General features: G+C 64.3%; 61 protein-coding genes and 4 pseudogenes. 35 read left to right on the forward strand and 30 right to left on the reverse strand.

The window, feature by feature from the left end; genetic code table 11:
- The 12 genes and pseudogenes from ABC347_RS17850 to ABC347_RS17905 form a co-directional block, all read right to left on the reverse strand.
- A pseudogene (locus tag ABC347_RS17850) lies at positions 1-722 on the reverse strand (TolC family protein); the annotation flags it as partial.
- A gap of 447 nt (positions 723-1,169) precedes the next feature.
- On the reverse strand, positions 1,170-1,532 hold the full coding sequence (locus ABC347_RS17855; protein WP_413247153.1) for a hypothetical protein: 363 nt from the start codon (positions 1,530-1,532) through the stop codon (positions 1,170-1,172).
- A 43-nt stretch (positions 1,533-1,575) separates the two neighbouring features.
- Complete coding sequence (locus ABC347_RS17860) at positions 1,576-1,983, reverse strand: DUF411 domain-containing protein (RefSeq protein ID WP_413247210.1); 408 nt, start codon at positions 1,981-1,983, stop codon at positions 1,576-1,578.
- 109 nt (positions 1,984-2,092) lie between these two features.
- On the reverse strand, positions 2,093-2,485 hold the full coding sequence (locus tag ABC347_RS17865; RefSeq protein ID WP_413247154.1) for a DUF305 domain-containing protein: 393 nt from the start codon (positions 2,483-2,485) through the stop codon (positions 2,093-2,095).
- Between the two features lie 175 nt (positions 2,486-2,660).
- Positions 2,661-3,428 carry a PepSY domain-containing protein gene (locus ABC347_RS17870; protein WP_413247155.1) on the reverse strand — a complete coding sequence of 256 codons (768 nt, stop codon included), beginning with the start codon at positions 3,426-3,428 and terminating at the stop codon, positions 2,661-2,663.
- The gene (locus ABC347_RS17875; protein ID WP_413247156.1) at positions 3,428-3,967 is read right to left on the reverse strand and encodes a c-type cytochrome; all 540 of its coding nucleotides are present in this window, start codon (positions 3,965-3,967) and stop codon (positions 3,428-3,430) included. The genes ABC347_RS17870 and ABC347_RS17875 overlap by 1 nt, the downstream gene beginning before the upstream one ends.
- 112 nt (positions 3,968-4,079) lie before the next feature.
- Complete coding sequence (locus ABC347_RS17880) at positions 4,080-5,351, reverse strand: copper resistance protein B (RefSeq protein ID WP_413247157.1); 1,272 nt, start codon at positions 5,349-5,351, stop codon at positions 4,080-4,082.
- Positions 5,348-7,420: a copper resistance system multicopper oxidase gene (locus ABC347_RS17885; protein ID WP_413247211.1), complete on the reverse strand. Its 2,073-nt coding sequence runs from the start codon at positions 7,418-7,420 to the stop codon at positions 5,348-5,350. The genes ABC347_RS17880 and ABC347_RS17885 overlap by 4 nt, the downstream gene beginning before the upstream one ends.
- Positions 7,421-7,528: 108 nt before the next feature.
- Entirely contained in the window at positions 7,529-8,737 is a 1,209-nt protein-coding gene (locus ABC347_RS17890) for an acyltransferase family protein (protein WP_413247158.1), read from the reverse strand.
- 47 nt (positions 8,738-8,784) lie between these two features.
- On the reverse strand, positions 8,785-9,348 hold the full coding sequence (locus tag ABC347_RS17895) for an RNA polymerase sigma factor (protein WP_066782013.1): 564 nt from the start codon (positions 9,346-9,348) through the stop codon (positions 8,785-8,787).
- A gap of 10 nt (positions 9,349-9,358) precedes the next feature.
- Positions 9,359-9,799 carry a periplasmic heavy metal sensor gene (locus tag ABC347_RS17900; RefSeq protein WP_413247159.1) on the reverse strand — a complete coding sequence of 147 codons (441 nt, stop codon included), beginning with the start codon at positions 9,797-9,799 and terminating at the stop codon, positions 9,359-9,361.
- Positions 9,796-10,071 carry a hypothetical protein gene (locus tag ABC347_RS17905; RefSeq protein ID WP_413247160.1) on the reverse strand — a complete coding sequence of 92 codons (276 nt, stop codon included), beginning with the start codon at positions 10,069-10,071 and terminating at the stop codon, positions 9,796-9,798. Before ABC347_RS17905 ends, ABC347_RS17900 begins: the two co-directional genes overlap by 4 nt.
- 128 nt (positions 10,072-10,199) lie before the next feature.
- On the opposite strand from ABC347_RS17905, the gene copC reads away from it, so the two are divergent.
- From copC to ABC347_RS17920, 3 genes are all read left to right on the forward strand, one after another.
- Positions 10,200-10,568 (forward strand): copper homeostasis periplasmic binding protein CopC, encoded by a 369-nt coding sequence (gene copC / locus ABC347_RS17910; protein WP_066782016.1) that lies wholly within the window; start codon positions 10,200-10,202, stop codon positions 10,566-10,568.
- A 4-nt stretch (positions 10,569-10,572) separates the two neighbouring features.
- Complete coding sequence (gene copD / locus ABC347_RS17915; RefSeq protein WP_413247161.1) at positions 10,573-11,499, forward strand: copper homeostasis membrane protein CopD; 927 nt, start codon at positions 10,573-10,575, stop codon at positions 11,497-11,499.
- A gap of 88 nt (positions 11,500-11,587) precedes the next feature.
- Positions 11,588-11,821 carry a flagellar biosynthetic protein FliQ gene (locus ABC347_RS17920; RefSeq protein WP_413247162.1) on the forward strand — a complete coding sequence of 78 codons (234 nt, stop codon included), beginning with the start codon at positions 11,588-11,590 and terminating at the stop codon, positions 11,819-11,821.
- A 50-nt stretch (positions 11,822-11,871) separates the two neighbouring features.
- Here ABC347_RS17920 and ABC347_RS17925 read toward each other — a convergent pair whose 3' ends face one another.
- The 3 genes from ABC347_RS17925 to ABC347_RS17935 form a co-directional block, all read right to left on the reverse strand.
- Positions 11,872-12,195, reverse strand: coding sequence for a four-helix bundle copper-binding protein (locus tag ABC347_RS17925; RefSeq protein WP_413247163.1), 324 nt, complete (start codon positions 12,193-12,195; stop codon positions 11,872-11,874).
- Positions 12,196-12,291: 96 nt separating this feature from the next.
- Positions 12,292-13,170, reverse strand: coding sequence for a DUF4396 domain-containing protein (locus ABC347_RS17930; RefSeq protein WP_413247212.1), 879 nt, complete (start codon positions 13,168-13,170; stop codon positions 12,292-12,294).
- 69 nt (positions 13,171-13,239) lie between these two features.
- A complete protein-coding gene (locus tag ABC347_RS17935) occupies positions 13,240-14,553 on the reverse strand; it encodes a type II restriction endonuclease (RefSeq protein ID WP_413247164.1) in 1,314 nt (437 codons plus the stop codon).
- 428 nt (positions 14,554-14,981) lie between these two features.
- Between ABC347_RS17935 and ABC347_RS17940 the strand changes: the two are divergent.
- The 3 genes and pseudogenes from ABC347_RS17940 to cueR form a co-directional block, all read left to right on the forward strand.
- Positions 14,982-15,041: pseudogene (locus ABC347_RS17940) on the forward strand (hypothetical protein); the annotation flags it as partial.
- A gap of 117 nt (positions 15,042-15,158) precedes the next feature.
- Complete coding sequence (locus ABC347_RS17945; protein WP_413247213.1) at positions 15,159-17,420, forward strand: heavy metal translocating P-type ATPase; 2,262 nt, start codon at positions 15,159-15,161, stop codon at positions 17,418-17,420.
- Positions 17,417-17,800 (forward strand): Cu(I)-responsive transcriptional regulator, encoded by a 384-nt coding sequence (gene cueR / locus ABC347_RS17950; RefSeq protein ID WP_066782022.1) that lies wholly within the window; start codon positions 17,417-17,419, stop codon positions 17,798-17,800. The genes ABC347_RS17945 and cueR overlap by 4 nt, the downstream gene beginning before the upstream one ends.
- Before the next feature lie 10 nt (positions 17,801-17,810).
- Here cueR and ABC347_RS17955 read toward each other — a convergent pair whose 3' ends face one another.
- From ABC347_RS17955 to ABC347_RS17970, 4 genes and pseudogenes are all read right to left on the reverse strand, one after another.
- Positions 17,811-18,398 (reverse strand): hypothetical protein, encoded by a 588-nt coding sequence (locus tag ABC347_RS17955; RefSeq protein WP_413247218.1) that lies wholly within the window; start codon positions 18,396-18,398, stop codon positions 17,811-17,813.
- A gap of 217 nt (positions 18,399-18,615) precedes the next feature.
- Positions 18,616-18,843 (reverse strand): annotated as a pseudogene (locus ABC347_RS18270) (ParB/Srx family N-terminal domain-containing protein); the annotation flags it as partial.
- 42 nt (positions 18,844-18,885) lie between these two features.
- Entirely contained in the window at positions 18,886-19,077 is a 192-nt protein-coding gene (locus ABC347_RS17965) for a hypothetical protein (protein ID WP_413247165.1), read from the reverse strand.
- Between the two features lie 461 nt (positions 19,078-19,538).
- Entirely contained in the window at positions 19,539-19,946 is a 408-nt protein-coding gene (locus ABC347_RS17970) for a MerR family transcriptional regulator (RefSeq protein WP_413247166.1), read from the reverse strand.
- Positions 19,947-20,012: 66 nt separating this feature from the next.
- On the opposite strand from ABC347_RS17970, the gene ABC347_RS17975 reads away from it, so the two are divergent.
- From ABC347_RS17975 to ABC347_RS18075, 22 genes are all read left to right on the forward strand, one after another.
- On the forward strand, positions 20,013-20,663 hold the full coding sequence (locus ABC347_RS17975; RefSeq protein WP_413247167.1) for a cation efflux transmembrane domain-containing protein: 651 nt from the start codon (positions 20,013-20,015) through the stop codon (positions 20,661-20,663).
- 65 nt (positions 20,664-20,728) lie between these two features.
- On the forward strand, positions 20,729-21,025 hold the full coding sequence (locus ABC347_RS17980) for a hypothetical protein (RefSeq protein WP_413247168.1): 297 nt from the start codon (positions 20,729-20,731) through the stop codon (positions 21,023-21,025).
- A 59-nt stretch (positions 21,026-21,084) separates the two neighbouring features.
- Positions 21,085-22,362, forward strand: coding sequence for a TolC family protein (locus tag ABC347_RS17985; RefSeq protein WP_413247169.1), 1,278 nt, complete (start codon positions 21,085-21,087; stop codon positions 22,360-22,362).
- Positions 22,362-23,540 carry an efflux RND transporter periplasmic adaptor subunit gene (locus tag ABC347_RS17990; RefSeq protein WP_413247170.1) on the forward strand — a complete coding sequence of 393 codons (1,179 nt, stop codon included), beginning with the start codon at positions 22,362-22,364 and terminating at the stop codon, positions 23,538-23,540. The genes ABC347_RS17985 and ABC347_RS17990 overlap by 1 nt, the downstream gene beginning before the upstream one ends.
- Before the next feature lie 3 nt (positions 23,541-23,543).
- Positions 23,544-26,789 (forward strand): efflux RND transporter permease subunit, encoded by a 3,246-nt coding sequence (locus ABC347_RS17995; RefSeq protein WP_413247171.1) that lies wholly within the window; start codon positions 23,544-23,546, stop codon positions 26,787-26,789.
- A gap of 53 nt (positions 26,790-26,842) precedes the next feature.
- Positions 26,843-27,331, forward strand: coding sequence for an SRPBCC domain-containing protein (locus tag ABC347_RS18000; protein ID WP_413247172.1), 489 nt, complete (start codon positions 26,843-26,845; stop codon positions 27,329-27,331).
- Positions 27,328-27,705, forward strand: coding sequence for a hypothetical protein (locus ABC347_RS18005; RefSeq protein WP_413247173.1), 378 nt, complete (start codon positions 27,328-27,330; stop codon positions 27,703-27,705). The genes ABC347_RS18000 and ABC347_RS18005 overlap by 4 nt, the downstream gene beginning before the upstream one ends.
- A 45-nt stretch (positions 27,706-27,750) precedes the next feature.
- Positions 27,751-28,092: a flagellar hook-basal body complex protein FliE gene (gene fliE, locus ABC347_RS18010; protein WP_413247174.1), complete on the forward strand. Its 342-nt coding sequence runs from the start codon at positions 27,751-27,753 to the stop codon at positions 28,090-28,092.
- 24 nt (positions 28,093-28,116) lie between these two features.
- Positions 28,117-29,004: a bestrophin family protein gene (locus ABC347_RS18015; protein WP_413247175.1), complete on the forward strand. Its 888-nt coding sequence runs from the start codon at positions 28,117-28,119 to the stop codon at positions 29,002-29,004.
- A 59-nt stretch (positions 29,005-29,063) separates the two neighbouring features.
- Positions 29,064-29,393, forward strand: coding sequence for a hypothetical protein (locus ABC347_RS18020; RefSeq protein WP_413247214.1), 330 nt, complete (start codon positions 29,064-29,066; stop codon positions 29,391-29,393).
- 3 nt (positions 29,394-29,396) lie between these two features.
- Positions 29,397-30,083, forward strand: a complete 687-nt coding sequence (locus ABC347_RS18025; RefSeq protein WP_413247176.1) for a ZIP family metal transporter — start codon at positions 29,397-29,399, stop codon at positions 30,081-30,083.
- Positions 30,080-30,688, forward strand: coding sequence for a cation diffusion facilitator family transporter (locus ABC347_RS18030; protein WP_413247177.1), 609 nt, complete (start codon positions 30,080-30,082; stop codon positions 30,686-30,688). The genes ABC347_RS18025 and ABC347_RS18030 overlap by 4 nt, the downstream gene beginning before the upstream one ends.
- On the forward strand, positions 30,685-33,186 hold the full coding sequence (locus ABC347_RS18035) for a heavy metal translocating P-type ATPase (RefSeq protein WP_413247178.1): 2,502 nt from the start codon (positions 30,685-30,687) through the stop codon (positions 33,184-33,186). Before ABC347_RS18030 ends, ABC347_RS18035 begins: the two co-directional genes overlap by 4 nt.
- Positions 33,183-34,103, forward strand: coding sequence for an NAD(P)/FAD-dependent oxidoreductase (locus ABC347_RS18040; protein ID WP_413247179.1), 921 nt, complete (start codon positions 33,183-33,185; stop codon positions 34,101-34,103). The genes ABC347_RS18035 and ABC347_RS18040 overlap by 4 nt, the downstream gene beginning before the upstream one ends.
- Positions 34,100-34,849 carry an HAD-IIB family hydrolase gene (locus tag ABC347_RS18045; protein WP_413247180.1) on the forward strand — a complete coding sequence of 250 codons (750 nt, stop codon included), beginning with the start codon at positions 34,100-34,102 and terminating at the stop codon, positions 34,847-34,849. Before ABC347_RS18040 ends, ABC347_RS18045 begins: the two co-directional genes overlap by 4 nt.
- A gap of 75 nt (positions 34,850-34,924) precedes the next feature.
- Positions 34,925-35,380, forward strand: coding sequence for an MgtC/SapB family protein (locus ABC347_RS18050; RefSeq protein ID WP_174195017.1), 456 nt, complete (start codon positions 34,925-34,927; stop codon positions 35,378-35,380).
- Entirely contained in the window at positions 35,377-35,877 is a 501-nt protein-coding gene (locus ABC347_RS18055) for a hypothetical protein (protein ID WP_413247181.1), read from the forward strand. Before ABC347_RS18050 ends, ABC347_RS18055 begins: the two co-directional genes overlap by 4 nt.
- A 61-nt stretch (positions 35,878-35,938) precedes the next feature.
- A complete protein-coding gene (locus ABC347_RS18060; RefSeq protein WP_413247215.1) occupies positions 35,939-36,544 on the forward strand; it encodes a DedA family protein in 606 nt (201 codons plus the stop codon).
- Positions 36,545-36,789: 245 nt separating this feature from the next.
- A complete protein-coding gene (locus tag ABC347_RS18065; protein ID WP_413247182.1) occupies positions 36,790-36,939 on the forward strand; it encodes a hypothetical protein in 150 nt (49 codons plus the stop codon).
- 52 nt (positions 36,940-36,991) lie between these two features.
- Complete coding sequence (locus ABC347_RS18275; protein WP_488199652.1) at positions 36,992-37,066, forward strand: hypothetical protein; 75 nt, start codon at positions 36,992-36,994, stop codon at positions 37,064-37,066.
- Between the two features lie 88 nt (positions 37,067-37,154).
- Positions 37,155-37,391, forward strand: a complete 237-nt coding sequence (locus ABC347_RS18070; RefSeq protein WP_413247183.1) for a hypothetical protein — start codon at positions 37,155-37,157, stop codon at positions 37,389-37,391.
- 247 nt (positions 37,392-37,638) lie between these two features.
- Positions 37,639-37,767: a hypothetical protein gene (locus tag ABC347_RS18075; protein WP_413247184.1), complete on the forward strand. Its 129-nt coding sequence runs from the start codon at positions 37,639-37,641 to the stop codon at positions 37,765-37,767.
- Positions 37,768-38,057: 290 nt separating this feature from the next.
- Here ABC347_RS18075 and ABC347_RS18080 read toward each other — a convergent pair whose 3' ends face one another.
- Positions 38,058-38,393 (reverse strand): hypothetical protein, encoded by a 336-nt coding sequence (locus ABC347_RS18080; RefSeq protein WP_413247185.1) that lies wholly within the window; start codon positions 38,391-38,393, stop codon positions 38,058-38,060.
- Positions 38,394-38,558: 165 nt separating this feature from the next.
- Positions 38,559-38,705 (reverse strand): hypothetical protein, encoded by a 147-nt coding sequence (locus ABC347_RS18085; RefSeq protein ID WP_413247186.1) that lies wholly within the window; start codon positions 38,703-38,705, stop codon positions 38,559-38,561.
- Between the two features lie 647 nt (positions 38,706-39,352).
- Between ABC347_RS18085 and ABC347_RS18090 the strand changes: the two genes are divergently transcribed.
- Complete coding sequence (locus tag ABC347_RS18090) at positions 39,353-39,652, forward strand: TFIIB-type zinc ribbon-containing protein (protein WP_459565467.1); 300 nt, start codon at positions 39,353-39,355, stop codon at positions 39,650-39,652.
- Between the two features lie 62 nt (positions 39,653-39,714).
- Here the strand turns inward: ABC347_RS18090 and fliE (ABC347_RS18095) are convergent.
- The 4 genes and pseudogenes from fliE (ABC347_RS18095) to traA all read right to left on the reverse strand — a co-directional run bounded on the left by fliE (ABC347_RS18095) (position 39,715) and on the right by traA (position 45,354).
- Positions 39,715-40,071 (reverse strand): annotated as a pseudogene (gene fliE, locus ABC347_RS18095) (flagellar hook-basal body complex protein FliE).
- Between the two features lie 153 nt (positions 40,072-40,224).
- Positions 40,225-41,193, reverse strand: coding sequence for a magnesium and cobalt transport protein CorA (locus ABC347_RS18100; protein ID WP_413247216.1), 969 nt, complete (start codon positions 41,191-41,193; stop codon positions 40,225-40,227).
- A gap of 483 nt (positions 41,194-41,676) precedes the next feature.
- Positions 41,677-42,426 carry a DUF6118 family protein gene (locus ABC347_RS18105; RefSeq protein ID WP_413247188.1) on the reverse strand — a complete coding sequence of 250 codons (750 nt, stop codon included), beginning with the start codon at positions 42,424-42,426 and terminating at the stop codon, positions 41,677-41,679.
- A 6-nt stretch (positions 42,427-42,432) separates the two neighbouring features.
- Positions 42,433-45,354 (reverse strand): Ti-type conjugative transfer relaxase TraA, encoded by a 2,922-nt coding sequence (traA, locus tag ABC347_RS18110; RefSeq protein ID WP_413247217.1) that lies wholly within the window; start codon positions 45,352-45,354, stop codon positions 42,433-42,435.
- Between the two features lie 175 nt (positions 45,355-45,529).
- Between traA and ABC347_RS18115 the strand changes: the two genes are divergently transcribed.
- From ABC347_RS18115 to ABC347_RS18135, 5 genes are all read left to right on the forward strand, one after another.
- A complete protein-coding gene (locus ABC347_RS18115; RefSeq protein WP_413247189.1) occupies positions 45,530-45,859 on the forward strand; it encodes a conjugal transfer protein TraD in 330 nt (109 codons plus the stop codon).
- A 13-nt stretch (positions 45,860-45,872) separates the two neighbouring features.
- Positions 45,873-46,097 carry a conjugal transfer protein TraD gene (locus tag ABC347_RS18120; RefSeq protein ID WP_413247190.1) on the forward strand — a complete coding sequence of 75 codons (225 nt, stop codon included), beginning with the start codon at positions 45,873-45,875 and terminating at the stop codon, positions 46,095-46,097.
- Between the two features lie 267 nt (positions 46,098-46,364).
- The gene (locus ABC347_RS18125) at positions 46,365-46,493 is read left to right on the forward strand and encodes a hypothetical protein (protein WP_413247191.1); all 129 of its coding nucleotides are present in this window, start codon (positions 46,365-46,367) and stop codon (positions 46,491-46,493) included.
- Positions 46,493-46,777: a hypothetical protein gene (locus tag ABC347_RS18130; protein WP_413247192.1), complete on the forward strand. Its 285-nt coding sequence runs from the start codon at positions 46,493-46,495 to the stop codon at positions 46,775-46,777. The genes ABC347_RS18125 and ABC347_RS18130 overlap by 1 nt, the downstream gene beginning before the upstream one ends.
- Entirely contained in the window at positions 46,777-48,342 is a 1,566-nt protein-coding gene (locus ABC347_RS18135) for a type IV secretory system conjugative DNA transfer family protein (RefSeq protein ID WP_413247193.1), read from the forward strand. Before ABC347_RS18130 ends, ABC347_RS18135 begins: the two co-directional genes overlap by 1 nt.
- Positions 48,343-48,659: 317 nt before the next feature.
- On the opposite strand, the gene ABC347_RS18140 is transcribed toward ABC347_RS18135, so the two are convergent.
- From ABC347_RS18140 to ABC347_RS18155, 4 genes are all read right to left on the reverse strand, one after another.
- Positions 48,660-48,986, reverse strand: a complete 327-nt coding sequence (locus tag ABC347_RS18140; RefSeq protein WP_413247194.1) for a hypothetical protein — start codon at positions 48,984-48,986, stop codon at positions 48,660-48,662.
- Entirely contained in the window at positions 48,986-49,639 is a 654-nt protein-coding gene (locus ABC347_RS18145) for a nucleotide-binding protein (RefSeq protein WP_413247195.1), read from the reverse strand. The genes ABC347_RS18140 and ABC347_RS18145 overlap by 1 nt, the downstream gene beginning before the upstream one ends.
- 204 nt (positions 49,640-49,843) lie before the next feature.
- Positions 49,844-50,866, reverse strand: a complete 1,023-nt coding sequence (locus ABC347_RS18150) for an Abi family protein (RefSeq protein WP_413247196.1) — start codon at positions 50,864-50,866, stop codon at positions 49,844-49,846.
- A gap of 161 nt (positions 50,867-51,027) precedes the next feature.
- Entirely contained in the window at positions 51,028-51,957 is a 930-nt protein-coding gene (locus tag ABC347_RS18155; RefSeq protein WP_413247197.1) for an ArdC family protein, read from the reverse strand.
- A 287-nt stretch (positions 51,958-52,244) separates the two neighbouring features.
- On the opposite strand from ABC347_RS18155, the gene ABC347_RS18160 reads away from it, so the two are divergent.
- Positions 52,245-52,697 (forward strand): hypothetical protein, encoded by a 453-nt coding sequence (locus tag ABC347_RS18160; RefSeq protein WP_413247198.1) that lies wholly within the window; start codon positions 52,245-52,247, stop codon positions 52,695-52,697.
- A gap of 533 nt (positions 52,698-53,230) precedes the next feature.
- Here the strand turns inward: ABC347_RS18160 and ABC347_RS18165 are convergent.
- Positions 53,231-54,034 carry an RNA replicase gene (locus tag ABC347_RS18165; RefSeq protein ID WP_413247199.1) on the reverse strand — a complete coding sequence of 268 codons (804 nt, stop codon included), beginning with the start codon at positions 54,032-54,034 and terminating at the stop codon, positions 53,231-53,233.
- Between the last annotated feature and the right edge of the window lie 211 nt (positions 54,035-54,245).

A 54,245-nucleotide genomic window follows, 5' to 3' on the forward strand; every position in this document is an offset into this window, starting at 1 on the left:
GCAAGAATGTCGGGGTGTCGATCGAACGCCGCCCGCAGCGTGGCAGGCGCAAGGTCCAGCGCCGGAACGTCGCCGGCCGTTTCAGGCGCCTGGACCCCGGTCCACCGCGTTAACATGGCGCGGGCGCGAGCAACCGCCGAAACCAGTTCAGCCCTGCGATCCTCCAAGGTGGCGATCGCCTGATCCACTGCCAGAGTCTGTGCTGGCCTTGCTGCTCCCGAGGCTGCAGCCGTTCGGGCTGCAGCCGGCAGCGCGCGAAGCGCGCCAAGCGCTTCGTCCATGGCTCGAAGGCGACGCTCGGCATAAGCGAGGTCGACCCATGCCGATCCTGCGCCGAGCCTGATCTGGCGGAGTCTGGACGCCTGTGATGCCTCAGCAGTCGTTATGGCCGCTCTGGCCTGGGCCTGAGCGGCATGGCGCTTTGCCAGATTGGGCACGTCCTGCTGAACGCCGACACGCCCCATCGTCATGCTATCGCCGTTGAGCGTGTACGCCGGCGGCCCTGACACAGGAAAGTTGTCCAGCCCGAAGGAGAGCCGGGGGTCAGGGAGGCTGCCGGCGGCGCGTGCGTCCGCGCTTGCGGCGGCGATCCCCGCCCGTGTTGCCGCGGCACCCGGTGCACTGGCAACCGCCTGGCGGACCGCTTGGTCGTAGGTCAGCGGTTCCGCATGAGCAGCGCTCGTTATGAGCGCCGCCAGCGGCACCATGTAGGATGCGCGCATCCGTCATTCCTCCATGTCATGATCGCGGCAGAACCGGGACGGCGCACTTATACGGCAATCCGTCCCGGGACTTTGCGGCTGTTCGAGCGCTCCGGATTAACCGGAGTGGCTGCCACTCATGGACATGCAAGTGTCAGACGCGTGCTTCATCATCGCGCAGTCGCACGCCGCGGTCTGAGCAGCATCTGCGACCCACACCCGGCGAGGCGCGGTCACCGGCGCCCGCGGGCCATACGACGGTCCTGAGCGCCACTCCCAATGCCCGGCCTGCTTCTGATTTTCCGAATTAATCGGCGAAGCCGACGCGGAAGACACGGCGGCGACAGCGGCGAGCGCCGCAAAAACGATCTTCTTCATGGTAGAAATTCCGTTCTGATAAGATGCACAGACGGGTTCTGAGGTCGCTTCCGGTTAGCCGGAAACGAACAGGACCCGTTCGGGATCAGATCAGACGGTAGGGGGCTCCGGTTCGGGAGCAACGTCGAATCCGGCAAGCACGGGCGAGGTGGGCCAGGTCGCAGCAAGCCGCGGAGCGTAAGCCTGCTCCGTCAGGGGCCGCGGCTCCTCAAAGGTCATCGGAATGGTGCAGCCCATCTGAGCGATGCACGCAAGCGTCAGCCCCTTGCAGGGCTGCTTCGGCGACTGCTTCTGCGGAACTGCCATCTCCGAGCAATCCATGCCGGCCGGCATGGTGTGGCTCGCTTCCACTGTTGGCGCAAGCGTCGGCCCAGCGGCAAGCGCCATCCCTTGGCCGAAAAGGCCAAGAAGCGCTCCAAGCAAGAGCAGCAGGGATAGCCGACGTTTCAGCACGAGATTTTTATCGATTATAACACTTTAAAAGTCAATGAACTCATTAGTTGTGATGAGCATACAGGCGACGCCCGCCCGGCCCGAATGCAATAACGTCATAGGGTTGTCCTTTCACACCAGCTACTTCCATGCCCGGCGAACCGAGCGGCATTCCCGCAACTGCCAAGCCGCGCATACCTTTCGGATGCTGTGCCAGCACGCGCTTCATGTCGGCGATGGGAACGTGCCCCTCGAACGCCATACCGTCGACAATGGCGGTATGGCAGGACCCAAGCTGAGCCGGGACGCCTACGCGGCGCTGAAAGGCGGCTCGATTGGCGTCGTCGACGATCTGCACCTTGCGGCCGAACTGCTGGCGGACCTGAGCCGCCCATTTCTCGCAACAACCACACCCAGGATCGCGATGCATGGCGATGTCGGCTGCCGCCGACGCTACGGCCGGGATCGTCATCAACACGGCGGCGAGAGCGCCACAAAAACCAGATTTCATAGAGTCAGCTCCAGATTGCTTAGCCCCGCCCTGTCGGGGGATTGGGGGACTGACAGGGCGGGGCAGCGCCTTACTGCGGGCGCTTGCCATGCTTGCGGAGCCACGCCTGTAGCTCGGCAATGTCCTTTTCCTGCTTCGTAATCGTCATCTGCGCCATGCGCTTCGTATCGGCGTCGCTCGCTTCCCGAACTGCGACGCGCGACATGGCGATTGCGCCGCGATGATGCTCGATCATCTTGCGGGTCCACATTTCGGCCGCGTCGCCCTGTTTTGCGGCCATCATCTTCTGATGCATGTCCATCTCGGCCTGGCCGTAAGGATTGCCCGCCATCATCTTGGACATGTCGTCGTGGTTCATGCCCGGCATGGAGCCGTGATTCATGCCCTGCATACCCCCGCCCTGCTGCGCGAGCGCGGGCGTGGTGATGAGTGCCAAAGCTGCTAAAGTCGGTGCAAAGCGCATTGTCGATCTCCTTGGGTCCTAAGGGTTCTACGCGTGCGGGGCGTCGACCCCTCAGGCGAGTCGTTAGAACGCGCGAGATAATGGCGAGAAACGGCACTTTATTTCTGAGGGATGTGCTCCCGCGCCGCGTAAACTTAACCTCGCTAACCCGCTCTCGCCGCGTGCCCCCCTCCCGTTAGACAGTGCGGGTGGCGACGCGGCGCCGCTTCCGTTTGGGCCACCGCATGTAGAGAAGAACCGCGCCGCCCAGCCAAAGAGCAAGTCCGCCGATCGCGAAGGCGAGCAGCCAGGGCGTGTTGAAGTTCTCGTGGTTCTGCCAATCCATGATGTGGAGGCCCCAGAAGAAATCGTAGAGCCGCCACGTCCCCGTTCTCACCGCCACAATCCGGCCGGTGTCGGCCGCCACGAAGACGCGGGTGGAATCGGGGTCGGCGAACGCCACGCGCCATACGGGAAGGGTGCCGCGATACTCGGGGCTCGGGCGCTCGATCCGCTCCACGGCCGCCGCCGGTCGCCCGCCGCCGCGCCAAGCAGCGCGCGCGACCGCCTCTGCTTCAGCCGCGGTCGGACTGGGCAGGGCGGCGCCCGTTCTGGCGTCGAAGAGACGCGTGCCGTTCGCGCTCGCGACTTCCGCGACCGGACGACCGAGCCACATGCGATAGGTCACGGCCTCGATCGGCGCGGCCGATGCGGCGGCGATCGCCGATGGTGGCGCAAGCGGGACGCCGCCGGGCAGGACCGCGACCGCTTTCCGGCTCACCAGATGGTCGCCATGCACGCGGGCGATAGGCAAGAAGCTCATCAAAGCGCCGCTCGTGAACCATAGGAGAAGCTGCGCGCCAATGATGATCGCAAGCCATTTGTGCGTGCGGCTCGCCAGAAGGTGCAGCCGCGACTTTGCGCTTTTCAGAACCGGACCTCCCTCAATCCATCTGGCGGGCATCACTTCATGCCCGGCATGTCCTTCATCATCTCGTCATGCTCGGCCGGCGCGCTCGCGACCAGCGCCTGATACTGCTCGGGCGTCATGCCGGGGAGCTTACGCACGAACGCGACCATGTCCCAGATCAGCGAGTCGGGATGCGACTTGCCCCATGCCGGCATGGCGCTGAGCTTCACGCCTTGCTTGATGATCCAGAATTGCTGCGCCGGCGTGAGATCCTGGGCGCGAGCGAGTTCCGGCGCCTGGGGGTAAAGGCCCTGGCTCATCTCGGATTTCTCGACTCCGGGACCGAGATGGCACCCTGAGCACATTTCCCCGTAAAGTCCGGCGCCGACCGAAACACGCTGTGTCGACGCAAGGTCGGCCGGGGGCGTGATGCCTCGCGCGTGCGCCTGGATCGACCGATCGCGCAGGCGTTCGAGCACCGAATAGACTGCCGGCGTATGCGGCTCGTCGGCCGCGACGTTATAGACGCCAAGGTAAATGAAGGCGGCTGCGCCCACGGCGACTAGAACCGTCATCAGGGCGACAAAGGACACGCTCGGCAGGTGTCGGCGCACCGTCCCCGGTCTGTTTCGTTCCATTGCTTCCTCCCTCAGAAAGCCGGATTATTGCGCGGGCGGGCAACACTGCGACGCTGCGGTGGCCCGCTCAGAACCACATGCGGATGCCGGCGACGATGCTGCGAGACGTGGCTTTGTCGCCCTCTGCCCGAGCGAAGCGCGCGGTGTCGCCGAACCGGCGATCCCACGACACACCGAGGTAGGGCGCGAACTCGCGCCTTACCTCGTAGCGAAGCCTAAGCCCCAGCTCGGCATTGGAAAGGCCCGATCCGATCCGATTTTCCGGCACGTCCTGGGCTGCGAAATTGAGCTCGGCGCGCGGTTGCAGGATCAGCCGCTGGGTGATGCGCTGATCGTAATAGCCCTCTAGCCGCCCAAGTACGTCACCCTTATTCGACAGGAACAGCGCCCCCTCGACCTCGAACCAACCTGGGGCCAACCCCTCAAATCCGACGGTCGCATAGGTGCGCTTCGGGGACGGCCCCAGGTCCTGACGGATGCCGGCTTGGAGGTTGAAATAAGGGCCGATCGCACGACCGTAGAGGGCTTGGACCTCGGCGCTCTCAAGGCCTTCGCGGAAAGCTCCCTCGCCCTCGGTTTTGACGAACAGGCGATTGATGTCCCCGCCGAACCATGCCTCGCCATCCCAGCGATAGCCGTCGCGGCCGTTGCGAAACTGATACTCGGCAAGGTTCAACAGCACCTGATTGAAGTTCTGACCACCGTGATGCTGCTGAAGGTGGTGGCGACCCATCGCCATCGCGTCTGCGCCATAGACGCTATCGGCTGCATGGTCGGTCGGAAAGGGCGGGGCCGGTTCGTTCCCTGCGGCAAGCGCGGTCCCGGTCTGCTGCACGCCCTCCATCGTCATGCCGGGCATTCCGGCCATCCCGGACATGCCCGGCATGTCGTGGCCGCTGCGCTGGTCCGCCGGCATGTTCATGCCCGGCATGGCCGAATGATCCATGCCTTGCATCGGCTGCTGCGCGCCCTGAGCGGGCATCTGCATCCCCGGCATCGCCTGCACGTCGTGCTGGCCGCCCTGCGGGGCGGCCCGGTCCATCCCGGGCATGGTCGAATGATCCATGCCCGGGATGGTCCCATGATCCATACCCTTCTTACCGGCGATCGGGGCAGCGTTCTGCTTCGCCGGAGCCGCTTTCCGCTTCGCGGCCGCGGGCCGGGCCTTCGTCGATTTCCCCTTCGTCGCGGGCTTCGCTGCCGGCTTCTTCTTGGCCGGCATCGGCATCGTCATCCCCGGCATAGAGCCGTGGTCCATGCCCTGCATCGACTGAGCGGCGACGGGAGTTGCCATGCCGAGCATGGTGGCGGCGGCGAACGCCGCTATCAGCCGGCTCATGCCGCCGCTCCTTCAAGCGGCCGAACCGTCACGACCCGCATCATGCCCGCGGTCATGTGATAGAGATTATGGCAGTGGAACGCCCAATCGCCCGGCGCGTCGGCGGTCAGGTCGAAGGTCATCTTGCCTCCGGGCGGCACGTTGACCGTGTGCTTCCTCGGCGCATGGTCGCCGTGCCCCGTCACCAGCTCGAAGAAGTGGCCGTGGAGGTGGATCGGGTGGGGCATCATCGTGTCGTTCACCAACGTAATCCGCGCCCGCTCACCGTTGCGGAACGGGATCGGGTCGGCCGGGTCGCTGAGCTTCTGACCGTCGAAGCCCCACATGTAGCGTTCCATGTTGCCCGTCAGATGGATCTCGAACTGACGTGACGGCGCGCGCACGTCCGGGTTGGGCTGAAGCGCAACGAGGTCGCGATAGGTAAGGACGCGGTGGTCGACGTCCTCCAGCCCTTGGGGAGGTTCGCCGCTGCGATCCGTGGGGGAGGGCGAGATGGTCTGAACGCCTGGTCCCATCTTGACTCCCGGCGCATTCCTCGGGTCGCGCATGTTCATGCTCATCCCGCCGCCTGAGCCGTGGTCCATGCCGGCCATCCCGCCAGCCTGGCCGGACCCGCCCTGCATCGCGCTATGGTCCATGCCGGCCATGCTGCCGCCGCTCATCTGGCCGTGATCCATGCCGGCACCGCCCGCCGCCATCTGGCTGTGATCCATCCCCGGCATGGCAGCGCTGCCCATTTGGCTGTGGTCCATGCCGGACATCCCCGCCATTGCGGCGCCGACCGCGACGGTTCCGTGATCGGTCGGTCCCTTCCAGCCGGTCAGCTTCCACAAGTTGCGCGAGGCATTCTGCATGACGGTCGGATCGAGCCCGCGCTTCGCGACCGGCCCTTTATCTTTCATGCCGGACATGCCCTCCATGCCGGACATGCCCTGCATCCCGCCCATGCTGCTCATGTCCATGCCCATGTCGGTCATGGTTAGCAGCGTGCGCGGGCGGAGCGGCGGAACCGGCGCGATCATGCCTTCACGCGGAGCAAGCGTCGCACGCCCCATGCCGGAACGGTCGATCGCCTCGGAAACGAAGCTATAGGCCCGATCCTCGGGCGTCACGATCACGTCGAAGGTCTCGGCGACGCCGATCTGGAATTCGTCCACCTTGACCGGGCGCACATTCTGCCCGTCGGCCTGCACGACGGTCATCGGCAGGTCGGGAATGCGGACGTTGAAATTGGTCTGGGCTGCGGCGTTGATGATCCGCAAGCGGACCCGCTCGCCCGCTTTGAACAGCCCCGTCCAATTGTCATACGGCCCGTAGCCATTCACCAGGAAGGTGTAGGTCGATCCGGTGACGTCGGCGATGTCGGCGGGGTCCATCCGCATCTTGCCCCAGTCGATGCGGTCCTTGAGGGGCATTTCGCGACCCGCAAGCAAGCCAGCGAGGGTCGGCCGCTGATAGTTGAAGTAGGCGCCGCCCATCTGCTTTAGCTTGCGGAAAATCTGTTCGCCGGTCATCTGGCTGTGGTCGGACAGCACGATCACATGCTCGCGGTCGAATGCGATCGGATCGGCACCTGCCGGGTCGATCACGATCGGCCCGTAGAGCCCTTCCTGCTCCTGCTCGCCCGAATGGCTGTGATACCAATAGGTGCCCGACTGCACGATCGGGAACTCGTAAACGAAGGTCGAGCGCGCCTTGATGCCGGGGAAGCTGATCCCGGGCACCCCGTCCATTGGGAAGGGCACGAGCAACCCGTGCCAGTGGATCGAGCTGTCCTCGTCGAGGTTGTTGGTGACGGAAAGGCGAACCTTCTGCCCCTCCTTTAAGCGGATGAGCGGAGCCGGCACCGTGCCGTTGACGCCGATTGCTGGCGTTGACTTGCCATCGACGGGAAGTTTGAAACTGTCGATCGTCAACGCGATGTCGGTTCCCGAAACAGTCGGGAGCGGCTTGACAATGCCGCGGGAGACGGGTTGCGCCCACGCAGGCATATAAGCTGAAAGCGCCAGCCCGCCGCCCGCTAGGGCGGCGCCGCGTAGTACCTGGCGACGGTCGATAGTGCGGCCCATGCGATGCTCAAGCTCTCGATCAGAAATGTCCATCTAGTCTTGATACGCAACGCGCTCACATAGCCCTCAACCTTTGTGAAAAACGACGCACGCTGATCGGCATCCGGGTCACTCGACACGGGGGCTGCGACTGGCGAGTAGCCTGGAAGTCAAAAACGAACGCACGGTCCCTGTGTGCCTCTCAGTGAATCGCGCAAAGACCCAGCACACGACAATGGCCAATGCGAGCGCTCCTCCCATAAGGAGGATATTGGCTGCGGTCGGGGGCATCCGCTCGGAACTGAGCAGCATAGCCGCCGCGAACGCGATCACTGGAAAATGCAGAGCATAAAGCGAGAAGCTGGCCTGCGCGCCATAGGCAGCTAGCGGCTGCAGCCAGCGGGGGGCAGGCGGATCGACCAGCAGCAGCACATAGAGAAAAAGCGCGAACGTCGCTGCCAGCGCCAATTCCAGATATGCCAGGCCGATAATTCGTACAGCGATCAGCATCAAGATCAGGGCGGCGCTGGCAACGCTCAACCAGATGCCGCGAAGCGGGGGGCGGCGGTCCTCATCGGTTCGCGCACGAGTTGCCCGGTAAAGCGCGGCACCGCAAAGCCAGCAGCCAAAGCCGATCACCATATGCGGTACGATCCACGCAAGGCCGATCGCCAGTAGAAACGGTGAAATACGGCGTGTGCGCCAGCTAACGATGATGGCCGGAAACCAGATATAGAACCAGAACTCGTAGGCCAGACTCCAAAGCGGACCATTTGTGCCGAATGGTGCGACCACAATGCCTTGCAAGAAAAAGATATTGCCGAGCAATACGCGCCAACTGAGCGCATCACCGACGTTCCTGCGGAGCACGTAGGTATCGGTCGCACCGCTGTGTGTTGTTGACTCGATGCCAACAAGGGCAATCGCGTCGAGCACACCGCCGATCGCCAGCGCGGGCAACAGGACCACCAGCAGCCGGGCGAGCCGGTCGATCAGGTAATTCGGCCATCGCCAGCCCACCACGACCCGGCGCTCGACGCTGCGAGTGATCCAATAGCCGCTCAAAACAAAAAACAGGATGACGCTTGCATGTGCATAGCCAGCGAGAAAATACGCGGCTGCAGCCAAGACCGATGTTTGGCCGGAATAATCTTCAATCAACAGATACCATGCATGCGCGAACGCGACGATGATCGCGAGCGCGCCGCGCATGGCATCCATCGCCACAAAGGCACCATGATCCGGCTCCGGGTCATCGCGCCCAGAGTTAACCGACTTGCCGTCGTCGCGACGCGCGTCCTGTGTATCCCCCATATCCGGAATACGCAGATCGACCACGCATCCCTCGCGCCGCCTGATTCCGTCAGAGGACTGCGGCAATCGCCTTACATTAGCGATGCCGCTAGTTTCTGACGGGCACGGTAGAGGCGCGTTTCCACCGCCTTTTCGCTAATCGATAGAACGGCCGCGGTCTCAGCTTGGCTAAGCCCTTCGATGGTTCGCAACACCAAAGGCTCCTTCAGCGTGGCAGGAAGGCCGGCGATGGCCCGTGTCACACGGTCCAACTCCTGCCGATCGCCGGTCGCATCATCGGCCCCCACCTGGTCGTCAACAACCGCCTCGGCCTCGGGGCCGATCGGTGTCGCGAACGACAGGAAACGGCGAACCGTCCGCTTACGTCCCCAATCGCGGCACTTGTTGATCGCGATCGTGGACAGCCACGCACGCATCGAACGCTGGCCATCGTAGCGAGGCATGGCTTGATGGGCTGCGACAAAAGTTTCCTGTAGCAGGTCCAGCGCCTCGTCGGTTTCACCGACGCAGGCTCGCACCACGCGGAAAACGGATTGGCGATGACGGCGCATGATCTCGGCGAAGGCGGCTTCCCGCCCCGCGATGCTGAGCGTCGCAAGCTCACCCTCGGAAAGTGCCGTCCAATCGAAGCTCACTCGCCAGAACTCACCGGGCGTCGTCGGTGAGCGCCTTCACCACCGCCTGGTCGAACTGCCCAGTCTGATTGGGCCGGAGAAGCTCTCGCATGGCAAATATGTGCGCGAGCGTCGCCTTCTGTAGCTCGCCCATGACCGCGTGGCTGCGATCGACCGCCGCGGCGACGCGGGGGCCGTTGCCGTGCTCGGCTTCGATCGCCTCCGCCAGCCTTGCATTATCGGCTCTCAACTCAAGCTCGAAGGCGCGACGCTGCACCGCAAACCGCTGTTCCAACACCTCAAGGCGAGCCTGCTGGTTTGCGTCCAGCGCCAGCTTGTGATGCAGCACGTCGTGCAATTCTGCCCCAGGCTGTGCTTTCGGCGGGAGCAGCGCCCGTCCGACGAACACACCGCCGATCGCGGCGATGAAGCACGAGATGACGCAGAGTACCAAGCGGGTGCGGCCGCTCATGGCGCGCCGACGAGCAAGGTCGAGGGCGCGAGCGGCGATACTGGTCCGAGCGGAGATAGCGTCGAGGCCGCGCTAGCCTCATTTGCCGGCACGCCCGCGCCGACAATCCCCATGACGAGCGCAAACGCGATCGTCATGGCCCCCAGGCCCATGCCGGTGCGAGCGGCTGGTCGCGCAGCAATGCGCGCGAGCACCCTGGCTTCGATTCCATCGAGGCTCGCGGGCACCGGGGCCCGCGCCAGCCTCGTCAATACTGCGTCGAGGTCGTTCATGTCGTTCACTCCGTCCCCTTAGCATGGATTACGCAAGCGCTGCTCTCATCCCTCACCAAATGTCTTTGAGGGATGGTCGAACGGGGCGCGTAATGAAGGACAGGAACCTCCTGTTGAAAGGCCCCTCTATGCGTCGCTTATCTGTTCTGACTGCTGCTGCTGCCGCTCTAACGTTCGCCGGCACAGCCTACGCGCATCCCAAACTGGTTTCCGCCAGCCCGGCCGCTAACGCGACGGTCGCCAAGCCCGCTCGCCTCGAGCTGCGTTTCAGCGAAAAGCTCGTGCCAGCCTTCTCCAAGGCTGATCTGATCATGGCCGCCATGCCCGGTATGCCGGAGATGAAGATCGCCAGCACCGCAGCACTTGCCTCCGATGGCAAGACCCTCGTCGTCACACCGAAGGCGCCGCTCCACTCGGGGCGCTACAATGTCGCCTGGAATGTCGTCTCGACCGACACGCACAAGATCGCCGGTACTTATACCTTCACAGTGAAGTAAGGCGATGGGGGACTGGTGGCTGATCGGTGTCCGCTTTGCGCTTTACCTGACGCTGGCGGCGCTGTTTGGCCTTTCCGCATTCGGCCTCTATGGGCTGCGGGCAGGCGAGCGCGGCGACGCGCTCGCGTTGCGCCCGTGGCTCGTCGTGAGCGCGGCGCTCGCCCTCATCTTTTCGGCCGTTTGGGTCGTGCTGATGGCCTCCTCGATGGCGGGAACGCCAGCTTGGCCGGTCGACCAAGAAGCGGTCGGCGCCCTACTCACGGGGTCAGCGATCGGGGTGGCCTGGAAGCTCCGAATGGTCGTGCTCGCCCTGGCGGCACTGGCCGCCATGCTCGCCGGTGGTCGGGACGCTTGGCTGGGCATCGTCGCCCTATGCTCGGCTGTCGCGCTCGGGACGCTGGCATGGACGGGGCACGGGGCAATGGACGAGGCCGCGATGGGCTGGGTCCATCTTGCCGCTGATATTCTCCACCTGATCGCCTCGGGTGCCTGGGTCGGCGCGCTGCTTGGATTGATCCTTCTCGTCTCCCGGCCTGCCGCACGCGTTGACGCGGCGCATCTCGGGCTGACGCACCGCGCGCTCCATGGGTTCGGGACAGTGGGAACGGTTGTGGTCGGCACGATCGTCGTCACCGGCCTGGTCAACGGTTGGATGCTGGTCGGGATCGGCAACGTCACCGCGCTCGCGGCGACCCTCTATGGTCAGCTCCTCCTCGCCAAGCTGGCGCTGTTCGTCGCCATGCTGGGTCTCGCCTCGCTCAACCGTTTCCGGCTGACGCCGGCATTCGAGCGGTCGATCGCCGCTTCCGATCATGGGCGCGCACTCGGCGCGCTGCGGACAAGCCTCGCGATCGAGACGGCCTGCGTCGTTGCGATCCTCGGGCTCGTTGCCTGGCTGGGCACGCTCTCCCCGCCTGCCTCGGCGATGTGATGCGCGTCCGGGGAGCCCTCGCGTTCCCCGGCCCGACAGGCGCTTGCGCCTGATGGATCAATCCCTCCTTCTCGACGAGACGGGCAGGATGCTGGTCGTGGTCGGCCTGATCTGCGTGGTGCTGCTCGTGCCGATGATGATCGTCGGGCTGATTATCAGCATCATTCAGGCCGCCACCTCGATCAGCGAACAGACGCTGAGTTTCGTCCCCAAGCTCATCGCCCTGGGCGTCTGCCTGATCGTGTTCGGGAGCGCCGCGGTCGAGCTGCTGACGAAGTTTACTGGCGAGCTGTTCGACGTGATCGCGCGGATGGGGCACTAGCAACGCGGCGCCCGGTGCGCGGGCGGCCGACCGCCCGCGCTAGCGGGTGGTCAGACCGCCATCTTCTCGCACGCCTCGGCACAACGCAGGCAGGCTTGGACACAATCCTCCATGCCGTCGAGCCCCTGGCAGCTCTGCGCGCACGCACGGCAAATCTCGGCGCACTCGCGGCAGATATGACGGTGATGCTCGGAGCCGCGGGCCATGAAGTCCAGCGCGACCGAGCATATCTGCGCGCAGTCGAGCATGATCTTGATGTGCTGCGGCTCGGCGTGGCGGCCGCCTGCTTCCAAGCAATGGTTCACTGCCATCGACAGGCAGGTCACATGGCATTGGTGGCAGGCGTCCATGCACTCCTGCATCTCGGCGCTCATCTGATGGTGCATCGTTCGTCCTTCCATTGGCCCCGCCCATTTGTAGATACGCGGCGCAGCGCTCGATCCCTTGTCGAGCGCGCCGGAAGAGCGTCGTCACATCGTCCAACGGCCTCCGATCGTCGCCACGATGATCCCGGCGCCAAGCGCGAGCAGCGTCAGCACGGCCATCGCGACGATCTGCGCCGACGTCGCGCTTGGACCATCGGCCATACCTGCCATGCCGGCCATCGTCCCATGTTCCATTCCGGGCATGGGGGCGGCGCCGGCCTTTTCGGCCGCCATGTCGTGCCCGCCATGCCCGAGCGCACGCACCGTGCCCATGCCGTGCTTCAAGCGGACACCGACGAGCCATAGGTTGACCGGGTAGGCGACAGCGAAGCCGACGAGCGTGGCGAGCGACATCACGCCCCAGAAGCGAAGCGAGCTGGCGTGCATCGCCGCCATGTCCCGGCTCATCAACACCACCATCGTCGGAATCATCCCGGCCATGACCGCATTCATCGACAACCATTCGGGGATGAAGGACGCGCGAAGCGCTCCCCAATAGGAGCCGCCCGCCATGTCGCGCATGAACAGCGCCTGGAAGATGAGAAGGCCGAAGCCGAAGCCGAAAACATATTCTGCGATCACATCCTGCCACATCGGCAGGCCGAGCGCGGTCGTGAGCGCCGCCGCCACGATGATGCCGGTGGCGTCGCCGGCTATGCAATGGATCGAGGAGCCGAACGCCTGCTTCCAAAGCGGCCGAACGAAGTTCTCGTGCCGCTGCGTCGCCGGCTCCTGGCACGACAGGACATAGGCCGCCGCCATCACCGGGCCGCCATAGAGCGTGACCAACAGCCAGCCCCACTTCATCACCTTCAGCTCGGGATTGCGGGTGAACGCATTCCACGCGACGTAGGCGACGGACAGCGCGGTCAGCACGAACCAAACGATCAACAGCGGATCGAGCCAGGGAACCGGGGAAGGCATCGTCACGGCGGTTCTCCTCTACTGCTAGAGGATACGTGGCCCCCGATCTTACCCCTTAGCGAGGGCGGCTTATGCGAGCTTGCTGGCGATCGCCTTTATCGCTTTCAGCCCCGATCCGAACCGGCCGATCGCCTCGCGGTTCTTCTCCAGCTCGCCATAGGGGAGGTAGGATATGTCGAGGTCGGCGACGCGGCTGAACGCGGGCCGCTGCAACTGCGCGCGAACGTCCGCCTCGCGCGCGTCGGGCGCGACAAGGAACAGCCCCGCGGTCGCGTGAAGGTCGCTGCCGCTGAGCGCTAGATCGAGCATCCTGACGATGCCCGAATAGATCGACGTCGAATGCTCCACCTCGAACGCCGCCGCGACGTGATCGCCGTCCCGCTCAAGCCACAACACGTCAATCAACCGGATGGAGTCCGCGCCCTTCGAGGTCGCAATCGTGTCGGGCAGGCGCTCAAGGCATCCGGCTCCCAAGGCCGATCCGTTGAAGGACCGGCTGCGATCGTTCGCCGCAATCCACACGTCGTAGCCGAGCGCCAGCCCTAGATCGCGAAGCCACGCCTGGATCTCGGCATGGGTGCGCTCGTTCTCCCCCTGCGCCATCGCGGCCTTGCTGAGCGTGCGCGCTTCCTCGCGGGCCGCCTCAAGCCGCTGGCCCCACGTCGTCAACGCCGTTCCGCTCCCGTCGAGCGGAGGGGCGGGGTAGCGGTCGGACCCTACATCGAACAACAAGCCCCCGATCGCGCCAAGGTCGTTCGACAGCAGGTCGCGATGCCGGTCGTTCAGGTCGAGGATGCCGGTTCGCATCGCCAGGAAGTGCTCCCAGCTCCCCAGCTTGACGTTTGCTCCGGTCAGCGCGTTGTAGCCCTTCACGATCGCAGTGTTGAAGGGCGGCACAAGCGTCGGATGAAGGAAGTAGAGGAGGTTCGCGACCGCTGGCCCGAGCCCCTTGATCTTCAAGCGGTCGATCGCGTGGATATGGCCGATGATCTCCTCGGCCGTATCGCAGCACGAACAGGCGTCGAGCAGCCGGCCGAACGCGCGTTGGTTCTCCGAGCTCTCGTAAATGTCGGGGATGCGGAGCTTAGGCTTCCACAAAAAGGCGTGATCCGCGCCTTTGAAGATTTGCCGCTGTTCGGCGACGGAGTGGACGACGGTTTCGAGCGATGATCCCCGATAGGCGACGCCGAACGTGCCGCGCTCGATCTCGCCGACCACCTGGGTGATTCCGCGCCGGATCGAACGGAAGTTCTTCAACCGCTCGTCCCAGAGGAACCAACTCCGATAGGTCGCGCTCGGATCGTCCCGCCAGCGGGAAATCAGGCGACGGACAAGCCCGTCATGGTTGTCGCCTGTGGAGAGGGTATCGATCTGCGCCGCCATATGTCCCCGTTTTGCCCGGCCCGTGCTAGCGAGCCGGAATATAGACCTAAGCCGCGGTCCTCATGGCGTCGAGAGTTTCGGGCTTGTCGCAGTTATGTGAGGACAATGCAGCCCAGCCGCGTAGATTCAGCATACCCGCCATGTCGATAGTGCCTTGACCCTGACACGGTGTCAGACCTTACATGCTCTCGGGTCGAAGGAGTCTCGCCATGAACGACCCTCAATCCCATTCCCACGCCGGGGGCTGCGGCTGCTCGAAGCCCACGCCCGCGCCCAAACCGGCTCGTGCTGCTGCGCCCTCGTCCTGTTGCGGGGGCGGCTCAGCCGCACCGGCTCCCGTCGAGCACCATCACGCCAAGCCGGGGGGCTGCTGCTCGGGCGGCAAGGCAGGAAATACCGCCGAAATGGTCAAAGACCCTGTGTGCGGCATGGTGGTCGATCCCGTGAAATCACGGCATCATGCCGAGCATGAGGGGCGCGATTTTTACTTTTGCAGTGCCGGCTGTCGGGCCAAGTTCATCGCCGATCCCGATGCTTTCCTCGGCGCGCACGCTGGGCATCATCATGGCGACGCCGCGGCGACCGTAAAGGACCCGGTGTGCGGGATGACGGTCGATCCGGCGAAAACGGCGCACCATGCCGAGCACGACGGCCACGCCTATTATTTCTGTAGCGCGGGGTGCCGGACGAAGTTCGTCGCCGACCCTGACGCTTATCTGAGCGGCAAGCCGCGTCCTGAGCCGATGGCGACGCCGGGTGCGATGTGGACGTGCCCGATGCACCCGGAAATCCGCCAGGAAGGGCCGGGAACCTGCCCGATCTGCGGCATGGCGCTCGAACCGGAAGAACCGTCGCTCGATGATGCGCCCAACCCCGAGCTGGTCGATTTCACGCGTCGGCTGTGGGTGGCCGGCGTGCTCACCATCCCGCTGCTGGTCGTCTCGATGTTCGCCGAAATGCTCGGGCTGCATGTCGTCAGCCCGGCCGCGTCCCCTTGGGTCCAGCTCGCGCTCACCGCGCCGATCGTGCTGTGGGCGGGTGCGCCGTTCTTCGTGCGAGGGTGGCAGTCGCTCCGCACCCGCCACCTCAATATGTTCACCCTGATCGCGATCGGGGTGGGCGCGGCGTTCCTCTACAGCCTGGTCGCGACGCTAGCGCCGGGCATCTTCCCTGACACCTTCCGCACGCATGGCGGGATGGTGCCCGTCTATTATGAGGCGGCCGGCGTCGTCGTGGCGCTGGTGCTGCTCGGACAGGTGCTCGAACTGCGCGCCAGGGCGGCGACGGGGCGCGCGATCCGCGCGCTCATGGACTTGGCCCCCAAGACGGCGCGCCGGTTGCGCTCGGACGGCTCTGAGGAAGAAGTCGGCCTTGCCGACGTGGCCGCGGGCGATCGGCTGCGGGTCCGCCCTGGCGAAGCCATCCCGGTCGATGGCGTCGTGGTCGAGGGCCGGTCCTCGGTCGATGAGTCCATGCTCACCGGGGAGCCTGCGCCCGTCGTCAAGGAAGTCGACGCGCCCGTCACCGGGGGCACCGTCAATACGACGGGCAGCCTGGTCATGGAGGCGCGCGCGGTCGGCTCCGATACGATGCTCGCCCGCATCGTCCGGATGGTCGCGGAAGCGCAGCGCAGCCGTGCACCAATTCAGGCGGTCGCCGATCGCGTCTCGGGCTGGTTCGTCCCGCTGGTCGTGCTCATCTCGATCGCGACGTTCGTGATCTGGTCGCTGGTCGGCCCTGAGCCGCGCATGGGCCATGCCCTGCTCAATGCCATCGCCGTCCTGGTCATTGCCTGTCCCTGCGCCCTCGGGCTCGCCACGCCCATGTCGATCATGGTCGGCACGGGGCGCGGCGCGCACGCCGGCGTGCTGGTCAAAAATGCGGAGGCCCTGCAGGGGCTGGAGAAGGTCGATACGCTGGTCATCGACAAGACGGGCACGTTGACGGAAGGCAAGCCCAAGCTCGTCGCCATCGAGGCGACAGGCGCGATCGAGGAAGGCGAGCTGCTGGCGCTCGCCGCTGCGGTCGAGGCGCAATCCGAACACCCGCTCGCCCACGCGATCGTCACGGCCGCCAAGGAACGCGGAGTGCAGCTCGGCGCGGTCGCGGATTTCGCCTCGCAAACCGGGCTGGGTGTCAGCGCCACGGTGGAGGGCCGCCAGGTCGTGATCGGCAACGCCGCTCAATTGCGCCGGATCGGGGCCGATCCCGCTCCGCTCGAGAAAGCCGCCGACCGTCGCAGGCGCGAAGGGGCGGGCGTCATGCTGATCGCGGTCGACGGACAGCTCGCCGGCCTGGTCGCGGTCGCCGATCCGGTGCGTGACAGCGCTAGAGAGGCTATTGCCGCGCTCCGTAAGGAGGGGCTTCGGGTCGTGATGCTGACGGGCGATAATCGCACGACGGCCGATGCTGTCGCGCGCGCCGTGGGCGGGCTCGACGACGTGCGCGCCGATCTGCGACCTGAGGACAAGGCCCGGATCGTTGCCGAGCTGAAATCGAGCGGCGCGCGAGTGGCGATGGCTGGCGACGGCATCAACGACGCGCCGGCACTGGCGGCTGCCGATGTTGGCCTGGCGATGGGCACGGGCACGGACGTGGCAATCGAAAGCGCCGGGATGACGCTCACGCGCGGCGATCTCTCGGCGATCGTGCGCGCCCGCAAGCTCGCGCACGCGACGATGCGGAATATCCGGCAAAACCTGTTCTTCTCGTTCCTGTTCAATGGGATCGGCGTGCCGATCGCGGCCGGCGTGCTCTACCCCGTCGCCGGCCTGTTGCTATCACCCATGCTAGCGGGCGCGGCAATGGCGCTCTCGTCCTTCACCGTCGTTCTGAACGCGCTGCGGCTCAACGCGGTGAAGCTGTGAACATCGGGGCGGCGTCGGACGCCAGCGGCGTCTCCCAACGCATGATCCGTCATTACGAGAAGATCGGCCTGGTGCCCGCGCCGCCTCGGCGCGGGAGCTACCGGGACTATGATGACGCCGATGTTCACCGGCTGCGGTTCATCGCCAATGCGCGCGACTTGGGATTCCCGGTCGAGGAAATCCGCACGCTGCTCGGTCTGTGGTCGGATCGCGGTCGGTCGAGCGCCGAAGTAAAGGCATTGGCGGAAGCGCGCGCTGCCGAGCTGGGTCGTAAGGTGCGTGCGCTGGAAGCTATGCGGCGCTCCCTTACGGGCCTCGCCCAGGCCTGCCACGGCGATGATCGGCCTGATTGCCCGATCATCGATCGGTTGGCTGAATAACCGGACGCCGTCAGCGGCTCCGGTCCTTATCGCGCGGCGCCTGCGTCGGGGACGCGCGGCTGATTTCGCCGTCCAGCGATCCGCCCGTCTTTATCCGATCGGCGAGGAGCTGGCGCGTCGACTCCCCGATGGTTCCCACCATGCGCGCGCTCTCGCCCCGATCGCGCGCGGTCTTCATGGCCGCGTCGACGATCGCCTGGGCGGGCGCGAGGCGGGGATCGGCTTGGTTCTTCTCCGCCGTGTTCTTCAGGAACAGCTCAGCAAGGCGCTCCTGGCCCGGAGAGTGGCCGGGGGGCAAGATCGGCCGCTCCAGCGACCGCACGGCGCGCTGAAGCTGCGCCGGCTGCTGGCTGTTGATCTGGACGCCGAGCGCGGCGCCGATCTCCCGCACCCGCTCCAATGGCGTCTGCTGGGGCGTCACGACGGCATCGACCTGACGAACGCCGAGATAGGTGAGAAGGTGCGATTGGTAAATCGGCCCCTTGGCGTGGCGGACATAGGCAAGTTCGGTGCGCGCGTTGGCGATGGCGGCGGGGCCGATCCGCGCCTCGGGCGCGAGGTCGCGCTTGATCGCCGCTGCCGAGAGGACCGCCGCCATGCCGCGATGGTCGCCGGTCAGGAAGGCGAAGCATTTTATAGACGAAGCTGACCGCCTGACCGAACCGGGCCGCGATTTCCTCGGCGTCCATGCCGGTGTCGCGGAGCGCCGCGAAGGCGCGGATGCTGTCTGCCGGGTGCATGTCCTCGCGCTGGAAGTTCTCCGCGAGCGACAGTTCGATGGCCTCTTCCTTGGTGCGAACCTCGACGGGGAAGGTGTCGCTGTTCTTGATCCCCTTGCGCTTCGCCAGTTCCTTGAGGCCGCGATAGCGTCGCCCACCGGCGAACACATAGAACAGGCCCTCGTCCTCATAGGCGACAAGGTTCTGCAACAGGCCGTGTGCGGCGATGTCGTCGGCCATGCTCTCGACGGCAGACGGCTTCACGCGGCGCTGGTTGAGCGGGGAAAGGCGAAGCTGCGACAGCTTGACGGTGATGATACCCATGATGATGCTCCGTGATCTGTGTTTATTCGGATGGGGGAGGGGTCAGCCTTCGAGGCTCGCGAGTTCATCGAACTCGACCGATGCGCGCGTTGCGCCGTCGCCCGCGTAGGTCGCGCCGGTGCGGGGATAGAAGAACACGCGCTCGCCACGGCGGTAGGGGGTGCCGTCCGCGCTAGTCCCGTCCACCTTGGCCCGTTTCCAGTAGGGATCGCCCTTGTATCGGGTGTAAGCCATTCTCTTTCCTCCTTCTTCCTGCGGCTGAAAGCCGGTTGCCGCAGCAACCGGGTCTGCCTCTCCGGCGAGGAGCGGGACGGGGAGGGAGGAGGAAAATCGATGGCCTTGGCGCGGGCAGGCCGCCCTAGCGCGGCCGACGCCCCTTAGGGCGTCGGGTGCCGCGCTTGGCGGACCACACGGGGCCGTCTATTTTCCTGCGGGAACGAAAGGGCAGCAGCCCTGGTGTTCCCCGCGCTGGCGGGCCTCCGGGGGAGGGCCGCGGCGCCGAGAACCGAGATCCGCGCATCTGCGCGGGCAGCAGGTGTGCCACGTGGCACACCTCACGCGAGGATCGTCACCCGTATGGGCCGAGACGCCGGCACGGTGGCTCGGTCGGCCGTTCGGCCGATAGAGCCGTGCCCGGCAGGGTCGCGCCCGCTTTGCTCGTGTCAGCCCGGCGCATCAATTAGCCGGGTTAGATATTAGGTTAAGGCGCTGGCCCTGACCGACGTGAGCGCATCGATCAATTTGCATTCGGCGATCGTGGAGGCATCGCATTGGCTGCCCCATCGCACCAGCTCGCTTCGTAAGACGGTAAGGTCTGCCAGCTTGCGGTCGATTTCCTGGATGTGAAGTTCGGCTATTGCATCGACCTCATCGCATGATCCCCGCGGATCGTCCGCAAGGCGGAGCAGGTCACGGACCTGATCGAGCGTGAAACCCAGGTCTCGTGCCCGCTTGATGAAGGAAAGTCGGTTTAGGTGCGTGCTGTTGTAGAGGCGGTAATTGCCTCCACTGCGCTCCGGCGGGGCGATCAACCCCTCTGTTTCGTAGAAGCGCACCGTCTCGATCTTGAGGCCGGTTTGCTTGGCGATCTCACCGATCTTCATAAGTGCTTGACCCTCTAGTGGGATGAGGGTTCATATAAGGGGTCCGAACGACGAATCGAGTAGGACATGGCCGACCATTGTTGCTCAGCAAAGCGCGACACGATCGCTGAACTAGGCCGCAAGGCCAGCCAGCGGCGCGTGCTGATCGCGGTCATGCTCATCAATCTTGCCATGTTCGTTGCCGAGTTCGGCGGCGGGCTTGTGGCCCGGTCGTCGGCGCTGATGGCAGATTCGGTCGACATGTTCGGCGACGCGGTCGTCTATGCGCTCAGTCTCTACGCGCTGAACCGCGGCGCCCGCTGGGAAGCGGGCGCGGCGCTCGCCAAGGGCGGCATCATCTTGGTCTTCGGTCTGGCGGTGATCGTGGAGATTGGCGATAAAATCGTGAACGGCGTGCCTCCGTCATCGTCGCTGATGCTGACCTTCGGCGGGATCGCGCTCGCCGCGAACCTCATCTGTCTCGCGCTGCTGTGGCGGTTTCGGGCTGAGAATGTGAATATGTCGAGCACGTTCGAGTGCTCTCGCAACGATGTCGCCTCCAATATCGGCGTGCTGGTGGCGGCGGGTCTGGTCGGCCTAACCGGATCGGCCTGGCCCGACATCGCAATCGGCGGGATCATCGCCCTGATCTTCCTACGGTCCGCGTGGCGGGTGCTAGGTGAAGCGATCCCAGCATGGCGTGTCGCGAATGCACCGGCACGCGAGTTATTGCAATGACATGGAAACGCTTCCGTGTTAGGGGCGGGTTCGTGCGAACCTTTTTGCCTCTCTTGACATACCTGATGCTGGTCTTGACCAGCTTCTCTGGTATGGCCCATGCCGCCGATCTGGCGGAGGGCAGTATCGCGGGCGTTGAGTTCACCATTCATACCGCTGGCGACATCGATGAGGTGCCATCGGATTCGGACAAGAACGTCCCGCACCATCATAATTATTGTCACGGACACGACGTCGGTGCGCCTATGCGCGCTACAATCGAACATGCGCGCGTCCTTACGGCACCCAAGCCGATAATCTCGGCTTCCGCGTCGCTCAATGGGCGCACCGGTATGGTCGATTTGAGGCCCCCCCAAGCCTGACGTCCGATTTGGGCGCGCGTTGGCGCGCCCTGTCGATTATCGTCAGGAGTTATATTTTCATGCATCGTATCCTCGCGGCCATGCTGGCCGCAGCGTCGTGCGCCTCGATGGCGCAGGCGCAGGTCGGATCGTCTGCGCCTGTCGCGCAGGACGCGCCGGTTTACACGCTCGACCAGGCGGTCAGTGCCGCGGGCGGTTCGGCCCCTGCGGCGGACGCGGCCACAGCCGCAATTGAAGCAGCACGTGCCGGCCGCACTGTCGCGGGATTGCGGCCCAATCCAGTGGTCCAGGGTCAGGTTGAGAACGTCATCGGATCGGGACCATACCGGGGCGTTCGCAGCGCGGAATCCACGGTCGGCTTCGCAATCCCGATCGAGCTAGGCGGCAAGCGCGGCGCCCGCGTCGCCGTTGCCAATGCGCAATTGTCGCGGGCCGAGATCCAGGCTGCGATCATCGCCGCGGACGTTCGGCTTCAGGTGACGCAGCTTTATGTCGAAGCCGTCGCGGCAGATCGGCGTGTAGCAACAGCGCGCGACCAGGCCCGGATCGCCAGCGACGCACTGCGCGCCGCAAGCGTGCGAGTGCAGGCGGGACGTGCTTCCCCGCTGGAGCAACAACGCGCTGACGTCGCCCGCATCAATGCCGAAGCAAATGTGGAGCGGCAGCTTCGCTTAGCCGAGGCGGCTCGCGCCAATCTGGCGCGCCGGATCGCGCGACCGATTGACGGCGCGCTAGACGACACGTTGCTCGATCGTCTGCCCAACACGGGCGTCTACGGACCGATAGCCCCTATAGACGCCGCCGGCACCTTGGCGCTGGCGGCAGCGAATGCGGATTTTACCATCGCCGAAGCCGGCGTGCGGCTCGCGCGCGCCAACCGGGTTCCTGATCTAAACGTCGGTCCTGCGATCCGCCGTTTGGAAGCGACGAATGACATGGCGGCGGTGTTCACCGTGTCGATCCCGATCCCGGTGTTCAACAATGGCCGCGCGGCCATCGCGCAGGCGACCGCGCAGCGGACGCAGGCGGATGCCCAGCGTCGCGTCACCGCGCTCGACATCGAGCAGGCGATCACGGACGCGCAGGCGCAGGCGGCCAATGCCGCGACGACCGCGCGCGCCGCGTCGGGGCCGGCGCTGGCGGCCGCCCAGGAGGCCGCCCGCATTGCGCGGATCGGCTATCGGGAGGGCAAATTTGGCCAGCTCGAATTGCTCGATGCGGAGCGGACACTCGCTGAAACGCGGGTCGCCGCGATCGACGCGCTCGCAAACTACCAGAATGCCCGCGCGCAGGTGGAGCGACTGACCGCGCCTGCGCCCAATGGGGGAAATCAGTGATGAAGAGCTATTATCTCGCGGGCGCAGCGTCGCTTGCCCTGCTGCTGGTTGCCTGTGGCGGCAAGGACGCCGGGAACGATGCAACCGCCACTGCCGCAGCCGGTAACGAAGCGGGAGCAGGCGCGGAAAAGGCTAGTGCCGAAGGCGGTCATGCCGATGAGGGTGTAGTCGTGTTGGGCGCCGACCAGATCGCCGCAGCGGGCGTGCAGGTTGGACGGCCGATCATCGGCGGGGCCGGGACGATCGAGCTGCCCGCAATCATCGAGGGTGATCCGCAGGGAACACAGGTTGTTTCCGCCGCGATCGCGGGTCGCGTGGTCGCGCTGACGCGCAACCTTGGGCAGTCGGTCGGTCGTGGCCAGACCATCGCAATTATTGAGAGCCGTGAGGCAGCGCAGATTAAGGGCGAGGTCGAAGCGGCGCGTGCGCGGCTCCAGCTCGCCAACTCGAATCTCGCGCGTGAACAGCGTCTGTTCGCCCAGCGTGTGTCGCCGGAACAGGATCTGATCGCGGCCCGTACGGCCGCGACGGAAGCACGGATCGCGCTGACACAGGCGCAAAGTACGGTATCGGCGGCAGGTGTCGGGGGAGCTGGTCTCAACCGGCTCGGCATCGCCGCGCCAATTTCAGGTCAGATCATCGCGCGTCCCGTAACGCTGGGACAGACGGTGGCAGCGGATGCCGAGCTCTATCGCATTGCCAATTTGAGCCAGGTGTCGATTGCGCTCAACTTGAAGGCCGAAGATGCGGGCCGGGTTCGTCCCGGAAACTCAGTGCTGGTCAAGGCGGCGGGCCGTCAGGCAACCGCCCGCATCACCTTTGTGTCGCCGGCGCTCGATCCGCAGACGCGCCTCGTGCCGGCGCTCGCCACGCTCGACAATCGCGGTGGCGAATGGCGAGTCGGTGAGCCTGTAACGGCAGCCGTCCAGCTCACGGGCAGCGGTGGCAGTGGAGCGATCCGCGTGCCGACGACGGCGGTCCAGAGTTTCGAGGGCAAGTCGGTCGTGTTCGTGCGCACGCCCACTGGCTTCAAGGCGACCGCAGTCCAGCTCGGCGATGCATCGGGTGATACGGTCATCGTTCGGTCGGGACTCACCGGCAACGAACAGATCGCCACCACCGGAAGCTTCACGCTCAAGGCCGAAATCGGCAAGGGCGAAGCGAGCCACGAGGATTAAACCATGATCGCCCGCATCGTCACATGGGCGGTCGAGAAGCGCTGGCTTGTCCTGCTCCTCACCGTCATCGTCGCCGCCATCGGCGCATTTTCCCTTTACCGGCTACCGATCGACGCGGTGCCGGACATCACCAACAATCAGGTCCAGATCAACGTCCGCGCGCCCGCCCTTTCGCCTGAATTGGTCGAGAAGCAGGTGTCGTTCCCGATCGAAACCGCGCTCGCCGGCACCCCGGGCCTCGAATATACCCGGTCGCTGAGCCGCAACGGCTTTGCCCAGATCACCGCCGTCTTCTCGGACGCGACAGACATCTATTTCGCCCGCCAGCAGGTGGGTGAGCGTCTGCAGGGTGTGCAAGAGAATCTGCCCGATGGCGTGAACCCCGAAATGGGTCCGATCGCAACCGGACTGGGCGAGGTGTACATGTACACTGTCCGGCTCGAGCACCGTGCGGATGACAAGCATAAGCCCGGTGAACCGGGCCAGCAGCCCGATGGCAGTTACATCACGCCAGAAGGCGAGCGACTGACGACCGAAGAGGACAAGGCGACCTACCTGCGTACCGCGCAGGACTGGATCGTGACGCCGCTTCTCAAGAACACCCCGGGCCTTGCCGGCGTGGACTCGATCGGGGGTTACGCCAAGCAATTCCTCGTTGTGCCCGACGTGCAGAAGCTGGCCTCGCTTGGCATCACGCTGACGGATCTGGGCAATGCGCTCGAGCGCAACAACACCAGCGTCGGGGGTGGATTCGTCAATCGCAATGGCGAAGGTCTGGCTGTTCGCTCGGATGCGCTCGTTCGCAACGCCAGCGAATTGGCCAGGACCGTGATCGCGACACGTAACGGCGTGCCGATCACGGTCGAACAAGTCGCGACGATTAAGACGGGTCAGGCGATCCGCATGGGCTCGGCATCGGAGAACGGCACGGAGGTCGTCGTCGGGACCGCGATCATGCGGATCGGCGAGAACAGCCGCATTGTATCGACCGCTGTCGCCGAGAAACTGAAGACGATCAATGCCTCGCTGCCCCCTGACGTCGTAATTCAGCCGGTGCTCAATCGCACCGAGCTGGTCAATTCGACGATCAAGACGGTCGCGAAGAACCTGTCGGAAGGCGCGGTGCTGGTCATCGTCGTGCTCTTCCTGCTGCTCGGAAACTTCCGCGCCGCGCTGATCGCAGCGTTGGTGATCCCGATCACCATGATGCTGACGGGCTTCGGGATGCTGCGTGCCGGCGTTTCCGCCAATCTGATGAGCCTTGGTGCCTTGGACTTCGGTCTGATCGTCGATGGCGCCGTCATCATCGTCGAAAACGCGCTGAGGCGGCTTGCCGAACAACAGCATCATGAAGGTCGCTTGCTGACCGTCAAAGAGCGGCTCGCGACCGTGGCAGCCGCTGCGCGCGAGATGATCCGGCCTTCGGTCTACGGGCAGGCGATCATCATCCTCGTCTACGTGCCGCTGCTCACGCTGACCGGCGTGGAGGGCAAGACGTTCGTGCCGATGGCGCTGACCGTCATCATCGCGCTCGCCTTCGCCTTCATCCTCTCTCTCACCTTCGTGCCGGCCATGATCGCAATCTGGCTGTCGAAGAAGGTGGAGGAGAAGGACGGCCGCATCATCACGTGGCTCAAGAAGCGCTACGAACCCGGTCTCGACCAAGCGATGAGACGCCCGACGCTGACGATCGGGGCGAGTGTCGGAAGCCTGGTGGTGGCGGCGTTGGCCTTCACCACACTTGGCTCGGTGTTCCTGCCACAGCTCGATGAAGGCGACTTGTTGATTCAGTCGCTCCGCATTCCGGCGACCTCGGTCCAGCAGAGCCAGGCGATGCAGGTGCCGATCGAACGAATGATGTCAAAGCAGCCGGAGGTGCAGTTCGTCTACTCCAAGACCGGCACTGCCGAGCTGGCGGCCGACCCGATGCCGCCCAACGCAACCGACATGTTCGTCATCCTGAAGCCGCGCAAGGATTGGCCGGACCCCGAGCTTCCCAAGGAAGAGCTGGTAAGCCGGATCGAGGGTAAGCTCGCGAAGATTCCGGGCAATGCCTATGAGATCACCCAGCCTATCCAAATGCGCTTTAACGAGCTGATCGCTGGCGTTCGCGGCGACATCGCGGTGAAGGTGTTCGGTGACGACTTCAACCAGATGAACCGAACGGCAGAGCAGATCGCTGCGGTGCTGCGTAAGACGCAAGGCGCAGCAGACGTGAAGGTCGAGCAGACGACGGGCCTGCCCATGCTCGACATTCGGGTCAATCGCGATGCGATGGCGCGTTTGGGCGTCACTGCGCAGGATGTACAGGATACCGTAACTGCTACGCTTGGTGGTCGAACCTCTGGCCAGATCTTCGAAGGGGATCGCCGCTTCCCGGTGGTAATTCGCTTGTCCGAAGCGCAGCGCGCTGATCTCGGCCTGCTCGAACAGGTCCAGGTGCCGGTGGCAGGGGGGAGCTATGTGCCGCTTTCCAGTGTCGCCGATATCAAGGTCGTCGACGGCCCTAACCAGATCAGCCGCGAGAACGGCAAGCGGCGCGTTGTGGTACAAGCCAATGTACGTGGTCGCGACGTCGGCTCGGTGGTTGCGGATGCGCAAGCGGCGATCGGCAGCCAGGTTCGGCTGCCTGCTGGCGCCTATCTCGAATGGGGCGGTCAGTTCGAGAACCTGAAGTCGGCGAGCGACCGGCTGAAGCTGGTCATTCCGGCCTGCTTTATCCTGATTCTGCTGCTCCTTTACGGCGCATTGGGATCGGTTCGCGATGCCGCGATCGTGTTCACCGGCGTGCCCTTTGCGCTGGTGGGCGGCGTCCTGCTGCTGTTCGTCCGAGGCATGGACTTCTCGATCTCGGCCGCGGTAGGCTTTATCGCGCTGTCGGGCATCGCGGTCCTCAACGGCCTTGTCATGGTCAGCTCGATCCAGGACCTGATCCGATCGGGAATATCCCGGGAAGAGGCGGCACATGTGGGCGCGATGCAGCGTCTGCGGCCAGTCGTCATGACCGCGCTCGTCGCAAGCCTGGGCTTTGTGCCCATGGCACTGGGCGAAGGTGCGGGCGCGGAGGTGCAGAAGCCGTTGGCGACAGTTGTCATCGGCGGCCTCATCTCGGCGACGCTGCTGACGCTGTTCGTGCTGCCGACGCTCTATGCCCGGTTCGGACAGAAAGTGATCGAGAAGCCCGAGCACTACAATGAGGAGCATGAAGGAGACGACCACGGTCAGACCTTCGTGAACGACTTGGCCTGATGGATGAGCGGGGCGATCGCGGATCGCCCCGCTCATCTTTTGGAGATGGGGATATGCCTCGCACCAGTACCAGCTCAATACTTCACGGCGGGCCGCTGCGCATCTGGTCGGCACTTACCGATCCGGATCATCGCCAGGCTTGGAGCCCGCTCGTATTTCTCGATAAACCGTCCCAGCTCGGCGACACGGAATGCACTTTTGCGATCCAGGGCATCACCCGACCGATGCGGACGCCCGCCCGGGTCGATCAATTCGACAAGCCGCACGCCTTCGCTTGGTCCTGCGGCATTCCTTATCTGTTCACGCTCGAAGAGCGGTACGAACTGGCAGGCGACGATGGCGGCACCAGGCTAACGCATAGCTGCACGCTGCGCGGGGCGCTCTCTGTGCCGTTCGCGGCGATGATGTTGCGCCGCCTGCGGTCCCTGATGATCGAGACCGACGATCGCCTCGCAACCTATTTGCGCTGGCGGGTGGGTCAGCCTGCCCGTGGGATCAATCGTCAGCGTGTCCCCTCCCGCTACAGGAGAAAGGCGCGATGATGGTGCGCAAGAAACCGACGCTACCCGCCCTCATCCTCATTGTCGGGCTGGCGGCTTGCTCAGAAAGCAAGCCGCCAGCCCTCCCAACGGAACAGCAAATCCATTCATCCGACAGCGCCGTAGCAACCGGGGAAATGGGGCGGCATCCCTATCGCTGTTCCGACGGGGAACAGTTGTTCGTCGATTACAAGGATGACGGCCTTCAGATCGACTTGCGGCGCTCCAGCAGCGGGGCGCCCATGACGCTGACTGCACCAGCGCAGGGCCTGCAATATGTCGGCGAGGCGGCCACCGCGACCTTCAAGGGGTCGCAGCTTACCATCGTGGAAGGCGATGGCCAGACCCGGACCTGCGAACGGGAGGGCACCCGATGAACCGCCCCGTCTTCCGATACGTCGCATTGCAACGGGAGAGAAGCGATGTCTGACACGTCGATCTCGAATGTGATGGCCATTCGCGCCGAAGTGATCGCGCGAAGCCGTGCCTTGCGCGAGGCACAACCGGCGGCGCCGCCGAGCGTAACAACAGCCGCTCCAGCGTCCAGTTTCGCCGACACCCTCAATGCCGTGGTCGCGAAGGTTAACGAGACCCAAGAACAAGAGGATGTCGTCACCGAGGCTTATGAACGTGGTGAGACCACCGACATTGCGACCGTCGCGCTCATCCAGAGTCGGGCATCCATTACTTTCGAAGCAACCCTGCAAGTCCGGAACAAGCTGCTGTCAGCTTATCAAGACATCATGAACATGCCGATCGGATGATCGCAGGGAATTGGCGAAACTGATATGCTTGTCGGCACGAGGCCACGATTTAGGCAGATCATTATCGAGGTGTGGAAGCCACTCACGATCCTGTTCGTGTGGGACGTGGCGGTGACAGCATTCCACATAATGACGCCGATCAAGGAACCGCCTTTGCCGACGGCGCTGTTCGGCACCGCCATCGCCCTGTTCATGGGGTTCCGGACGAACGCTGCCTATGCCCGCTGGTGGGAGGCGCGCACCTTGTGGGGGGCGCTTATCAATGCGTCGCGCAGCCTGGCCCGGATCACGCGCAGCCTGACCAAGGTGGAACCCGAGGGCAGCACGATGCGGCACGTCATCATCCTACGGCAGATCGCCTTTGCCCACTCGATGCGCTGCCAGCTTCGTCGGCAGTCGCCTTATGAAGAGATTGCCCGGGTCGCCGGCACGGACGTCGCCGATACAGCGCTGGGCCGCCTAAATCCGGCCAACGCGCTCTTGGAGGACATATCGGCCCTCTACGCCGACGCTCTCGCGGAAGGCAGGATCAACGCCATCCAGCAAGCGACCGTCGAGCGTGTCCTGATCGACATCGCCAACGCGCAAGGCGGCATGGAGCGGATCAAGAATACGCCGCTGCCCAATGGCTTTCGGTTTTTCCCGAACCTCTTCACACGCGTCTTTTGCGTGTTTCTGCCGATCGCACTGGTCGAATCCCTCGGCCTTGCCACTCCGATAGGATCGACGCTGATCGGCCTCGTGTTTCTCGCGGTGCTCAGCATCGGCGAGGATTTGACCGATCCGTTCGCCAATAGCGTCCATGACGTGCCGCTGACCGCCATGTGCCGCACGATCGAGATCGACCTTCTCCAGACGGCGGGATTGTCGGCCCCCGAGCCATTGACGCCGGTCCACGGCGTGCTGTGGTAAGGGCGATGCGCGCCTGGCTGCATCTGTCCGGTCGGACGATCGTGCCCCTCAGCGCCATTATGGCCGCTGGCTTGGCTGTAGCGGCGTGCAATCCGGCGCCGACCCAGCCAACCGAGTCTGCGCATGAAAAGCATCTGACGGAGAAGCTGATCGCACAGCGCATCATGTACTGCGACGACGGAGCGCGCGCCGATGTCGACTTCATCGACGATGGCTTGAAGATGGCTGTTACCTGGCTGCCCAACGGCAGGACCGAGATCCTACGCGCACAACGAACCGGCGAGGAGTTTCGCGGTGACCAGTCGCGGGCCGTCGTGGCGGGCGGGGCGATCGCCTTCATGCGACGCGGGAAGATCAGCGTCTGTCACCGAACTCCGGAGAAGCCGTAGAGTATGCGGGCACTGCTTTACACACTTGCGCCTGTCCTGGCGGTCGTGCTCGGCGCGATTGTCGCGAGCCGCATCAAGTTGAAGCCCGGCCTTGTGGCTGGCCTCCAGCATCTCGCGGCCGGGGTCGTGTTCGCGGCGGCAGCGACCGAGATCCTTCCCCAAGTCAAGCACGAGGCTACACCCAGCGCAACGCTGATCGGCGGGGCGGCGGGCGTCGCGACCATGCTGGGGCTCAAGGCATTCGAGGCCCGCTTCAAAGGGCCGATGGCGTTGCTGGCCGCGATCGGCATCGACATCCTGGTCGACGGCCTGGTGCTCGGCCTTGCCTTCGTCGCGGGTGAGAAGGCGGGATTTCTGCTGACAATCGCGCTGACGCTCGAAGTGCTGTTCCTGGGACTGACGCTGACCAGCGAGTTGGCGGAAACCTATCGCTCGCGCCTGCGCATCATCGTGATTGTCTCTGCATTGGCCCTGCTGCTGCCGGTCGGCGCGCTGGCGGCCGTACCGGTCGCCACGCTCTCGCCGGTAATGATCGCTGGCTTCCTCAGCTTTGGGCTGATGGCGCTGCTCTACCTCGTCACCGAAGAGCTGCTGGCGGAGGCGCACGAGAAGCAGGACACCCCGCTCATCAGCTCCATGTTCTTCGTAGGCTTCCTTGCCCTGCTGACGCTTGAGGAGATTATGGGATGATCCCGACCAATGACAATAATGGCGGGCAAGAGCGCCGCACGCTCTGGATCGTCCTATTGCTGAACGCGGCGATCGCTGCGGGCTTTTTCGTGTCCGGCTTTTTTGCAGACTCCAGCGCGCTCATCGCTAACGGCGTCGATAACTTGTCTGACACGGCTGTCTATGGATTAAGTCTCGTGGCGCTCACGCGGGGGCAGACATGGAAGACCCGCGCCGCGATGGCCTCGGGCGTCATGCTGCTGATCTTCGCAGGCGGCATCCTGCTCGACGTCGGCCGACGCTACATCCAGGGCAGCGAGCCGATCGGTCCTACCATGATGGTCATGTCGGCGATTGCCGGCGTCGTGAACTACGTCTGTCTTCGGCTGCTCCAGCGTCTCAAGGATCCGGACGTTAATCTCCGGGCAGCGACCACCTTCAGCTTCAACGACTTCATCTCGAATGGCGGCATCCTGATCGCCGGCGTGCTGGTGTTGTGGCTGGGCACCAACTGGCCGGACCTGCTGGTCGGCTTCGCGACCGCGATCATCGCCATCAAGGGCGGGATTGAGATCCTGCGCGATGCACGCGCCGAAACCAAGAACAGCGAAAGGAGGTCGTCATGAACGACAAGCTTGAACTCGATATTCCAGTGCTGTTGCCGGACCTCCCTGACGCGGCTGACGCTTGTTTGGACCGTCTGGTATCAACCCTGTCGAAGCGCGAAGGCGTCGAGCGGGCGCATGTGATCTGCGTCGATGGCGACACGCCGGCGGCGCTGTGCATCCATTTCGACGCGGCCAAGCTGCCGCTGCCGCGCTTGCGCGAGATGGTGCGAGCTGCGGGGGCCGAGATTACCGAACGCTTCGGTCATGCAATCTGGCAGGTGAAGGGTATCAATCACGAACGCCGTGCGCGGACCGTCAGCGATGCGCTGTGCGCCTTGCCCGGCGTGGTGCAGGCAAGCGCGAGCACCAGCGGCTCGGTTCGGGTCGAGTATGATCGTCGCGAAACCACCGAAGAGGAGGTGCGGGCTGCGCTTCGCAAACTGAAGGTCGGCGTGGGGAAGCGGGTCGCGGCTGACGACCATGCCGGTCACGACCACGGTCCCGGTAGCCACGGGGCGGGCCAGGAGAACCATGGCCCCGGCGATGGTCACGACCATAGCCATGCCGAGTTTCTTGGCCCCAACACCGAGCTGATCTTTGCACTCGCCTGCGGCGCGCTGCTGGGGATCGGCTATGCCATCGAGAAGCTGGTTGCCGGCGTGCCGGATTGGCTGCCAACCATCTGCTATATCGCAGCCTATTTCTTCGGTGGGTTCTTTACCCTGCGGGAAGCGATCGACAATCTCCGGCTTAAAAAGTTCGAGATCGACACCCTGATGTTGGTCGCTGCCGCCGGCGCTGCTGCGCTAGGAGCATGGGCCGAAGGTGCGCTGCTCTTGTTCCTGTTTAGTCTCGGCCATGCGCTTGAGCATTATGCAATGGGCCGCGCCAAGAAGGCGATCGAGGCGTTGGCGAAGCTCGCCCCCGAAACCGCAACCGTGCGGCGCGACGGGGCGACCAGCGAAATTCCGGTCGAACAGATGGTGGTCGGAGATATCGCCATTGTGCGCCCGAACGAGCGCCTGCCTGCCGACGGCTTCGTCATCAAGGGCATGAGCGCGATCAATCAGGCACCGGTGACAGGCGAGAGCATACCAGTAGACAAAGTGCCAGTCACAGACGCGGCGGCCGCACGCACCAAGCCCGATGCGGTTGACGCGGAGAGCCGGGTATTTGCCGGTACGATCAACGGCGGCGGCGCGATTGAGATCGAGGTGACGCGCCGTTCCAATGAGAGCGCGCTTGCCAAGGTCGTAAAGATGGTGAGTGAAGCGGAGACGCAGAAGTCGCCGACGCAGCGCTTTACCGATCGCTTCGAGCGGGTTTTCGTGCCCGCCGTCCTGATCCTCTCGGTCCTGCTGCTGTTTGCCTGGGTCGTGGTCGACGAGCCGTTCCGTGACAGCTTCTACCGCGCGATGGCGGTTTTGGTGGCAGCAAGCCCCTGTGCGCTTGCGATCGCGACGCCGAGCGCGGTGCTGTCGGGCGTGGCACGCGCAGCGCGCGGCGGCGTGCTGGTGAAGGGCGGCGCCCCCTTGGAAAATCTCGGCTCCTTGAAGGCGATCGCCTTCGACAAGACCGGCACTCTGACCGAGGGGCGTCCGCGCATCACGGATGTCGTTCCTGTCGACGGCACGGACGAAGGTGAACTGCTGGCGCTGGCCGTCGCCGTCGAGGTGCTGAGCGATCATCCGCTGGCTCAGGCGATCGTCAAGGACGGTCGCGAACGCTTGAACGGGCGTGCTTTGCCCAGTGCTGGTGACCTCAAGAGTCTGACCGGTCGGGGCGTCACCGCTAGCGTGGATGGCGAGACGGTGTGGATCGGCAAGGCCGAGATGTTCGGGATGGAAGGCATTCCGGCGCTGGGGCAGGGTGCGCAGGATGCAATCACGCGACTGCGTGAAAACGGCCGCACCACGATGGTGGTACGCAAGGGGGATCGCGACCTGGGTGCGATTGGCCTAATGGACACCCCTCGCGAAGCTGCCAAGACCGCACTGCGCCGGCTGCACGACATGGGCGTGTCGCGGATGATAATGATCTCCGGCGATCACCAAAAGGTTGCCGAAGCAATCGCCAATGACGTCGGGATCGACGAGGCATGGGGCGACCTCATGCCGGAAGACAAGGTTGCCGCGATCAAGAAGCTCGCTGGCGAGGACAAGGTCGCGATGGTGGGCGATGGCGTAAACGACGCGCCAGCCATGGCGAGCGCCACAGTCGGCATCGCCATGGGCGCGGCGGGTTCCGACGTCGCGCTGGAGACGGCCGACGTCGCCCTGATGGCCGATGATTTGGCTCATCTGCCGTTCGCGGTCGGCCTCAGCCGCCACACCCGCGGCATTATCCGGCAGAACGTCTTCGTGAGCCTCGGCGTCGTCGCCTTTCTCGTGCCGGCGACGATCCTGGGCCTTGGAATCGGCCCGGCGGTGGCTGTTCACGAAGGATCGACCCTGCTGGTCGTCGTTAATGCGCTTCGGTTGCTGGCCTATCGTGACCCGGCAAAGCTAGCAGTATGACGACGGATCGCCACGACGCATTAATCGTCGGTGGCGGACCGGCGGGCCTCACGGCGGCGATCTATCTCGCCCGCTACCTGCGTCGCATCGTCGTGATCGACGACGGGCACAGCCGCGCTAAATGGATACCGATCTCGCACAACCATGCCGGCTTTCCCGACGGGATCGGCGGCAGTGCGCTCCTCGATCGGATGCGCGATCATGCGAAGCGCTACGGCGCTTCGATCGTCCTGGGGCGGGCCGATACCATCACCCGTGATGGCGAAAACTTCGTGGCTGCGGGCAGTGGAATTAAGCTCCATTCTCGCGCGGTGCTGCTCGCAACTGGCGTTGAGAACCGCCGCCCCGCGATCGAGAGTGACGCGCACCACGATGCGCTCGATCGTGGCCTACTGCGCTATTGCCCGGTCTGCGACGGATACGAGGCGCGCGGACAGGCGATCGTCGTGATCGGCGCCGATTGCCACGGCGTGGCCGAGGCATTGTTCCTGCGCACCTTTTCGGAAGATGTGACGCTAATTCCTCATATCCGCACGACGCTTACCTCGACCGAACGAGCGGACCTATGGCGGGCGGGTATTCGTGTCATCGACACGCCGATGGCCTCCCTCACGTTCGAGGATCGTGCAATCGTCACGCTGACCAGCGGGGACGAACATGGGTTCGACACCGTATATCCGGCGCTTGGGTCAGACAGCAACAACGCGCTCGCGCGGCAGCTCGGCGCTGATCTGGGCAACGATCATTGCATCGTCGTCGATGCCAAGCAGCGAACCAGCGTCACAGGCGTCTATGCAGCCGGCGACATCGTCATGTCGCTCGATCAGATTAGCGTCGCCATGGGCCATGCCGCGATCGCCGCGACCACTCTCCACAATGATCTGCGCAACCGCGACGGTGAAGGAACCGGCTCATGAAATGGCTGATCGTGTTCGATCTCGATGGGACGCTTGCGGAAAGCAAACGTCCTTTGTCGGAGGAGATGGCAGCGACACTCGCCCGCCTGCTCGACGTCGTTGACGTGGCGGTGATCTCAGGTGGCGACTGGCCGCAATTCGATAAGCAGGTGGCTTCGCGGTTACCGAAAGGCACCGCGCGCGAACGACTATGGTTGATGCCCACTACCGGCACAAAACTTTACCGCTTCGTGAACGGTGGGTGGCGGATGATCTACGCCGAGCTGTTCGATGACGCCGAGAAGGCAAGCATACGCGCCGCTTTCGATCAGGCGCTCGCTGATGCCGGTCTTGCCGACGAGCACATCTGGGGGGAACGGATTGAGGATCGAGGAAGCCAAATCACCTTCTCGGGCTTGGGCCAGGCTGCTCCGCTCAAGGAGAAGGCGGCATGGGACCCGGACCGTACAAAGCGGACCGCGCTGCAGAAGACCCTCCGCGCTAACCTGCCGGACCTGTCGATAAACCTGGGCGGCACGACATCGATCGACGTAACGCAGGCTGGAGTCGACAAGGGCTACGGCCTCAACCGGCTGAGTGACGAAGCCGGCGTTCCTTTAGCCGGAATGCTCTTTATCGGCGACGCGATCTACCCTGGCGGGAACGATTATCCCGTTGTTGAGGCCGGTGTGGACGTCGTCAAGGTGCGCGATGTGGCCGAGACCGGCGCCGTGGTGGCAGCGATCATCGCCTGCCTGAGACGGTAGGCGTCCGCACGTGACCTACAGCACCACCAACCCATGACCTTCAACGGGGCAAGCATCTAGAACAGGCAGGCTGGTATGTTTCAAAGTTCGTGGCTGGAAACAGCCACCCATGTCGTCAGTCTCGCGGTGGCCTATGCGCTTGCCCTGCCGGTTGGTTGGGATCGTGAGAAGGATGAGCGGAGCGCAGGCATCCGGACGTTCCCGCTCGTCGCAATCGCCAGCTGCGGCTTCGTGCTGGTGGGCATTGCGGTTTTAGGGCGGACCAATCCCGCGCAAGCGCGAATTCTTGAGGGCCTGATTACGGGCGTGGGCTTCATTGGGGGCGGTGCGATACTGAAGAAGGGGGGGAAGGCCTCGGGCACGGCTACCGCTGCCAGCCTTTGGGCCACTGGCGCTCTGGGCGCAGCAGTCGGCTACGGCCTCTATGACATCGCCATCATCCTGAGTGTCACCACTTTCCTGACCTTGCGCTGTTCGCGGCCTCTGAAGCGCGTCACCAATGGCGACACCAAGGTGTCGGAAAGCCCATGAGCCCACCGAACCTATCAGCGACTTTGTGGTCGCAGCCTTTGCGGACGCTCGCCAAGCGCTGGGCTCCGGCCGAAACCATATCCCCAAGGGATCGGCAGCACCGCTTGCTTCGCTGGGCGACGCTTCTTGATCGGAACCCGGACAGGATCATCAGACTGCTGTCGCCTTCATGGGCCGGAGGAGATCTGCGCGGAACAATGGTCGGCGAGCCAAGCGCGATCGATGTCGCGTGGAATGATGCCGTTCTACGCGTAATGGGGCTGCGAGGGCAGTCACGTCGCGAAGTGAAGGCCTTCTTCGGTCTTTCCGACGCACAACTCGACCGGATAGCGGCAGGATCGTGGCGGTGTCCGATCCGGCCTGCATGGCAAGTCGCCGCGCGTATCAGACATGTCGAACATCCCGAGCTCGAGAATCGTATCGTCGCAGCCGCCGTCGTTGGCGTGATCGTGCTTTGCGCGATGATTAAAGGGATCATCTACCACCGCCCTTTCTGAAACAGTGCGGCCACGCTGTGCGGTTTCTGGGGGAGAGCGGACCTACCGTCAGGACATCATCGTGTTCAGTGTCATAACATCGATCCTCTCGACGCTCGGCGCCTTCGGCGTCTTTCTGCTGATGCTTGCCGAAAATGTCTTTCCGCCGATTCCATCAGAGGTGATCTTGCCGCTTGCAGGGTACACGGCCGCGCAGGGGCGCGGCGCGCTCTGGATCGTGATCGTCGCCGGCACGCTCGGTTCGGCCGTTGGCGCGCTGCTATGGTACTATATCGGTCGCTGGATTGGCATTGATCGGCTGAAGCGGTTCGCCTCGCGGCATGGCCGATGGCTGACCCTTACGCCCCAGGAGATTGATCATGTTGACCGCTGGTTCGATCGTTATGGCCGCTGGGCTGTGCTTTTGGGGCGCATGGTGCCCGGTGTGCGGACGTTGATTTCCGTGCCCGCCGGGGTGAGCGGAATGCCTCTAACACCGTTCCTGATATCGACGCTGGGCGGCTCGGCGCTCTGGACGACGGTACTGGCGCTGGCCGGCTACGAGCTGGGTGAGCGCTATAACCAGGTGGCGAGCATCATAGAGCCGGCCAGCAACATGGTGATCGGCGCCGCGGTCCTCTGGTACATCTGGCGCGTCGCGACCTTCGACCGAACGAAGGGCCGCTGATGGGCCTCCATCGCCTCTCGTCTGTCTTCCCCGCCGGCATCTGGCTCGCGGCAGCATCGGTGCTGGTTCGCGTCACCCGCATAGCGCGCGCTTATCGCCTGATCTCGGCCGCCAGCGCGCTCATTCTCATCAGATGGATTGGGGCCTTGCACCGCGCCGGCTTTGGAACGTGGCGCCATAACGGAAGGAAGTGGCGTTGGTCGGCAGCGCCAGTTTTTACGGCACGACGGTGAATGGAGTGCTCCATGAATTATCTCGCTACCAAGGCGATCATCTCGGGCATTCCGACCGCAGTCGCGTCCGAACTTGCCAAGCGATACCCTGGATACGGCGCGCTGATCGCATCGCTGCCGCTCGTCTCGGTCCTCGGCATGATGGGATCGGCGATCCCGTGAACATAGGGCCCATGCGAAGGCGACCTTTGGGTTCGTTCCGCCGTCGCTGCCGTTGTTCCTGCTGATCCCATGGATGCTGCGCCACGGGGTCGGCTTCTGGGTGACGTTAGCGCCAGGTGCACGCTGACCGTCCTGCTCTACGTCGCGATGCCCTCGCGCTTTCGCGTGCCGGGATCACGCTATGACCATATCAGCATCAAGGGAACGATAGCTCGATGATCGACAAGATGCGTTTGACCGCCGCCTCGGCCATCATGCTTGCGCTCAGCGGCTGCGGATTCATCACGCCACATGATGAGGGATACTTCCGCTTCCACGCGGAGGAAGCGAGACTGGTCGTCACGCGCTGCGAGCGAGGCCAAGAAACCGGCAGCGACTGCGCAGCGGCAGCTCAGGCCGTCGCTGCGACAAATAGGGAAACCAAGGGTACCACCGCCAACGGAGCGCGTTAAGGCCAAGCAATTTAGTGGTCAAACCGGCTTTTCAGGAACCCACCCCGATCATGTCCACCACAGAGACTGTCGTGACGACGACCGCCGTGCCCGCCGCTCTCATGGTAGTCGTCGCGGTGATGCGGATCGCCTTGCACACCACTTTGCGAGACAATGCAGGTCTCGCATGATCGCCTTGATGGCTTTCCCCCGCCGCATGTTCGCGCCGGATCCTCAACACCGTCTCGAATACTAGCCCACCGGATCAATGCCCCTCACGAGTTGCCTTTTGGTGCCCGCCAACATCTCCGGCACGAAATATTTCAGAAGCCCGGACCCGGTAATCGGGACCGGCGGCCCGCGCGCGTTGCTGGAGATCGACGGCGTGCCGCTCTAAATCGAGCGGGTGATACGCCGGAGGCGGAGTGCTAACAGGATAGCCGCCATAGCTACCCCCGCCATAGCTGTGGCCGCCATCCCAGCTGACTCCGCCGTGTCCGCCGGTCCAGTTGACGCCTGCACCGTGGGACCGAACTTGCGCCAAGGCTGGCGAGGGTATCGCCCCTGCAATGGCCGCAATCGACAGCGCCAGCAGTGTCTTCTTGGTCATAGCTTTCCTAAGAATACGCAGATGCCGACATGTGACTACGAAGTGCTGGATTATCCAATTTTGGTAATGAACTACCGCTAATGTCGCCGGTATTCACGCCGGCTGTCGTGGTGATCGCGGCGATATCCGCGATAATTATTGTATCCGCGATGGTTATCATAATAACCACGCTGGCGATAGCTAACCCGCTGATCGTAATAATACGGATCGTTGTAGTAAGCAGCCTGCGGAGCATAGCGGTGGCTGCCATAGCCGCCTCCATAATATCCGCCGCCGCGACCGAGGTTGATGCTGATGCCGCCATGTCCGCCGCGATTGTAACCGCCGTGGTGCCTGTCGCGCGCCAGCGCGGGGGATGCGGTCAAAGTCGCTGCCGCTGCGGCGGCGAGCGCAAGGAGAACCTTTCTGTTCATTTCTTCTCTCCGTTGCCGTCTAAAGTAACGGCTACATCACTCAATTAGCTGCTGTTTATTGAACTCGCGGTGAACCGGTGAAGTCGCCTCCATCAGGTCGGCCAGTCATGTAATCGTCCGGATACCAGCCGGAATTGGAGAGAACGGGTCGGAGCAGTGTGAAAATCATTGTAAATCGACGATGCGTGCCAGCGAATAATGTGGTAGGACTGCTACAAGAAAAACGAAGGAGAAGATCGCCATCATGCGGACCTTGGGTCTGGCAGCACTCGGCGTGTCGTCGATTGCCCTGTTGGGCGGCTGCACGACCATGCGAGGACCGCCCCGCTACGCCTATTACCGCGTGCCTTGCACGACGCCGGGTGCCGTTGTCGCAACACCTATCGCAATGCAACCCGCGAATGGCGCGGTTGATGGTGCCGGTCCGGCGCTCTTGCGGGAGCGCGGGTCTGCGACTGAACCCGTGGCGGCCGATACTGCTTCCGTGTCCGCAGATGCGACGCGTGGAGCGGGAGCTACGTGCGTGGTGGCGGTGTCGGACGTGGGATCCGGCTATGGGCGCTCCTATTATCCAGGCTACGGGAGCGGATATTACGGTCGACCCTATTATGGCTCGTTTGGACTCGGGATCGGGTTGGGACACGGCTTCGGCGGCGGGCATGGCTATCGCGGACATGGCTTTTCCGGCGGTCACGGCGGTGGCCGTCATCATTAGGCGCTGATACCCATTGTTGATGTGAGCCTGCGCCGCTGGGTTATCGTGCAAGGCTATTCCGGCTAGGTTCATCGCCGCCAGCCCATCAGGCTCTCATCGACCCGCAGCGCGCCTCCTTTGATTGTCGCTCCGCGAGCCGCGCCGCGTAGCACGAGGAGCCATCATGACCGATACCATCCCAGCAACATCATCAGCCCCACGCGCGCAAGGCATGCTCTGCCCAGTATGCCGCGTCGATCTCGTGCTGTCTGACCGGCAAGGAATCGAGATCGACTATTGTCCGCAGTGTCGGGGCGTCTGGCTCGATCGTGGGGAGCTCGACAAGATCATCGAGCGCAACGCCTCGTTCGAGGCAAACGCGAACCCGCAGGCGTCTGCCAATGTCGGACCTGCGCCGGGACAGGGTTATACCCAGCCGGCACCCTGGGGAGGGGGTTATGGCGATGATCGCCATGGCGGCGGGCACGGCGGCGGACATGGCGGTGGTGGTCATGGCGGCGGATATCGGCGTGGCGGCTTTCTAGGCGGCCTCTTCCGGCACTGACCGGTAATAAAGCTTAGGCTGTCGGGCGCGCACGCATAGTCGCGTCGGGAACCGTTGTGCACTCAGACAGGCATACTCATGATGTCCTTGTATGCCGACAGGAGCTTGTTCCGGACCTGCAAGGTCGCCTCGAAACTGACGGACGCCCGCTGCTGCAAGAGCACGACCGTGGCGATATCAGTGGCTCGCCGCGCTCATAGGATTCGGTGGCAACGTCCTCCTGCTCCTGAAGGCTGTTGACCTGTTGCAACGCGGTCTTGAAGGTCGTCGCGAAGGATTGGGGCTCGCTCGCTCCCGGCGGTTCCGATCCCCTGGGCGGCAGCAGGAATGGGTCTGGTCGCAACATCACGGAGCGCAGCATTCCGCTGAAGCACCGCGGTTCGAATGGCCACTACGTCCGCAGCGCCGATGCCGTTCATTCACGCTGTCCTTCCGAGTTCGGCATAGCGGCTTTGCAAGCGCCGCGACCGACGCCGGTCCCGTCGTTCTGCCCTGCTCCAGCGCAGCAAGACAGCACGCTATGGGATTTGTCGTACCATCTTATTAACCAAAAACATCGATCGCCTCTGATGCTAAATCCAACCTGCCCGCTTGAAGCGCAAATAAAGCGCACTACAAACCGTCGCGACGACCGCGAGTACGACAAAATACCCATACTCGGTTCTCAGCTCGGGCATATTCTCGAAGTTCATGCCGTAGATACCGGCGATGGCAGTGGGCACCGCCAATATGGCCGCCCAGGCTGCGAGTTGCCGCGTGCTCGCGCCGGTTCGCTGCTGCTCAAGCAGATTGCTGACCTCGAACACCGACGTGAGGACCTCCCGAAGTCCGCCGACGGTTGTTTCGACGCGTCGGATATGATCGAGAACATCCTTGAAATACAGGGTCGCTTCGGGATCTATGCAGGGGATTTCAGGATGGGTGAGCTTGTTCGCTACCTCGCTCATGGGACCAAGGACCCGCTGGAACCGCATCAGTTCGCGCCGCAGATTGAAGATGCGATTGATCTCGGCTCGCCCTAAAAACGCATCCAGCGCTCGTTGCTCCATCGCCACGACCTCCTCCTCGATCGCTTCCCCGATCGGCAGGTAGCCATCAACAATGAAGTCGATGATGGCGTGCAAGACATAGTCCACGCCATGCGCGAGCAGCGATGGCGCCGCTTCAAGGTGGTCGCGCAGCGTGCTGTGCGAGCGTGCCGATCCATGACGCACTGTGATGACGTGGCTGGAACCTACGAATATCGCGGTTTCACCGTAGGCGATGGTCTGATCCTCAAGCCGGGCGGTCAGCGCGACCACGAACAACTGATCGCCATAGATGTCCACCTTGGGGTGCTGGTGAGCTTTGAGGGCGTCCTCAACCGCAAGCGGGTGAAGGCCGTAGTGCTCCTGTAGCTTCCTGAGATCCTCCTCGGACGGCTCCAGCAGGCCGATCCAGACGAACTCGGCCTTGTCATCCGAACAGAATGTCGGCTCGTCGATCGAAACAGGCCGGACTCGCTTGCCGTGGCGATACAGGGAAGCGGCAACAACGCTCATCGGGGTCCTCGAAACATTGATCAACGAACGCTCCTAGCAGGAGCGGATGGCCGCGTCGCTTCGAACGCATGTCCGTCAATGACGAGAGACCGGAGCTTCACCACCATCGTTGTCCTTGCCTGGCACTGCTACGCCAGCACATTTACCGCCCCGGCGGCGAGGCAGGAAATGGAGAGCGAAGATTCGGATGACGATCAGCGCCCCCTCCACTCGGACGTGAAGCGACTGCATGGACCGCGCTTCCGCCGGCCCTTGCGCTGGTGGGAGTTGATGCTGCCAGCGGGCATATGGATCCTCGCCGGGAAGATACTGCTGGTCGGCGCGCGCGCGGTGGGGCGATCAGGGCTTCGACTTCCGTACGTGGTATTCTCACTGGTTCGCCTGTCCGGCCGATCATCTCGCATCGGCTTCAGGGTCTGGCGGCACCTGGGAGGCAAGTGGCGGTAAGCTCGCAACAGCAAGCTAGTTTGCAAGGGCGCAGTCTTAGCTAATGGGTGCCTTACCTTTCCCCTCCAATCCTATTCTGATCGTGCATCGCACCGTCTCGCGCTTTCGGGCTGCGGCCTTTCTGCACGCCTCGATCGCTTCGCGGTTGGCCGTCACGATCCTGTCGGCCCCCACGACCGCGCTGAATGCGGTCGGGCTGGCGCTCTGCATCATCCGCTGCCCTGCTTCCCACAGGGGGAGGTCGAGTGTCCGCGCCGCCATGCGCTCGGGCCATTGCCAGCTCGCCGGCGCGATCTCGCGCGCGACGAGGCCCGGCACGATCGCCCATGCGAGGATGCCGATCGCTGCTCCGCCCAGCCCGAACCATAGCTGCCGGTTCCTCTGGTCCGCCCGTGTCCATGCCGACCCGGCGATGGCGCGAAGCTCGGCCATGACGCGGGCCTTGTCCTCGCCCGCCTTAGCGAGCGCCGCCTGATCCTCGCGCCGGGCGGCGTTGCCCGCTGCGGCAATGCGCTGCGCCATCTGCTCGGGCGTCATCGCCAGCGCCGGACTGCGGGCGATCACGTCGCTGATGACCGCGATCCGGTGGGCCGTGGCATCCACACCCTGCTGCATCCGCCCCAGCGTCTCGGTATAGTCCGGCACGTCGATATGCGCCCGCTCGGCCGCCAGACCCTCCACGGCACGGCGCAACAACGCCAGCTCACGGTCCTGGCCTTCTATCACGGCACGCAACCGATCGAACGCCTCCGCCGGATCACCGCCCTCTGGGATATCGTCGTCCATCGTCACCTACCGGCTCATGCCATAATCGCGGTCGCGGGCGATCGTGACCGACTGCGCCAGTTCCTGCCCGATCGACCGGCCTCTCTCCATGCTTAACGCCAGCTCGGGAGCGCGGGCACGCAACACGGATTCGAGCTGCGGGTCGCGATGCAGCCCGCCCGCGATGCTCTCCATGCGCTTGCCCAGCTTCTCCGCGCCGGCACGGTCGCCGGCACGCTCCATGCCGGCCCGCGCCTCCTTCATGCCCTGCCACTGCTCCACGAACCGGTCCGCACGCTTCTCCGGGTCGATGCGGACCTGGCGCTCCGTCTCCATCGCCTTCGCTGCGCCGCCCGTGTTGCCCTCGGCCGCGTCGCGCGCGAGCCGGGGATCGCGCTCGATCGCGCTGGCAAGGTCACGCGCGCCATGTGGCCGCACCTGGTCGAGCGCGTCGCCGGCCTTTGCCAGCGCCTGTTCCTGGTGCGCCAGCACCGGCAACCCCTTCTCCTTCATCCGGCCTATATCCGCTGCGGCACGGCCATAGCGTTCGATCGCGCGGGCCTGCGAGGTCGCCGGCGGCCGATCGGGCGCGACACGCTCCGGCGGCGTCGCCTTCTCGGTCGCCGGCTTCGGCCGGAAGCCGTCGAACATGCCCCGCGCCTTGTCACGGACCTTCGCCACCACCTGACGCGCGAGTTCCGGGAACCGGATCTCGCGCCGATCGGCGAAGGCGCGGGCATGGTCCTGCTCGCTGCGGTCAGGCGCATAGTCGCCCGCCATGTCCTTGCCGCGGTCCCGCGACAGCACGCGCGCGAGCTTGCCCTGATCGGCGAAATCGTCGCGGCCGTAGTGGAGCTGCACGCCGTCGCGATGCCGCGACAGCCCGACATAGCCGCTGTGCCGGTCCATGCCCGGCGTGGCGAGGACATGAACGCGATCGACGGTGACGCCCTGCGATTTGTGGAAGGTGGCGGCATAGCCGTGATCGACCGCGGCGTAGTCCTTCGCCGCGAACGTCACCTCGCGCCCGCCGTCGAGCCGCACCGTCATGCCCTCGGGCGTAACGCGCCCGATCGTGCCCAGCGTGCCGTTCTTCACCCCCAGCGACCGCTCGTTGCGCAGGAACATCAGCCGGTCGCCCGCCGCGAAGTCGCGGGCACCCCGGTCGGCCGAGAACGCCACGTCCTCGCCCAGCTCGCCGCTGGCGCGCAGCCGGTCACGCGCCTCCCCGTTCAGCGCGCGGACCTCTGCGTTGGTGTGGGTGAGGATGATGCGGGTCTTGTCCGGGTCGGCCTGACGCTGACGATCCCACCCGTCGACCAGCTCGGCACGCGCCGCCTCACGCGTGTCGGCCGCGTGGACCATGCCGTGTGCGGCATAGGCGTCCAGCGCCTCGCGGGTGCGTCCCGTGGCAAGCGTCCTGGTTGCGTCCTTCTGCCAGTCCTCGCGCTGCCGGCGAACCTCGGTGATCTCGGCCGCGCCGTGCCGCTCGGTAACGCTGCGGAACGCCGCGCCGGCTTCGATCGCCTGCAACTGCTCGGGGTCGCCCACCAGCACCACCTTGGCGCCTGCATCACGGGCATGGGACAGCACCCGCTCCATCTGGCGGGTGCCGATCATGCCCGCCTCGTCCACCACCAACACGTCACGATCGGTAAGCTGGTCGCGCCCTTGCGCCCACGCATGTTCAAGGCTGGCGATGGTGCGGGATTGGATGCCTGATCCGCCCTCAAGGTTCTCGGCCGCGATGCCGGACAAGGCCGCGCCGCGAACGGTGTAGCCCGCCTGCTCCCATCCACCGCGCGCAATGCCCAGCATGGCGGATTTGCCGGTGCCGGCATATCCGACCACATTGGCGATGCCGCTCGGCCCGGTTATATGCTCCAGCGCGGCTCGCTGCTCGTCCCCGAGCACGAGCCCTTCACTCCCGGCAACGGCTCTCGCTCTGTCGAGCACCGCTGCCGGGAGACCATGATCCCTCCGCGCTGCCAGCTCATCCCCGGCCTTCTCCAACCGTGCCTCGGTCGCGATCATGTCTCGGGAAGTGAAGCGCCCCTGGTCGCGCCCGTCCTTGCCCAGCGCCACCAGCTCGGGACTGGCGCGCACCGACGCCATCACCTGGTCGAACTGCTCCTTGCCATCGCTGTGCCGGTGGACGAACATCGCCAGATCACGGGTGGTGAAGGTGGCTTGGCTGCGCGTGATGCCGTCCAGCACGATGCGCGGGTCAGCCGCGATCTTCTCGCCATTCTCCCGCGCGATCCGCCGGTGATCGTCGGCGCGTTCGGCATCTTCGCCGCGGTCTAGTCGGCGCATCCCCGCCGGCCCTATCTTGTGCTGCGGCTCCAGCTCAATGCCCTGATCAGCATAGCTGCGATGGTCGATCCTGCCCTCAAGACCCAGCTCGGCCATGCGTTCGTTGACGTGCGCGCTCCATGCCTCGCGCCAGTCCTTCAACAGCTCGGTGCTGTTCCAGTCGCGGTTCTTCTTCCCGAACCCTTGCCCGTCTACCTCGCGCATCGTCATCATCACATGCGCGTGCGGCTTGGGGCTCCCGTCCTTCGCCTTGTCCCAATGCACGTTCAGGTCCGCGACCATCCCGCGATCGACAAACTGCTTCTTCACGAAATCGCGTGCGAGCTGGACGCCCTGCTTCTCGCTCATCTCACGCGGAATCGAGAACTCCACCTCGCGGGCAAGCTGCGCGTCCTTGCGCTTCTCCCCCGCCTCCACCTCGTTCCACAAGGTCGAGCGATCGTTTAAACGCTCCGGCGCGCCCTCGGGCAACATGACCTCGGAGTGGATGACGCCGGCCTTGTTCGAGAAGTCGTGGTTACGCCCAAGCCGCTCGTCGTGCAGCTCGGATGCGGAACGGTAGGCGGCGGACGCGACGGCGCTTGAGCCGTTGGCACGGCTGATGACCTTGGCGCTGAAATGGTAGATCGCCATTGCGCCCGCCATGATGCACTTCTTAGCGCATGTCGGCAACGACGTATAAGCGCGCACTCACAATCCGCTGCGCTTCTCGTGATTGACCTGCTGCCGCTTTATGGTCGTTCCTGCTTTACCCCGGCATGGGCGGCGCTAGAGTGTTCGGGCTGATGGTCGCGGAAGGATAGATGCGATGCGGAAGGTGCGCGATTACGATGCGGAATTGAAGGCGCTCGGCGACAAGGCGCGGGCGCTCAAGGCGAAGCGGGTCGAACAGCTCGGCCAGCTCGTCGTCGCCACCGGGGCCGATGCGCTCGATGCCGAGACACTGGCGGGCGTGCTGCTGGATGCGGTCGGGTCGAAGGATGCGAGCGCGAAGGGGGCGTGGCGAGCGAAGGGCGCGGCCTTCTTTCAGCGGCGCGGGAAAAAAGGTGGCGGCGCTGCTGCGATCGACGGATCGGGCGCTCAAGCTGAACCGGGCGGCGACCCTGCGGGCGGAAGCGGCGGAACGCCGAACGGATAGCAGGGGCTGGGTCGTGCAACGTCGCGAACGAACGCGCCATCTGATTGAGCTGGGCGGGTTGGTCCAGAAAGCCGGCTTGGTCGAGCTTACGGATGACGATCGCGCGACCCTCTACGGCGCGCTGCTCGATCTCGCCGGACGTGCGCGCGGCGATGATGCAAGCGAGGTGCTGGTGCTATGGAAGCGCCGCGGCAAGCGAGCGTTCGAGGCGGAAGCGGAGACGACGGAGGCGAGCTGATGGCAGGCGACGATATTTCGGAATGGCTGATGCGCGGATCAGCGTCCGCAACGGTGATCTACAATGATCCGGTCTGGTCCGAACAGGAATACGCCATGCAGCGCGGAGAGCGGACGCGGGGCGATTTCGACCCGCCCGTCCCTGGTCACTATGCCGACTTGGTGCGCGCCCGCTGGGGTCGGGCAAACGCGCTCCAGGATCGCATGGCGGCGGAAGGCTGCGACACCCTGCCCGACAACGCCGATCCGCAAGCCTGGACAGCAGTCGATGGCGATATGCTCAGGTCGCTACGCCGATCGGCGCGGTATTCACTGGGTGCCGGCGACGCTCATGGACGAGTATCAGGCGCTCCTATCCACCCCTCTGCCCGGCTCGGCCGATCTGGAGCGGGCGTGATGGCGGACTTCGATGTTGAGGCGATCCGCGCCCAAATCCGGCAAATGGATTACGTGCGCGGCACGCCGGCAGAAGCCGAGATGTGGCGAGAGGATGACGCGGACTCGCGCGCCAACCTCGCGATTGAAGGCATGGCCCTGGAAACCGACGAGCACGCGCTGTTCGACATGCTGCGCGACGAAGCCGTGCCCCCTCCCCTCGCCACGCAAATCCTGCTCCGCCTGCTCGATCATCCCGACGCCGATCGGTCCTTGCCGATCACGCCGATCGCCGCGGCGCGCTGATGCCGGTCATCGGCAACAGGCGTCCGCCCATCAACTGGGTTTTCGCGATCATCGTCGCGTTCATCGCCGCCTATGCGACCGCCCGCTGGCTCGAAGGCATCTTCGGGGTCGGGCAGATTTCCGGCACGGTGTCGTTCTTCGTCCTGGTCGGCCTGATCGGCGCGACCTGGTGGATCAATCGCCGTGCGTCCTCCGGCCGGAACGAGCTGCTGGGGTCCGCCCGGTTCGGCGATCGCGCCGACGTGCGGAAGCTGGAAACGAACGGGGATCTTCTGATCGGCCGTTCGGCGAGGTCGGGGAAGCTGCTGCATTACGACGGCGCGGCGCATCTGCTGACGATGGCACCCACCCGATCGGGCAAGGGGGTGGGCACGATCATTCCCAACCTGCTGCTGCTCGACCGCTCGGTGATCTGCGTCGATCCCAAGGGCGAGAACGCCCGCGTCACCGCCCGCGCGCGTGCCGCCAAGGGCAAGGTCTGGTGCCTCGACCCGTTCAGCGTGTCGGGTCAGCCCCCTGCCCGCTACAATCCGCTCGACCGGCTCGATCCCGCCAGTCTCGATCTCGCGGAAGATGCCAACACCCTCGCCGACGCGCTGGTCCACGACGCGCCAGGACAATCCGGCGAAGCGCACTGGAACGAGGAAGCCAAGGCGCTGATCGCCGGGCTGATCCTGCACACCGTCGTCCACGAACCCGCCGATCGCCGCGTGCTGGCGACGGTGCGAGACAAGCTGACGCTCGCCCCTGCCGCCTTCGCCGCGCTGCTGGCCGACATGCAGGACAGCGCCGGTGCCGGTGGCCTGATTGCCCGCGCCGCCAACCGCCAGCTCGGCAAGTCCGACCGCGAAGCCGCCGGCGTGCTGTCCTCGGCCCAGCGCCACACCCACTTTCTCGATAGCCCGCGCATCGTCGCCAGCACCGCCGCGTCCGATTTCACCTTCGCGGGATTGAAGGACACGACCGCCACCGTGTTCCTGTGCCTGCCGCCCGACCGGCTCGATACCTATGCGCGCTGGCTGCGCCTTCTCGTATCGCAGGCCGTCACCGACATGGCGCGCTCGCCGTCAAAGCCCGCGCGCCCGGTCCTGTTCCTGCTCGACGAGTTCGCCGCGCTCGGCCGGCTTGAACCGGTCGAGCGCGCGATGGGGCTGATGGCGGGCTACGGCCTCCAGCTCTGGCCGATCCTCCAGGACATGCACCAGCTCAAGGCGATCTATGGCGAGCGCGCCGGCACCTTCATGTCCAACGCGGGCGTCATCCAGGCGTTCGGGGTCAACGATCATGCAACCGCCGACATGCTCTCGCGCACGATCGGCGATACGACGATCGAATATGATACCGTCAGCACGTCGCGGGGTATCGGCTGGGGCGACAATCGCGCCCGTCCATCGGAAAGCGTCAGCGCGCACGTCTCGGCCCGGCGGCTCGCGACGCCCGACGAAATCATGCGGATGCGGCCCGACCAGGTTCTCCTACTGCGCCAGGGCGAACACCCGCTCGCGATCGAGAAAATCCGCTACTACGACCAGCGCGAGTTCGCCGGCCTGTTCGATCCCGCCTGAACGGTCGGCGAAAGCACGAAGGCACACACCCGCTTAGGTCGCTCCCCTCTGGATCTGCTGCGGGCGCAATCACCAAAGTCGCGCTTTCGGCGACCAAAGATGGCCCGCCGTAGCAGCAGCCACGGCGGGGTCGATGTCGCGAATTGACGATTTACGAGACCCGATGACTATACTCGAACAGGTCAATCGGCGCGAGGGCTGGCTGACCGGACTCAAGGGTTGTCAGGGCTGACCCTCAATACTCATCTGCTTCAACCGCTTGCGCTTTCTGGAGCGAAAAAACGGCCGCTCTCTACGTTTCGCTCGTCGCAGTTTGCTTACGGTGCGAACCTGGTGTGCCCGCGCTTGACCAAATACTGCCGGAGCAGGCGTTCGGTAATGACGGTAAGGGGTTCCCCGCCCTCCTCCACGCTGAGCTGACGAAGCGTGCGGTGCATGTCCTCGGGAATATAAATCAGCACCGGCTTCTTGCCCGGATGGCTGCTACGCCGCGCCGGTGCCGCCGTACCAGCCGTTCGTGGCGACCGGCGCGCCACTGCCGCTGGCTGCGGCTCCGTTACCGGCTCGGCGACGGGAGCTGGTGCGGGCTCCTGATCGGGCTCGTCGTCGAAGATGCTCGCGAGCGCAGAAGGCTTCTTAGCCATTAAGCCATCTCGCTTACTATCTTAGTCGTAAAGCCGCTTAGTCGCTTAGCTTCATCATAAGCAGAGCGCAGCTCGCCGGCCGCTTTGCCGTTCGGCTCCGTCTCGGTCGCAGTCCGCCCAAGTGGAGTTGCCTTGTAGAAGTCTTTGCGGAAGTGAAGGCGGCTATCGAACAGCGTCACGCCCTTCGCTGCGAAGCCGGCATAGGCCTCCTGCCCCTCCCCGCCCTGGTGTGGAACCTGGGTCAGAATGACTGCAAAAGGCGTGCCGGCCTGCTGCACCTGCTTGACGGTTTGCAGCACCGAATGAACGTCCAATCCTCGTGGTGCCACTGGGATGATAACGAAGTCTGCCTGCTCGGCTGCAAGCATGGCAATGTCTTTGGAGTTCGCGGGCGTGTCGATGATGATGAGATCAATCTTGCCGCTGCCGCGCCCGCGCGACACGTGGAGCGGCAAGCCGGCGACACTGCTGTCCTTGACCACCACATCGTCTTTGTCGCGGCGCTCCGACCAGTAGAGCGCCGATCCCTGCCGATCGTCAGCATCAAGGATGACGACAGACGCCCCCTCCCGGGCGGCCTCTACGGCAAATCCAGTCGAGAGGGTCGTTTTGGACTGCCCGCCCTTCTGCGCGATGACGGCCCATACCTGCATGATTGCACTCCCACTAAGCGGCTAAGCGATATATGGAGCTTATGGGCTTAGCCGTAAAGTGTATTAGTCGCTTAGTCGGGATGGACCTGAGCCTCGACGTAATCTGGTTGCGCAGCCATGCAGGGGGAAAGGGAGAGGCAGAGTGCGGGGGCAGAAATCGTCGGGCAGCGTCGAGTGACTGCGCCTCCTAATTGTCTCTCAGCCTCAGGCCCAAATCGCTTCCACATTCCAACCTGGCAGAAACCCACCCTGAGCAGGGGTTGCGAACGGCATGGCCGGGAATGCCTGCCAGTGCGCCTTCATCCGTCCCGGCCAGGACGAACCAGGATTGATCCGGCGCACGAAGTAGCTCGCCACGGCCGCGGCACCATAGACACGCGTCCCGCGATGAAGATCGCCCCCGAGGTGGACGAGCTGTGGTGCCTCGAACGGCTTGGGCACTAGCGGCTGATTGATGATGCCCGCGTTCCACAGCCGGGCATGATGCGCGCTGATGTTGCGCACGAATGCGAGGGTCTTGATCCAGCTCACCAGCGTGTTGGGGAGAAGCCCGTAACGCTTAGCAATGGCGGCACGATCATTGGGGTGCGCCATCTCGAGCAGCCACGACAGGGTGCCGAACTCCCACGTCTCGACCGCCATCCAGATTGGCACGGGCGGGCTGTAAGTGGCGAAGAACTCCTTAAGCCAATCCTCCTTGGACCGGGCAATCGCGCCATCGGCCTTGGCCAGCCAATCGGCGTGGCGGGTGCCGCCACTCCGCTGCACTTCGTTAGCGCGCCGGGCATCAAGAAAGGCCGGCGAGCGGTGGGCAAAGGGATCGCGCTTGCCGAGCGCGTGCGCGAGATCGACGCGCAGCGCGACCTCGACTCGCTCAATGGCGTCGAGGAAGAGGAGGCGGAGCTGCTTGTCGAAGAGGTAGAGATCGACGGCGTGACGGAACTCGGCGCCTGGCCGGAACTGCTCGCTACGAATGGTCCGTGCCGGGTTCGCGGGATCGGAAACGAGCTGTTGGAACGGCTGCCAATAGGGGGTCAGGCGCCCATAGCCGATGCGCTGAAGATGGAGGGTGGCCCTCGCTTGGTCGGTTACGTCCAGACCGCGCCCAATGAGGAGAGCGAGCTGATCGGCGAAGCTGAGATGGGGCTTGGTATAGGGCGGAAGCATCCGGCCCGAATATGAAGAAGGCCGCCCCTTGATGCCAGCGGCAACAGCGGGGACGGCCATGTTGCGACCGATATATGCGCGTGCGCATGAGGATTCAACTAACAGTTGAAAGCGGGTCAACCGCCGCTTGATTCCAGGCCGCGATCCGACCCCGATCGGATCACCGGCGCCAAGGGCACCGGCGCTGATCACGCCAGGAAGCGGCGCGGCCTGGCCGCCACCTACGGACACCCTATGCGATTCCCCGGCCCCCTTCGAGAGCCGGGAAGGTGATAGGCTTCTAGGCGGCTTCCTCCAAGGGAGTCGCCCTCTCCGCGCCCATCCGGCTCAACAGCCAATCGGCCGCGGCCTGTGCCTGGGCTGCGGCGGTAAAGATGCAGCGCTTGCAGCCAGCTAGCCAGATAGGCCGCATGGTCCTCGCGGTTGTGGAGCTTGATGCCGATCGCGCCGCTGACGAATGCCGCGCCCAGCTCGGCCACCAGTTCCTCACGGGCATAGTCCTCGCGCTTGGTGGAGATGAGGGTGGGGCGGGCAAGCCGGTCAACATGACCCGTCGCATGACAAAGCTCGTGGGCGAGGGTCGAATAATAGTCGTCACTGGCGTGGAAGTCGGCAAAGGCCGGCATGACGACATGATCACTGCTCGGTTGATAGTAAGGCTGTGAACCGTGGTGCCGAACGGTGACGGGCACACGGGCGAACAGCGCGTCCAACTCGGCGTCGCGCTCGTCGGCGTTGGTGGCGGTGATGATCGGGGGAGGGGCGGGGCATTTGGCCTCGATGCCCTCGATCTGCTCGGCGTTAAACACGGTGTAGCGCTTGAGGAACGCGACCTGACGCTTGGCCTCGTCGCCTCCCTGATCGCTCCTGTCGTCCACCTCGATCTTGTTGGCATAGACCACGGTGGAGCCCTTCTCGCCCTTGCGGACACAGCCGCCGAGTGCGAGCGCTTGCTTGAAGGTCAGCCAATGGGGGGAGGCATAGCCCTTCGCCATGGAAGCAACCCAGAGGGCCAGCACGTTGATCCCCCGATAGGGATCGCCGGTTGAGCGAAGCGGAATGTTGGGTGCGGTGCTGCCGTTCCACGATTTCGACCAAGGCCGGGTGCCTGCCTCGATCATGACGATCATCTGGTCGGTGATCCGTCCCATCGCTTTTCCCTTCCTTCTGAGGCTGAAAGCCGGTTGCTGCTGCAACCGGGTCTGCCTCTCCGGCGAGGAGCGGGATGGGGAGGGAGGAGCCAAATCGATGGCCCGGAGCGGGCCGGCCGCGCTTGGCGGACCACACGGGGCTGTCGATTTGGCTTCGGGATCCAAACACCGCTAAGTGGCTTAGTTGCTTATTGCCTTAGTCGCTTAGTGCGCTCTTACCGACGAGAAATCTGAATCACCAAGAGTTTTCCCTTTCGTCCCCTCTGATCGTGACTCATAGATTTGTCATGCCGATCGCGCGCGAACATCGCTGGCTGTATCCGATCGATTGGCGCGAGTTGTCCGCCTACATCCGCTTTGGCCGGGCGAAGGGTCGCTGCGAGCGTTGCCATCGCCCGCACGGTCGCGACGTGTTGCATCTAGGAAATGGGATCTGGTGGGATGAGGATGCGACGCGCTGGCGCGACGGGCAGGGCAGGAGAGTCCGCTCGCTACCGGACCCGGACGAACTGACGCGCATACAGCCTGGGTTCGATGGCATTGCTGCGCCTGCACAAATGCGGGTCACTCGCGTCGTGCTCGCCAGCGCGCACCTGAACCATGACCCCGGCGACAACCGGCCGCGTAATCTCGCAGCGCTTTGCCAACGCTGCCATATGCGCCATGATGCTGACGAACATCGTCGCCGGCGCTGGCGCAACGCCTTCCTGCTCCGCGCGGCAGGCGACCTTTTCACTTAGCTGAAGATCTAAGCGCGGCCGAATGGCGCGCGAGCCACTGGGGCAGATAGAGACTGTCCGCGCCTGATGACTTACAAAAGCAGGACCCCGAACAAACCAAAGGCCGCCTTTACGGGCGGCCTTAGTGCTTAGTTCCCCTTGGGGAAACGGACACCTTTGCAGGGCCGCAGGTCGCTAAACCTTATCAGATGATGTGAAGGATACAATGCACGTGTTCCCGCAATCAAGGTCTCGAGAAGCGGTTTAGCGGTCGACCAGCTCGCTACGGCCGCGGTGAGAAAGGGGATTGGAAGACGCTCAATTATGGGAGCTGCCGGCTCCGATCGTGGGCCCTGGCTCCGCAGACTGGCGTTAAAGTCGCGTTGAAGGACCAAAAACGGCTGCAGCAAGCACGAAGGCGGCAATTTGAGCGCGACGATAAACGCTTGCCCCCCTCGGGAGCATCGCGACGCTCCGCGTCGCGTCCGACGGTTCGGCTTGGCGTTGTCGGTGAGGGTTTGGTTATGTCCGATGGGTTGGGGTGGTCCTCGCCGTTAGGCGTTAGATTGTTGGCCGACTAGGCCAACTCCATGTGTGCTTTGAACATATGAATCTAGGAGCGGTTGACCATTTTTTTGAGACTCTTGTTTCTCGATCGCGACCGCAAGGCTGTCCAGCACGCGGCGCAAGCCATCGTCCTCAATTTCCTCGGCCACGACCTGGCGGGGCGTGCGCCATAGGCGCATGGTCTCAATGGCCTCGATGCGGTCGATCTCGCGCTGCACCACGTCATCGGGGAGCGGAACCGGTCGGAGGAAGCGCGGGAGGAACTGTGCGAGGCGATTGGGAAAACTCATTCGATAGACGTTGGACGTCTGTGCGTTGCGAGCCTTCGGGCGATCAGCCGGTGGGTCGATCGGCACGCATCGCCGCTGCTTATCGAGCAAGCCCATTTTGGCGAGAATCGACAGGCCGCGTCCCACGCTCGCGCGGGACAAGCCTGTCGCGGCCTCGATCCACTCCCACGTTGGGAAGACCTTACCAGCGCAGGTCCGGGCCAATGTGGTAAGCTGCTCGAAGACGCGGACCGCCGCAGGCGTTATTAGGGTGACGAGACGTTCGTCCTCCGTGAGCTGACGTCCCTCGGCGCGGGCGAGGCGGCGTATCGCGTTCTTGCGCTTCAGCAGCTCCACGGCCTTCTTGTAGAGCCGATCGGTCTCGCCCTTGGCGTAGCTGTAGAAGAAGTCGTCCTCAAACGTGCCGGCCTTCCGGCTGTTCGGGTGGACATGCGCGCGCGTGGAATTTGGTGCGCCCGATCGCGATGTTGACCGCGCCCGCTCGATGCGGTCGAGCGCCATGAAGCTCGCCTTGGCGAGTGTAATAGCTCCCATCGTCCGTTCCCTTCGTGGGGCCGGGACCAGGCAAAACTCTAGCGTGGCGCGAAGCGCGCTCCCTTGAACCAAGGCTCAGGAACGAGTATGAGAGGGGTGTCTTATGTCCCGATCGATGCCGCCAAGCATCGCTCATCACATTCCAGGGTGCCCGGCCTTCGTGCCGGGCATTCGTTTA

Origin of the sequence: Sphingomonas canaveralia, from assembly GCF_047238125.1 — a bacterium.
Lineage (GTDB): Bacteria > Pseudomonadota > Alphaproteobacteria > Sphingomonadales > Sphingomonadaceae > JBDFMH01.

Coding starts and splice junctions, on each gene's coding strand:
- ABC347_RS17860 (WP_413247210.1), bottom strand. CDS start 1,983: ATGACGATCCCGGCCGTAGCGTCGGCGGCAGCCGACATCGCCATGCAT.
- ABC347_RS17865 (WP_413247154.1), bottom strand. CDS start 2,485: ATGCGCTTTGCACCGACTTTAGCAGCTTTGGCACTCATCACCACGCCC.
- ABC347_RS17870 (WP_413247155.1), bottom strand. CDS start 3,428: ATGCCCGCCAGATGGATTGAGGGAGGTCCGGTTCTGAAAAGCGCAAAG.
- ABC347_RS17880 (WP_413247157.1), bottom strand. CDS start 5,351: ATGAGCCGGCTGATAGCGGCGTTCGCCGCCGCCACCATGCTCGGCATG.
- ABC347_RS17885 (WP_413247211.1), bottom strand. CDS start 7,420: ATGGGCCGCACTATCGACCGTCGCCAGGTACTACGCGGCGCCGCCCTA.
- ABC347_RS17900 (WP_413247159.1), bottom strand. CDS start 9,799: ATGAGCGGCCGCACCCGCTTGGTACTCTGCGTCATCTCGTGCTTCATC.
- ABC347_RS17905 (WP_413247160.1), bottom strand. CDS start 10,071: ATGAACGACCTCGACGCAGTATTGACGAGGCTGGCGCGGGCCCCGGTG.
- copC (WP_066782016.1), top strand. CDS start 10,200: ATGCGTCGCTTATCTGTTCTGACTGCTGCTGCTGCCGCTCTAACGTTC.
- copD (WP_413247161.1), top strand. CDS start 10,573: ATGGGGGACTGGTGGCTGATCGGTGTCCGCTTTGCGCTTTACCTGACG.
- ABC347_RS17920 (WP_413247162.1), top strand. CDS start 11,588: ATGCTGGTCGTGGTCGGCCTGATCTGCGTGGTGCTGCTCGTGCCGATG.
- ABC347_RS17925 (WP_413247163.1), bottom strand. CDS start 12,195: ATGAGCGCCGAGATGCAGGAGTGCATGGACGCCTGCCACCAATGCCAT.
- ABC347_RS17930 (WP_413247212.1), bottom strand. CDS start 13,170: ATGCCTTCCCCGGTTCCCTGGCTCGATCCGCTGTTGATCGTTTGGTTC.
- ABC347_RS17935 (WP_413247164.1), bottom strand. CDS start 14,553: ATGGCGGCGCAGATCGATACCCTCTCCACAGGCGACAACCATGACGGG.
- ABC347_RS17945 (WP_413247213.1), top strand. CDS start 15,159: ATGACGGTCGATCCGGCGAAAACGGCGCACCATGCCGAGCACGACGGC.
- ABC347_RS17955 (WP_413247218.1), bottom strand. CDS start 18,398: ATGGCGGCGGTCCTCTCGGCAGCGGCGATCAAGCGCGACCTCGCGCCC.
- ABC347_RS17965 (WP_413247165.1), bottom strand. CDS start 19,077: ATGGCTTACACCCGATACAAGGGCGATCCCTACTGGAAACGGGCCAAG.
- ABC347_RS17970 (WP_413247166.1), bottom strand. CDS start 19,946: ATGAAGATCGGTGAGATCGCCAAGCAAACCGGCCTCAAGATCGAGACG.
- ABC347_RS17975 (WP_413247167.1), top strand. CDS start 20,013: ATGGCCGACCATTGTTGCTCAGCAAAGCGCGACACGATCGCTGAACTA.
- ABC347_RS17980 (WP_413247168.1), top strand. CDS start 20,729: ATGCTGGTCTTGACCAGCTTCTCTGGTATGGCCCATGCCGCCGATCTG.
- ABC347_RS17985 (WP_413247169.1), top strand. CDS start 21,085: ATGCATCGTATCCTCGCGGCCATGCTGGCCGCAGCGTCGTGCGCCTCG.
- ABC347_RS17990 (WP_413247170.1), top strand. CDS start 22,362: ATGAAGAGCTATTATCTCGCGGGCGCAGCGTCGCTTGCCCTGCTGCTG.
- ABC347_RS17995 (WP_413247171.1), top strand. CDS start 23,544: ATGATCGCCCGCATCGTCACATGGGCGGTCGAGAAGCGCTGGCTTGTC.
- ABC347_RS18000 (WP_413247172.1), top strand. CDS start 26,843: ATGCCTCGCACCAGTACCAGCTCAATACTTCACGGCGGGCCGCTGCGC.
- ABC347_RS18005 (WP_413247173.1), top strand. CDS start 27,328: ATGATGGTGCGCAAGAAACCGACGCTACCCGCCCTCATCCTCATTGTC.
- fliE (WP_413247174.1), top strand. CDS start 27,751: ATGTCTGACACGTCGATCTCGAATGTGATGGCCATTCGCGCCGAAGTG.
- ABC347_RS18015 (WP_413247175.1), top strand. CDS start 28,117: ATGCTTGTCGGCACGAGGCCACGATTTAGGCAGATCATTATCGAGGTG.
- ABC347_RS18020 (WP_413247214.1), top strand. CDS start 29,064: ATGGCCGCTGGCTTGGCTGTAGCGGCGTGCAATCCGGCGCCGACCCAG.
- ABC347_RS18025 (WP_413247176.1), top strand. CDS start 29,397: ATGCGGGCACTGCTTTACACACTTGCGCCTGTCCTGGCGGTCGTGCTC.
- ABC347_RS18030 (WP_413247177.1), top strand. CDS start 30,080: ATGATCCCGACCAATGACAATAATGGCGGGCAAGAGCGCCGCACGCTC.
- ABC347_RS18035 (WP_413247178.1), top strand. CDS start 30,685: ATGAACGACAAGCTTGAACTCGATATTCCAGTGCTGTTGCCGGACCTC.
- ABC347_RS18040 (WP_413247179.1), top strand. CDS start 33,183: ATGACGACGGATCGCCACGACGCATTAATCGTCGGTGGCGGACCGGCG.
- ABC347_RS18045 (WP_413247180.1), top strand. CDS start 34,100: ATGAAATGGCTGATCGTGTTCGATCTCGATGGGACGCTTGCGGAAAGC.
- ABC347_RS18050 (WP_174195017.1), top strand. CDS start 34,925: ATGTTTCAAAGTTCGTGGCTGGAAACAGCCACCCATGTCGTCAGTCTC.
- ABC347_RS18055 (WP_413247181.1), top strand. CDS start 35,377: ATGAGCCCACCGAACCTATCAGCGACTTTGTGGTCGCAGCCTTTGCGG.
- ABC347_RS18065 (WP_413247182.1), top strand. CDS start 36,790: ATGAATTATCTCGCTACCAAGGCGATCATCTCGGGCATTCCGACCGCA.
- ABC347_RS18070 (WP_413247183.1), top strand. CDS start 37,155: ATGATCGACAAGATGCGTTTGACCGCCGCCTCGGCCATCATGCTTGCG.
- ABC347_RS18075 (WP_413247184.1), top strand. CDS start 37,639: ATGCCCCTCACGAGTTGCCTTTTGGTGCCCGCCAACATCTCCGGCACG.
- ABC347_RS18080 (WP_413247185.1), bottom strand. CDS start 38,393: ATGAACAGAAAGGTTCTCCTTGCGCTCGCCGCCGCAGCGGCAGCGACT.
- ABC347_RS18085 (WP_413247186.1), bottom strand. CDS start 38,705: ATGGTCGTGCAGCCGCCCAACAGGGCAATCGACGACACGCCGAGTGCT.
- ABC347_RS18100 (WP_413247216.1), bottom strand. CDS start 41,193: ATGAGCGTTGTTGCCGCTTCCCTGTATCGCCACGGCAAGCGAGTCCGG.
- ABC347_RS18105 (WP_413247188.1), bottom strand. CDS start 42,426: ATGGACGACGATATCCCAGAGGGCGGTGATCCGGCGGAGGCGTTCGAT.
- traA (WP_413247217.1), bottom strand. CDS start 45,354: ATGGCGATCTACCATTTCAGCGCCAAGGTCATCAGCCGTGCCAACGGC.
- ABC347_RS18115 (WP_413247189.1), top strand. CDS start 45,530: ATGCGGAAGGTGCGCGATTACGATGCGGAATTGAAGGCGCTCGGCGAC.
- ABC347_RS18125 (WP_413247191.1), top strand. CDS start 46,365: ATGGCGATATGCTCAGGTCGCTACGCCGATCGGCGCGGTATTCACTGG.
- ABC347_RS18130 (WP_413247192.1), top strand. CDS start 46,493: ATGGCGGACTTCGATGTTGAGGCGATCCGCGCCCAAATCCGGCAAATG.
- ABC347_RS18135 (WP_413247193.1), top strand. CDS start 46,777: ATGCCGGTCATCGGCAACAGGCGTCCGCCCATCAACTGGGTTTTCGCG.
- ABC347_RS18140 (WP_413247194.1), bottom strand. CDS start 48,986: ATGGCTAAGAAGCCTTCTGCGCTCGCGAGCATCTTCGACGACGAGCCC.
- ABC347_RS18145 (WP_413247195.1), bottom strand. CDS start 49,639: ATGCAGGTATGGGCCGTCATCGCGCAGAAGGGCGGGCAGTCCAAAACG.
- ABC347_RS18150 (WP_413247196.1), bottom strand. CDS start 50,866: ATGGCCGTCCCCGCTGTTGCCGCTGGCATCAAGGGGCGGCCTTCTTCA.
- ABC347_RS18155 (WP_413247197.1), bottom strand. CDS start 51,957: ATGGGACGGATCACCGACCAGATGATCGTCATGATCGAGGCAGGCACC.
- ABC347_RS18160 (WP_413247198.1), top strand. CDS start 52,245: ATGCCGATCGCGCGCGAACATCGCTGGCTGTATCCGATCGATTGGCGC.
- ABC347_RS18165 (WP_413247199.1), bottom strand. CDS start 54,034: ATGGCGCTCGACCGCATCGAGCGGGCGCGGTCAACATCGCGATCGGGC.